Annotated in this window: 47 protein-coding genes (1 of these 47 only partly in view); 21 read left to right on the plus strand and 26 right to left on the minus strand. The window is 71.5% G+C overall.

The window, feature by feature from the left end:
* The 3 genes from K8612_RS00750 to K8612_RS00760 form a co-directional block, all read left to right on the plus strand.
* A protein-coding gene (locus tag K8612_RS00750; protein ID WP_014399195.1) for a hypothetical protein crosses the window boundary here: on the plus strand, window positions 1-142 show its 3' portion. Its footprint begins 74 nt before the window's first position; only the last 142 of its 216 coding nucleotides appear in the window; the start codon falls outside the window, past its left edge; the stop codon is at window positions 140-142.
* A 183-nt stretch (window positions 143-325) separates the two neighbouring features.
* On the plus strand, window positions 326-523 hold the full coding sequence (locus K8612_RS00755; protein WP_207047995.1) for a hypothetical protein: 198 nt from the start codon (window positions 326-328) through the stop codon (window positions 521-523).
* 133 nt (window positions 524-656) lie between these two features.
* Window positions 657-1,388 (plus strand): rhomboid family intramembrane serine protease, encoded by a 732-nt coding sequence (locus tag K8612_RS00760; RefSeq protein WP_223760927.1) that lies wholly within the window; start codon window positions 657-659, stop codon window positions 1,386-1,388.
* Here K8612_RS00760 and K8612_RS00765 read toward each other — a convergent pair.
* Window positions 1,385-3,025, minus strand: coding sequence for a sigma-54-dependent Fis family transcriptional regulator (locus K8612_RS00765; RefSeq protein ID WP_223740118.1), 1,641 nt, complete (start codon window positions 3,023-3,025; stop codon window positions 1,385-1,387). The genes K8612_RS00760 and K8612_RS00765 overlap by 4 nt on opposite strands.
* A 145-nt stretch (window positions 3,026-3,170) precedes the next feature.
* On the opposite strand from K8612_RS00765, the gene K8612_RS00770 reads away from it, so the two are divergent.
* Together K8612_RS00770 and K8612_RS00775 are read left to right on the plus strand one after the other, a co-directional pair.
* Window positions 3,171-4,046: a dioxygenase gene (locus K8612_RS00770; protein WP_223740117.1), complete on the plus strand. Its 876-nt coding sequence runs from the start codon at window positions 3,171-3,173 to the stop codon at window positions 4,044-4,046.
* Window positions 4,047-4,080: 34 nt separating this feature from the next.
* Window positions 4,081-4,707 carry a YceI family protein gene (locus K8612_RS00775; protein ID WP_223740116.1) on the plus strand — a complete coding sequence of 209 codons (627 nt, stop codon included), beginning with the start codon at window positions 4,081-4,083 and terminating at the stop codon, window positions 4,705-4,707.
* A gap of 104 nt (window positions 4,708-4,811) precedes the next feature.
* Here K8612_RS00775 and K8612_RS00780 read toward each other — a convergent pair whose 3' ends face one another.
* The 4 genes from K8612_RS00780 to K8612_RS00795 form a co-directional block, all read right to left on the minus strand.
* On the minus strand, window positions 4,812-10,877 hold the full coding sequence (locus tag K8612_RS00780; protein ID WP_223761180.1) for a hypothetical protein: 6,066 nt from the start codon (window positions 10,875-10,877) through the stop codon (window positions 4,812-4,814).
* A gap of 119 nt (window positions 10,878-10,996) precedes the next feature.
* A complete protein-coding gene (locus K8612_RS00785; RefSeq protein ID WP_223760928.1) occupies window positions 10,997-12,367 on the minus strand; it encodes a peptidase MA family metallohydrolase in 1,371 nt (456 codons plus the stop codon).
* 52 nt (window positions 12,368-12,419) lie between these two features.
* Complete coding sequence (locus tag K8612_RS00790; protein WP_223740144.1) at window positions 12,420-13,637, minus strand: threonine ammonia-lyase; 1,218 nt, start codon at window positions 13,635-13,637, stop codon at window positions 12,420-12,422.
* An 87-nt stretch (window positions 13,638-13,724) separates the two neighbouring features.
* Window positions 13,725-14,954, minus strand: a complete 1,230-nt coding sequence (locus K8612_RS00795; protein ID WP_223740113.1) for a Glu/Leu/Phe/Val dehydrogenase — start codon at window positions 14,952-14,954, stop codon at window positions 13,725-13,727.
* Between the two features lie 66 nt (window positions 14,955-15,020).
* Here K8612_RS00795 and K8612_RS00800 point away from each other — a divergent pair, with 66 nt between their 5' ends.
* The gene (locus tag K8612_RS00800) at window positions 15,021-15,515 is read left to right on the plus strand and encodes a helix-turn-helix domain-containing protein (protein ID WP_223740112.1); all 495 of its coding nucleotides are present in this window, start codon (window positions 15,021-15,023) and stop codon (window positions 15,513-15,515) included.
* 32 nt (window positions 15,516-15,547) lie between these two features.
* On the opposite strand, the gene K8612_RS00805 is transcribed toward K8612_RS00800, so the two are convergent.
* Entirely contained in the window at window positions 15,548-17,965 is a 2,418-nt protein-coding gene (locus K8612_RS00805) for a DEAD/DEAH box helicase (RefSeq protein ID WP_223760929.1), read from the minus strand.
* A gap of 68 nt (window positions 17,966-18,033) precedes the next feature.
* Here K8612_RS00805 and K8612_RS00810 point away from each other — a divergent pair, with 68 nt between their 5' ends.
* Together K8612_RS00810 and K8612_RS00815 are read left to right on the plus strand one after the other, a co-directional pair.
* Window positions 18,034-19,170 (plus strand): RNA polymerase sigma factor RpoD/SigA, encoded by a 1,137-nt coding sequence (locus K8612_RS00810; RefSeq protein ID WP_223760930.1) that lies wholly within the window; start codon window positions 18,034-18,036, stop codon window positions 19,168-19,170.
* A gap of 94 nt (window positions 19,171-19,264) precedes the next feature.
* On the plus strand, window positions 19,265-19,828 hold the full coding sequence (locus K8612_RS00815) for a hypothetical protein (RefSeq protein ID WP_223740109.1): 564 nt from the start codon (window positions 19,265-19,267) through the stop codon (window positions 19,826-19,828).
* Between the two features lie 30 nt (window positions 19,829-19,858).
* Here K8612_RS00815 and K8612_RS00820 read toward each other — a convergent pair whose 3' ends face one another.
* The 4 genes from K8612_RS00820 to K8612_RS00835 all read right to left on the minus strand — a co-directional run bounded on the left by K8612_RS00820 (window position 19,859) and on the right by K8612_RS00835 (window position 23,965).
* Window positions 19,859-21,424, minus strand: a complete 1,566-nt coding sequence (locus K8612_RS00820; protein ID WP_223760931.1) for a beta-ketoacyl synthase N-terminal-like domain-containing protein — start codon at window positions 21,422-21,424, stop codon at window positions 19,859-19,861.
* A 29-nt stretch (window positions 21,425-21,453) separates the two neighbouring features.
* The gene (locus K8612_RS00825; RefSeq protein ID WP_223760932.1) at window positions 21,454-22,926 is read right to left on the minus strand and encodes a hypothetical protein; all 1,473 of its coding nucleotides are present in this window, start codon (window positions 22,924-22,926) and stop codon (window positions 21,454-21,456) included.
* Between the two features lie 82 nt (window positions 22,927-23,008).
* On the minus strand, window positions 23,009-23,719 hold the full coding sequence (locus K8612_RS00830; protein ID WP_223760933.1) for a hypothetical protein: 711 nt from the start codon (window positions 23,717-23,719) through the stop codon (window positions 23,009-23,011).
* Between the two features lie 27 nt (window positions 23,720-23,746).
* Window positions 23,747-23,965: a molecular chaperone DnaJ gene (locus K8612_RS00835; RefSeq protein WP_223760934.1), complete on the minus strand. Its 219-nt coding sequence runs from the start codon at window positions 23,963-23,965 to the stop codon at window positions 23,747-23,749.
* A gap of 134 nt (window positions 23,966-24,099) precedes the next feature.
* On the opposite strand from K8612_RS00835, the gene K8612_RS00840 reads away from it, so the two are divergent.
* Window positions 24,100-24,858 (plus strand): DUF4159 domain-containing protein, encoded by a 759-nt coding sequence (locus K8612_RS00840; RefSeq protein WP_223740104.1) that lies wholly within the window; start codon window positions 24,100-24,102, stop codon window positions 24,856-24,858.
* A gap of 28 nt (window positions 24,859-24,886) precedes the next feature.
* Window positions 24,887-27,166, plus strand: coding sequence for a glutamine amidotransferase (locus K8612_RS00845; RefSeq protein WP_223760935.1), 2,280 nt, complete (start codon window positions 24,887-24,889; stop codon window positions 27,164-27,166).
* A gap of 61 nt (window positions 27,167-27,227) precedes the next feature.
* Here K8612_RS00845 and K8612_RS00850 read toward each other — a convergent pair whose 3' ends face one another.
* The 3 genes from K8612_RS00850 to K8612_RS00860 all read right to left on the minus strand — a co-directional run bounded on the left by K8612_RS00850 (window position 27,228) and on the right by K8612_RS00860 (window position 30,350).
* Window positions 27,228-27,785 (minus strand): superoxide dismutase family protein, encoded by a 558-nt coding sequence (locus K8612_RS00850; RefSeq protein ID WP_223760936.1) that lies wholly within the window; start codon window positions 27,783-27,785, stop codon window positions 27,228-27,230.
* 111 nt (window positions 27,786-27,896) lie between these two features.
* On the minus strand, window positions 27,897-29,474 hold the full coding sequence (locus K8612_RS00855) for an N-6 DNA methylase (RefSeq protein WP_223760937.1): 1,578 nt from the start codon (window positions 29,472-29,474) through the stop codon (window positions 27,897-27,899).
* 21 nt (window positions 29,475-29,495) lie between these two features.
* Entirely contained in the window at window positions 29,496-30,350 is an 855-nt protein-coding gene (locus K8612_RS00860) for an ion transporter (RefSeq protein ID WP_223740100.1), read from the minus strand.
* A gap of 142 nt (window positions 30,351-30,492) precedes the next feature.
* On the opposite strand from K8612_RS00860, the gene K8612_RS00865 reads away from it, so the two are divergent.
* Both K8612_RS00865 and K8612_RS00870 read left to right on the plus strand, forming a co-directional pair.
* Window positions 30,493-31,257: a hypothetical protein gene (locus tag K8612_RS00865; RefSeq protein ID WP_223760938.1), complete on the plus strand. Its 765-nt coding sequence runs from the start codon at window positions 30,493-30,495 to the stop codon at window positions 31,255-31,257.
* A gap of 122 nt (window positions 31,258-31,379) precedes the next feature.
* Window positions 31,380-32,174, plus strand: coding sequence for an alpha/beta fold hydrolase (locus K8612_RS00870; protein ID WP_223740098.1), 795 nt, complete (start codon window positions 31,380-31,382; stop codon window positions 32,172-32,174).
* Between the two features lie 102 nt (window positions 32,175-32,276).
* Here the strand turns inward: K8612_RS00870 and K8612_RS00875 are convergent, their stop codons facing one another.
* From K8612_RS00875 to K8612_RS00905, 7 genes are all read right to left on the minus strand, one after another.
* Complete coding sequence (locus K8612_RS00875) at window positions 32,277-33,905, minus strand: sodium/solute symporter (RefSeq protein ID WP_223760939.1); 1,629 nt, start codon at window positions 33,903-33,905, stop codon at window positions 32,277-32,279.
* 9 nt (window positions 33,906-33,914) lie between these two features.
* Complete coding sequence (locus K8612_RS00880) at window positions 33,915-34,193, minus strand: DUF485 domain-containing protein (protein WP_223740096.1); 279 nt, start codon at window positions 34,191-34,193, stop codon at window positions 33,915-33,917.
* Between the two features lie 38 nt (window positions 34,194-34,231).
* Window positions 34,232-36,196: an acetate--CoA ligase gene (acs, locus tag K8612_RS00885; protein ID WP_223760940.1), complete on the minus strand. Its 1,965-nt coding sequence runs from the start codon at window positions 36,194-36,196 to the stop codon at window positions 34,232-34,234.
* 10 nt (window positions 36,197-36,206) lie between these two features.
* A complete protein-coding gene (locus K8612_RS00890) occupies window positions 36,207-37,310 on the minus strand; it encodes a porin (RefSeq protein ID WP_223760941.1) in 1,104 nt (367 codons plus the stop codon).
* A 169-nt stretch (window positions 37,311-37,479) separates the two neighbouring features.
* Window positions 37,480-38,865 carry a sigma-54 dependent transcriptional regulator gene (locus tag K8612_RS00895; protein WP_223740093.1) on the minus strand — a complete coding sequence of 462 codons (1,386 nt, stop codon included), beginning with the start codon at window positions 38,863-38,865 and terminating at the stop codon, window positions 37,480-37,482.
* Window positions 38,862-41,816: an ATP-binding protein gene (locus K8612_RS00900; RefSeq protein WP_223760942.1), complete on the minus strand. Its 2,955-nt coding sequence runs from the start codon at window positions 41,814-41,816 to the stop codon at window positions 38,862-38,864. The genes K8612_RS00895 and K8612_RS00900 overlap by 4 nt, the downstream gene beginning before the upstream one ends.
* Window positions 41,813-42,004 (minus strand): hypothetical protein, encoded by a 192-nt coding sequence (locus tag K8612_RS00905; RefSeq protein ID WP_223760943.1) that lies wholly within the window; start codon window positions 42,002-42,004, stop codon window positions 41,813-41,815. Before K8612_RS00905 ends, K8612_RS00900 begins: the two co-directional genes overlap by 4 nt.
* A gap of 59 nt (window positions 42,005-42,063) precedes the next feature.
* On the opposite strand from K8612_RS00905, the gene K8612_RS00910 reads away from it, so the two are divergent.
* Entirely contained in the window at window positions 42,064-43,614 is a 1,551-nt protein-coding gene (locus K8612_RS00910; RefSeq protein ID WP_223760944.1) for a GspE/PulE family protein, read from the plus strand.
* Here the strand turns inward: K8612_RS00910 and K8612_RS00915 are convergent.
* Both K8612_RS00915 and K8612_RS00920 read right to left on the minus strand, forming a co-directional pair.
* Window positions 43,568-45,151, minus strand: a complete 1,584-nt coding sequence (locus K8612_RS00915) for a PAS domain-containing sensor histidine kinase (RefSeq protein ID WP_223760945.1) — start codon at window positions 45,149-45,151, stop codon at window positions 43,568-43,570. The genes K8612_RS00910 and K8612_RS00915 overlap by 47 nt on opposite strands.
* Before the next feature lie 209 nt (window positions 45,152-45,360).
* Window positions 45,361-45,933, minus strand: coding sequence for a dihydrofolate reductase family protein (locus K8612_RS00920; RefSeq protein WP_223740088.1), 573 nt, complete (start codon window positions 45,931-45,933; stop codon window positions 45,361-45,363).
* A gap of 106 nt (window positions 45,934-46,039) precedes the next feature.
* Here K8612_RS00920 and K8612_RS00925 point away from each other — a divergent pair, with 106 nt between their 5' ends.
* The 7 genes from K8612_RS00925 to K8612_RS00955 all read left to right on the plus strand — a co-directional run bounded on the left by K8612_RS00925 (window position 46,040) and on the right by K8612_RS00955 (window position 52,635).
* The gene (locus tag K8612_RS00925; protein WP_223760946.1) at window positions 46,040-46,408 is read left to right on the plus strand and encodes a hypothetical protein; all 369 of its coding nucleotides are present in this window, start codon (window positions 46,040-46,042) and stop codon (window positions 46,406-46,408) included.
* A 14-nt stretch (window positions 46,409-46,422) separates the two neighbouring features.
* Window positions 46,423-47,655: an AHH domain-containing protein gene (locus K8612_RS00930; RefSeq protein WP_223760947.1), complete on the plus strand. Its 1,233-nt coding sequence runs from the start codon at window positions 46,423-46,425 to the stop codon at window positions 47,653-47,655.
* Complete coding sequence (locus K8612_RS00935) at window positions 47,648-48,232, plus strand: imm11 family protein (protein WP_306799588.1); 585 nt, start codon at window positions 47,648-47,650, stop codon at window positions 48,230-48,232. The genes K8612_RS00930 and K8612_RS00935 overlap by 8 nt, the downstream gene beginning before the upstream one ends.
* 11 nt (window positions 48,233-48,243) lie before the next feature.
* Complete coding sequence (locus K8612_RS00940) at window positions 48,244-49,449, plus strand: P1 family peptidase (protein WP_223760948.1); 1,206 nt, start codon at window positions 48,244-48,246, stop codon at window positions 49,447-49,449.
* Window positions 49,450-49,528: 79 nt separating this feature from the next.
* Window positions 49,529-50,716, plus strand: coding sequence for an enhanced intracellular survival protein Eis (gene eis / locus K8612_RS00945; RefSeq protein ID WP_223760949.1), 1,188 nt, complete (start codon window positions 49,529-49,531; stop codon window positions 50,714-50,716).
* A 75-nt stretch (window positions 50,717-50,791) separates the two neighbouring features.
* Window positions 50,792-51,766 (plus strand): NAD-dependent epimerase/dehydratase family protein, encoded by a 975-nt coding sequence (locus K8612_RS00950; protein ID WP_223740082.1) that lies wholly within the window; start codon window positions 50,792-50,794, stop codon window positions 51,764-51,766.
* An 11-nt stretch (window positions 51,767-51,777) separates the two neighbouring features.
* On the plus strand, window positions 51,778-52,635 hold the full coding sequence (locus K8612_RS00955; protein ID WP_223760950.1) for a WGR domain-containing protein: 858 nt from the start codon (window positions 51,778-51,780) through the stop codon (window positions 52,633-52,635).
* A gap of 29 nt (window positions 52,636-52,664) precedes the next feature.
* On the opposite strand, the gene K8612_RS00960 is transcribed toward K8612_RS00955, so the two are convergent.
* Window positions 52,665-53,498 carry a hypothetical protein gene (locus tag K8612_RS00960; RefSeq protein WP_223740080.1) on the minus strand — a complete coding sequence of 278 codons (834 nt, stop codon included), beginning with the start codon at window positions 53,496-53,498 and terminating at the stop codon, window positions 52,665-52,667.
* A 151-nt stretch (window positions 53,499-53,649) separates the two neighbouring features.
* On the opposite strand from K8612_RS00960, the gene K8612_RS00965 reads away from it, so the two are divergent.
* Entirely contained in the window at window positions 53,650-54,840 is a 1,191-nt protein-coding gene (locus tag K8612_RS00965) for a substrate-binding domain-containing protein (protein ID WP_223760951.1), read from the plus strand.
* A 10-nt stretch (window positions 54,841-54,850) separates the two neighbouring features.
* Here K8612_RS00965 and K8612_RS00970 read toward each other — a convergent pair whose 3' ends face one another.
* The 3 genes from K8612_RS00970 to K8612_RS00980 all read right to left on the minus strand — a co-directional run bounded on the left by K8612_RS00970 (window position 54,851) and on the right by K8612_RS00980 (window position 56,949).
* Complete coding sequence (locus K8612_RS00970) at window positions 54,851-55,093, minus strand: FruA-associating protein, FapA (RefSeq protein WP_223740078.1); 243 nt, start codon at window positions 55,091-55,093, stop codon at window positions 54,851-54,853.
* A gap of 168 nt (window positions 55,094-55,261) precedes the next feature.
* Window positions 55,262-56,143: an aldo/keto reductase gene (locus K8612_RS00975; RefSeq protein WP_223740077.1), complete on the minus strand. Its 882-nt coding sequence runs from the start codon at window positions 56,141-56,143 to the stop codon at window positions 55,262-55,264.
* Complete coding sequence (locus K8612_RS00980) at window positions 56,140-56,949, minus strand: hypothetical protein (RefSeq protein WP_223760952.1); 810 nt, start codon at window positions 56,947-56,949, stop codon at window positions 56,140-56,142. Before K8612_RS00980 ends, K8612_RS00975 begins: the two co-directional genes overlap by 4 nt.
* Window positions 56,950-57,013: the final 64 nt, after the last annotated feature.

Genomic DNA, 57,013 nt, shown 5'->3' on the forward strand with positions numbered 1-57,013 from the left:
CCGCAACCGCAAGCGCCGCTGTGTGGTGTGCGGCGTGGAGGAGAGCGACAAGACGCCCCTGACGGCCCACCCGGAGGGCATCGGTCCCGCCTGCAAGGACGAAGTGACCTGTCAGGCCCGGCGCGCCGCCGCCGGACGCTGAAGGGCCGGGCGCCCACGCCCCCCGCCGCACTGTCGGCGGGTGGACGGTGGGCGGGCCCCCGCTCGCTGGCGGACGCCCCGAGGGGTGGGAGGCGGCTCCCGGGCCGGATTGTCGGGCCCGTTTCTTGATGGCGCCCCCGACTCGGGGTAAACATTTGTAATCTCTGGTGACACGAGGGTTGGAATGGGCGTTATCAGCTTCACGGGCGTCAAGGTGTTCTCCACCACGCTCGCGCGCGATCGCGAGAACATGGGCGAGAACATCACCAAGTGGCTGAAGGAGAACTCCTCCGTGGAGGTCGTGGACAAGATCGTCACGCAGTCCTCGGACAAGGAGTTTCACTGTCTGACCATCACGCTCTTCTACCGCCACAAGGCCTGAAGCCTCCGGCAGGGCGACAGAAGGCGTGGGATGCGAGGGCGCTTCTCCCTGGTGACACCAGGGCGGGGCGCCCTTCATCGTTTCTGGATTTGGGGTTGCGGACCGGGCGCTGTTCCACCACCTTTGGGCCTCTATGCGACCCATGCGGGGCTACAATCGAGGCGGCGGCGGTTTCGGCGACATGTTCCCGAGCCTGGAGTCGATGGCCGCCAAGCTGGCCATCGCGTTCGTGGGCATCTCCGCCCTGTTCCTGGCGACCTCACGAGGGCAGGGGGCGCTGCTGCTGCTCAACCCGGCGGACGTGATTCTGCGCTTCCGCCTGTGGGAGCTGGTCACCTACGCCTTCGTGGCCACCGGCCCGCTGGGCATCCTCTTCGGCGGCCTCATCATCTGGTCCATTGGCGGCTTCCTGGAGTCCGCCTGGGGCGGCAAGCGGCTCTTGCTGGTGGCGGTGGGCATCCCGGTGGTGGCGGGCCTCATCACGACGGCGCTGGCCCTGGTGATGCCCATGAGCGTCTACGCGGGCGGCTCCGTGATGACGGCGGTGATGTGGGTGGCCTACGGCCTGGTCATCGGCAAGGGGCAGACGAACTTCTGGGGCATCCCGCTGACGGGCAACTGGTTCGCGGCCATTGGCGCGGGCTTCACCGTGCTGAACATGCTGACCGCGGGTTCCTGGCGCGCGGTGGCGCCGGAGATCTTCGGCCTGGTGCTGGTGTTCGTCTACGTGCGCGGCGCGAGCCCCAAGCGGCTGATGCTCCAGTTGCAGCACTGGCGCCTGCAGCGGCAGTTGCGCGACCGCTCCAAGCACCTGCGCGTGGTGGACCGCAACCGCCCGCCGGACCGCGACCAGTACCTCAACTAGTGCGCGGCCTCCGGGTGGCCGTACTGCTTGAGCTTCCGGTAGAGCGTGGCCACGCCGATGTCCAACTGCTCCGCGGTGCGTGAGCGGTTGCCGCCGTTCTGCGCCAGCACCGCGAGGATGTACTCCTTCTCCATGTCCTCCAGCCGGCGCGGGTTGCCGGTGGGGACCAGGCTGGGCGGCGCGGCGCGCACCTCCTCCGGCAAATCGTCGCGCTCCACGCGCGGCCCCTCGCAGAGCACCACCGCGCGCTCGACGGCGTTGCCCAGCTCGCGCACGTTGCCCGGCCAGGGGTAGCGCAGGAGTTGATCCGCCGCGTCCGGGGACAGGCCGCTCACGCGGCGGCCCAGCCGCTCTCCGGCCTCCGCCAGCAGCAGCCGCGCCAGGGGGAGGATGTCCTCGCGGCGCTCGCGCAGGGGCGGGATGCGCAGCTCGATGACGCGCAGCCGGTAGAAGAGGTCCTGGCGGAAGCGGCCCAGGCGGACCTCCTCGGACAGCTCGCGGTTGGTGGCCGCCACCACGCGCACGTCCACCTTGCGGCTGGTGTTCTCCCCCACGCGGCGCACCTCGCGCTCCTGGAGGGCGCGCAAGAGCTTGGCCTGCATGGCGGGGGGCACCTCGCCCACTTCGTCCAGGAAGAGGGTGCCGCCGTGCGCCGCCTCGAAGAGGCCGGGCCGGTCGTGCGTGGCGCCGGTGAAGGCGCCCTTGGCGTGGCCGAACAGCTCGCTCTCCAGCAGGCTCTCCGTCACGGCGGCGCAGTTCACGGCGATGAAGGCCTTGTGCGCGCGGCCGGACTCGTCGTGGATGAGCCGGGCGATCCGCTCCTTGCCCACGCCGCTCTCGCCGGTGACGAGCACCGTGGTGTCCACCTTGGCGGACCGGCGCGCCAGGTTGAGCACGCGCTGCATGGACTCGGAGCGGGCCACCATGCCCGTGGGGTCCTCCGTCACGCCGGACACGCGCGCCAGCGACTGGCGCTTCGCGCGCAGCTTGCGCTCCGCCTGCCGCAGCGCCTCCGTCACCTGGCCGAGCACGCCCTCCATGCACTGCGTTTCATAGAAGCGCAGGAACTCCGTGCACTCGGTGCTCCACTCCGCCTGCGGGCGGCCCACGATGTGGCAGAAGGCGTCGCCCTTGCCCACGCACTTGAGCTCCGCGCAGTAGATGGGCTTGCCGTTGCAGTAGCTCAGGTAGCCGGACGCGAAGCCGGTGAGGCTCCAGCACACGGGCTCCTCCGCCTGGCCCAGGTGGAGCAGGTGCTGCTCGGCCTCATAGGAGTCGCTCCACTGCGCCTCCGCGAAGGGCTCCGGGCCATCCTTGTCCGTGCGCTCGATGCGCTCCACGCGCACCTGGCCCATCAGCGTGTGCAGCCGGCCGCCCGAGCGGCGCCACTCCGCTTCATCCGTCCACGGCACCGCGGTCTTCATCGCCTCCGCGGTGCGCCAGCCGTGCGCGTAGCCCAGCCGCGTGAAGATGCCGCGCGCGGCCGTCATCCCCAGCATCCCGATGAGCTCCTTGCGCAAAAGCCCCAGCGCCACCGGGTCCATCAACAGCGCCCGCTGCCCGGCGAAGCGGATGACGCCGCCCTTCGGCTCGAGCGCCAGGAGTTCCTTCAAGTCCAAACCTTCCAGACCCGCCACGGCGTCCCTCCCAGGTGTTTCAGTCTGAGGTGCTTCTCTATCAATCTGAGAGTTATTTCACAGTGCTGGAATGGGATGCCGAGCAATTCCATGTGGTTACCGTGTCGGGTGCGTTGGTCCTTGGGTTGCATTACAAGCCGCCACGATGCCGACCGGGGTGGACAGACGCGAGGTGCTGCAGGGCGTGGCGGCCGCCGGGGTGGCGGGGGTGATGGGGCCCGGGCGTTCGGTGGCCCAGCAGGTGGCTCCGGCGCTGTTCGTCTCGCACGGCTCGCCCATGACGGCGCTGGACGCGGACGCGTATCCCCAGGCGCTCCAGCGCTTCGGTGAGGGCGCGGGCGCGCTGAAGGCGCTGGTGGTGGTGTCGGCGCACTGGGAGACGGACGCGCGCGTGCACGTCACGGCGATGGCCGCGCCGCCGCTCGTCTACGACTTCTACGGCTTCCCTGAAGAGATGTACCGGCTGCGGTACGCGCCGCCGGGCGCTCCTGCGCTGGCGCAGGACGTGGTGGCGCGGCTGTCCTCGGCGGGCGTGCCCGCGGTGGGGGACGGCGAGCGTGGCCTGGACCACGGCGTCTGGGTGCCCTTGCGGCACGCGTTCCCGGAGGCGCGCGTGCCCGTGTTGCAGGTGGCGCTGCCGGCGGACGCGACGCCCGCGCAGGTGGCGCGCATGGGCGAGGCGCTGCGTCCTCTGCGCTCGGAGGGCGTGCTGCTCATGGGCAGCGGCGGGGTGGTGCACAACCTTCGCCGGGTGAATTTCCGGAACAAGCTTGCGTCCCCCGAGCCATGGGCCGCCGAGTTCGACGCGTGGGTCGCCGGAAAACTTGCCGCACGAGACTTCCTCGGGCTTCAGTCGTGGATGGACGCACCGAATGCGCGGGTCGCGCATCCATCCGCCGAGCATTGGTTGCCGATTTATTTCGTCCTCGGAGCCGCCCTCCCCGAGGACCGCATCACCCCCGTGTTCGAGGGCTTCCATCACGGGACCTTGTCCATGCGCAGCTTCGCGCTGCGCGCCTGAACCTCGCAGTCCGCAAACTCAAGGAGTCCACACCATGAAGATGTCTCTCAAGTCCGCCATCACGCTGCTCGCCGTCGCCGCCCCGTCGTTTGCCTTCGCGTCCGCGTGGGAGATCGACTCGTCGCACTCCAGCGCGCAGTTCGCCGTGAAGCACATGATGGTGTCCAACGTGCGCGGCACGTTCAGCAACGTGAAGGGCAACGTCAACCTGGATGACAAGGACATCACCAAGTCCACCATCGAGGCGACGCTCGACGCGACGACCATCAACACCAACGAGCCCAAGCGCGACGAGCACCTGAAGAGCCCGGACTTCTTCGACGTGGCGAAGTTCCCGACCATCACCTTCAAGTCCACGAAGGTGGCGAAGGCCGGCAAGGACAAGCTGAACGTCACGGGCGACCTGACGATGCACGGCGTGACCAAGCCGGTGACGCTGGCCGTGGAAGGCCCGACGCCGGAGACGAAGGACGCGTGGGGCAACGTGCGCCGCGGCGCCGTGGCGACCACGAAGATCAAGCGCAGCGACTTCGGCCTGACCTGGAACAAGGCGCTGGAGGCGGGCGGCGTGGCGGTGGGTGACGAGGTGACCATCACCCTGGACCTGGAGACCACGAAGAAGCCGGACGCGGCGGCTCCTCAGGCCACGGACAAGAAGTAGTCCTCGACTCAGCCTTGAAATGAAGAGAGGGGCCTCGGGTGACCGGGGCCCCTCTTTTTCGTGCGGGGTGGGGGTGGGCGGTGCGGCCCCCGGAGCGTGACGCTTCAGCCCTCGGCGACGGCCTGCACGCTGGCGCGGTAGATGAAGATGCGCGCGGTGTTGGTGCGGGTGTCGGCGGGGATGACGAAGAAGCCCGGGGTGGGGCCCTTGAAGTCCTGGGAGAAGCCGGCCACCTGGCGGCCATCGTTGAAGGTGACGCGGATCTTCGAGCCCTCCGCCTGCGGCTGACGCGCGCCCGCGGCGAGCATGAAGAAGATGGCCTTCACGCGCTTGCCGGGGATGCGCTCCGGGGCGAAGCCGCTCTGCTGCTCCAGGGAGATGGTGTCCTCCAGGAGGTCCGCGTCGCGGATGGTGCCGCGCTTCACCTGTCCTTCGACGGTGTGGATGATGACGCGGTGTTCGCCTTCCACGAAGGAGCTGGCGGCGGACGCGAAGGCGGCCCCCGGCACTTCGAAGAGCGCGTCGTCCGTGGGGCGCAGGTGGTTGGCGGCCACGGGCGCCGGGCTCCGGTGGGTCGGGCTGGAGGCGGCGGGGGGCGTCAGCCGGGCCACGGGCAGGGAGGGCGCGGCGGAGAGCGACAGGGCCGGGGCGGGCGGCGGAGGAGGGATGGCCGCGACGGGCAGGGCGGGGACCTCCTCGACGAGCTCGATGTCGGCCACGGGCTCGGACTCGACCTCCTCGACGTCGAGGGTGGCCTCGGGTTCCGCGTCCACGTCGACGGCGGGATCTTCCCAGCCGGCGGACGGGGTGGGGGCGGTGATGTCGGTGAGGGAGACCTCTTCCTCGGCGACGGGCTCGCTCCACTCGGCGGCGGGGGCCGGAGGGGCCTGCCAGGTGGACGGGGCGGGGGCGGCGTCGGCCATCCAGTCGGGCTGGGCCTCCTGGGGCGTGGCCCAGGCGGAGCGCGCGGCGGGAGCGGCGCTCCACTCAGGGGCGGCCTCCTCGACCGGGGCGTCCCAGGGCTGCTGCGCGTCGGGGGACGGCTGGGCCCAGGCGGAGCTCGCGGAGGAGTCCTCGGTGGCGGCCCACGCCGACTGCGCGGTGGCGTCCGTGGTGGCCCACGGCTGATCCGCGCCCGGGGGCACGGCCTCCGTCGTGGCCCATTCGGGCTGTGCTTCGGGGGCCTCTTCAGCGGCGGTCCAGGCGGGGTGCACGGCGACGGGCGCGGAGGCTTCCGTCGAGGCCCATTCGGGCTGCGCGACGGGCGTGGCGGCTTCAGTCGCAGCCCACTCGGGCTGCGCTTCGATGGGCGCGGCTTCTTCCGTGGCCCACTCAGGCTGCGCGACGGGCGCGGCTTCCTCAGTGGCCCACTCCGGCTGCGCCTCGATGGGGGCCTCTTCAGCGGCCCATTCCGGCTGCGCGGCGACGGGCGCGGAGGCTTCCGTCGTGGCCCACTCCGGCTGCGCTTCGACCGGGGCCTCTTCAGCGGCGGCCCACTCCGGCTGTACGGCGACGGGCGCGGCTTCTTCCGTGGCCCACTCGGGCTGCGCTTCGATGGGGGCTTCTTCAGCGGCGGCCCACTCCGGTTGCGCGGCGACGGGCGCGGCTTCTTCCGTGGCCCACTCGGGCTGCGCCTCAATGGGAGCTTCTTCAGCGGCCCATTCCGGCTGTGTAGCGACGGGCGCGGATGCTTCGGTCGTGGCCCACTCCGGCTGCGCCGAAACAGATGCGGACCCTTCGGCCGTGCCCCACTCGGGCTGCGCGGCAACAGGCGCGGCTTCCTCCGTGGTCGCCCACTCGGGCTGCGCCGAAACAGATGCGGACCCTTCGGCCGTGCCCCACTCGGGCTGCGCGGCAACAGGCGCGGCTTCCTCCGTGGTCGCCCACTCGGGCTGCGCCTCAATGGGCGCGGCTTCCTCGGTGGACCACTCCTGCTGTGCGGAGGCAGGGGCGGCGGCTTCCGTGGTCGCCCACTCGGGCTGCGCGGCGACGGGAGCGGCTTCCTCGGTGGCCCACTCGGGCTGCGCCTCGATGGGCGCCTCTTCCGCGGATGCCCACTCCTGCTGAGCAGCGACGGGCGCGGAGACTTCTTCCGAGGCCCATTCAGACTGCACAGCGACGGGCGCGGAGACTTCTTCCGAGGCCCATTCAGACTCCGTCGCGACGGGCGCGGAGGCTTCTTCCTTGGCCCATTCAGACTGCGCAGCGACAGGTGCGGAGGCCTCCGTCGAGGCCCACTCCGGCTGCGCAGCGACAGGCGCGGCTTCTTCCGTGGCCCACTCCGGCTGTGCTTCGATGGGCGCGGCTTCCTCGGTGGCCCACTCCGGCTGCGCTGCAACAGGCGCGGCTTCTTCCGTGGCCCATTCCGGCTGCGCTTCGATGGGCGAGGCTTCCTCGGTGGCCCACTCCGGCTGCGCAGCGACAGGCTCGGCTTCTTCCGTGGCCCATTCCGGCTGTGCTTCGATGGGAGCGGCTTCTTCGGTCGCGGCCGACTCCGCCTGCGGTGCCGTGGGCGCAGCAGCTTCCGTGGTCGCCCACTCGGACTGAGCCGCTACGGGCGCAGCGGCTTCTTCCGTGGCCCACTCCGGCTGTGCCTCGATCGGCGCGGTCTCCGTGGCGGCTTCAGTCGTCGTCCACTCCGGCTGCGCGGCGGCAGGCGTCGCGTCCGTGGTGGACCACTCCGCCTGCTCGGCAACAGGCGAGGTCTCTTCCGTGGCCCACTCCGGCTGCGCCTCGATGGGGGCTTCTTCAGCGGCGGCCCACTCGGATTGCGCGGCGGCGGGCGCGGAGGACTCCGTCGCGGCCCACTCCGGCTGCGCCGAAACAGGCGCGGACCCTTCGGCCGTCGCCCACTCGGACTGCGCGGCGACGGGCGTGGCCTCTTCAGTCGTCGCCCACTCCGGCTGCGCTTCGATGGGGGCTTCTTCAGCCGCGGCCCACTCGGGCTGGGCCTCGACGGGCGCGGCCTCCGCGGTTGCCCACTGCGGCTGCGTGGGAACAGTGGAGGTCCCTTCAGCAGGGGTCCATTCCGGCTGGGCTTCGAGCGGCGCGGCTTCTTCCGTCGCCCACTCGGGCTGCGCTTCGATGGGAGCCTCTTCCGCCGCTGCCCACTCCGACTGCGCGGCGACGGGAGCGGCTTCCTCGGTGGCCCACTCGGGCTGGGCCTCGATGGGGGCGGCTTCTTCAGCGTTCCAGTCGGACGCCTGGGCCGGCTGCTCGGCGTTGGCCTCCGGCGTGGCCCATTCGGACCGGGCCTCGATCAGCGGAGCCTCTTCGGACGGGGCCGTCCAACTGCTCTGGGCATCCGCGACGGGCGTTGTCGTGGAAGCGGCCCAGGCGGATTCGGTGGCCGGGGCATCCCACGCGGGTGCTGCGTTCGCGGTGGGCTGCTCGGACGACGCGGTGCCGGACTCCACCTGCGTCGAACCGGTTCCCTCCGCCGTGTCAGCGGAGGCAGCCCACTCAGGCTGGAGTTCGATGGCGGCGGGCTCCACGGCATCGGCGGCCCACTCGGGCTGGAGCTCGATGGCGGCGGACGCGTCCTGCAGTCCCACGGTGTCGGTGGCGTCCGAGGGCTCACCCTCGGCCGACCAGGCCTGCGCATCCTGACCCGGGGTGTTCCACGTCGACGGCTCGGTGGACTGCGCTTCGGCGAGGGACTCGGCGGCGGTGGCCAGCGGCACGGCGTCGTCGGCACTGCCGCTCAGCTCGCCCCACTGTTCCGCTGCAGGGGCCACTTCGGCCGTGGGCTCGACATCGTCCGAGCCGAGCTCCACCGTGTCGGCTTCGATGTCCGGGCCGACCGGGATGCTGCGGATCCGCAGCGACGGAATGCCCGTCTCATTCGCGAACGGGGAGGGCGGCGGAGTGAGCTGCTCCTCTTCGGCTCCCAGGTCGGCCACGTCGAAGGTCTGGGCCTCCACTCCGGCCGCGACCTCCGAGGCAGCGCCACCGTCGGACCCAAGCGCGGCGCCTTCATGGGCGACGTCGTTCGCGTCGAGCGCGATCTCCTCGGCCTGGGCTTCCGCCACGGGAGCGTCGCCGGACTGCCAGTCCGACGAGACATCGCTCGCGTCGAGCGCGATCTCCTCGGCGGGCGTCTCCGTGCCTGACTGCCACGCCTCGGCGGTGGGGGCGGACGCACTGCCATCGGCGGCGACACCCGACGGATCCTGGGCCTGCCACTCCGTCGCGACGTCATCCGTGCCGAGCGTGATCTCCTCGGCGGAGGTCCGCGCCTGCGCCGTGTCGTCGGCCTGCCACTCCGTCGCGACATCGCTCGCGCCGAGCGCAATCTCCTCGCTGGAGGATTGCGCCGACGTGTCGCTGCCCGCCTGCCAATCCGTGGCGACCTCGCTCGACTCGAGCGCGATCTCCTCGGAGTGCGTGCCGGTGGCGACGGCGCTATCGGCCGTCCACTCCGTCACCGCGTTGCCAGAAGCCAGTGCGCTCTCGTCGGTGGATGCGGCCGTGCCGGCCTGCCAGTCCGTGGCGACATCCTCGGCACCGAGGGCGATCTCCCCCGCGCCTTCCGGTGAAGCGTTCGGATCCGCCTGCCAATCCGTGGCGACGTCGTCCGTGCTCAGCGCGACAGCGTTAGCCGCCGGAGCCCCACCCTCCGCCTGCCAGTCCGTGGCGACGTCATTCGTGCCGAGCGCGATCTCTTCCGCCGCGGACTCGCCGCCGGTCTGCCAGTCCGTGGCGACCGCGACATCCTCCGCCGGAGCCGCGCCCTCCGCCTGCCAATCCGTCGCGACGTCGCTCGTACCGAGCGGGATCTCCGCCGCCTCGGGAGTCGCCTGCCACGCGGCCTCGACCTCGGACGTGCCGGTCGCCGTGGCGGATCCACCGGACTGCCAGGTCTCCGCGCTGGCCGTCTCCGGCTGCCACTCCGTCGCGACGTCGCCCGCGTCCAGGGCGATCTCCTCCGCGGGCACTTCCGTGGCCGCCGCGCCGTCGGTCCACGCCTCCGCCATGTCATCCGCGCCGAGCGCGAGCTCTCCAGCCTGCTCCGGTGCTCCCGCGACAGGGGCCGTCTCCGCCCCCCACGCTCCCGCCGTCTCCGTGGCGACCGCCTGCGCCTCCTGCATGGCCTCCACTGGCGCGGCGGGCTCCGCCGTCGCGACGTCGCTCCAGTCCCACTCCGTGGCCGTGCCTTCCGCCGGCGCTGTCGGCTCCACCGCGAGCGGCGCGGTATCGAGCGCGCTGTCCCGAGCCTCCTCGGACTCCACCGCCAGCGGCGCCGCGTCCCACGCCGCGTCCACGGGCGACAGGTCCTCGGCCATCACCGCCTCGGCGACGGGCTCGGCCTCCAGCAGCTCCGCCTCCCCGACCGCGTGCTCCGCGGAGGCCAGCGCCTCCGCCATCGGATCCAGACCGGACGCCGCCGGGGCCTGGGCCTCCGTCTCGACCTCCATCGACAGGTCCGCGAACGAGTCCTCCAGCGAGGGCTCCGGCTCGGCGGCGGCCACCGGGGGCGGCGTCTCCGCCGACAGCCCGGAGAAGTCCTCCTCGGCGCTCGTGCCCCACGGCTCCGCCGCGGCAGCAGGCGAGGTCGCCACGGGCGCCTGCGGCATCCACGGCGCGGGTTCACTCAGCGAGGGGATGTCGATGTCGTCCGTGCTGAGGTTCAGGCTGTCCGACTCGGTGGGCGCCTGCGGGGCATAGGCCTGCGGATCCACCGGGGCCGCGTAGCCCGCCGCCGCGTTCGGGTCATACGCCGCGTTCGGGTCGTAACCCTGCTGCGCCCACGCCGCCGCCGCGTTCGGATCATAGGCCGCCGCGTTCGGATCATAGGCCGCCGCGTTCGGGTCGTAGCCGGCGGGGTAGGCGTACCACTGGCCATCCTCGCCGTAGTACCCCTGGGCGTTCGGGTCGTAGCCGGCGGGGTAGGCGTACCACTGGCCATCCTCGCCGTAGTAGCCCTGGGCGTTCGGGTCGTAGCCGGCGGGGTAGGCGTACCACTGGCCATCCTCGCCGTAGTAGCCCTGGGGCTGCTGCTCGGGCTGGGCCCACGCCTGGGCCGCCGCCGCGGTGTCCGCCGCGTCCTGGATGCCCAAGAGGCCGCGCAACTCGACCCAGCGAGCCTCCTCGACAGCGGACAGGCTTCCCAGCTTCCGCTTCTCATCCAGGAAGCGGAACTCTCTCATCGCGGCGCGCGTATCGGACATCCGTCACCTTGCTGCGCCAGCGTCCAACAGGGGGACCGCCGCAGCGAAAATCTTGGAGGCCCGCGAGTGTAGGGGACTCCCGCCAGGGGGTAAACCAATCCGCCACGCCCGACCGGCCGCTACCTCCCCGAGAGGGCGGCACGCACCGCCTGGTCCAGGCCGGCGAAGTCCTTCTCGTAGGTGGCCTTCAGGGCCTCCTGGAAGGAGTCGGCCTGACCCGCCTTCTGGATGAAGTCCAGGAGCTTCTCCTGCCCCCCCAGCCGCACAAGCTCCCGCACCGCCATGGCGGACGTCCCATAGGCGACTTCCGGCTGGGACATGGAGATGGGCGCCTGCGAGTCCATGTCCGACAGCTTCGGCAGCCGCCCCTGCTTCGCCTGGCCCTTCATCACCTCGCGCAGGTAGCGCGGGGGGCCGTCCAGCCCCAGGTAGCGCCACTCGATGTACTCGGCCAGGCCCTCGTTGAACCAGCGGGGCAGGGCGCCGCCGCCGCGCGGGGAGATTTCGTCCACCGCCGCGTGCACGTACTCGTGGACCAGCGTGGCCTTCGTCGCCTGCGTCAGCTCCGCCGCGTCGTTCATGCGGATGGCGTCCTCGGAGTACAGGCCGGCCACCGCGGCCGCGTACCGGGCGCCCATGTGCGTGGCGAACTCGTCGCGCGTGTACAGCACGACGTTCAACTGCCGCTCGCGGGCCCGCCCCAGCGTGCGCTGGGTGAACTCATAGGCCTCGTCCAGCGCGGACACGACCTTGCCCTCGTACTCCGCGCGCTGGCCGAAGTCCCGGTCGCTGTTGAAGTAGCGGATGGCGAAGCGGCTGTTCTGGCGCACGCGCATGCCGTCCTTGCCCACGCCGGACTCGTAGCTCAGGCTCGCGGTCTGGACGTTCCCGCCCCCCGAGCCCTTCGCCTGACGCGTGTCCCCAGGGCCCGGCTCGCCGTTCATCCGCAGCTCCAGGCGCTCCGCCTCGCGCCGCGCGGCCCCTTCCTCCGACACCTGGGCGCGCGCCTGCTGCATCAGCTTCTTCGCCTCCGCGGCCTCCTTCGACTTCGCGGGCACCTGCTGCAGCGTGGCCAGCGCCCCCGCCGAGTCCTTGTCCTGCAACTGCAACCGCCCCAGCTCCAGCGCGAACGCGCCGTCCTTGGGGAAGGTGGCCAGGCCCTTCTTCAGCGCCTCCTCCGCGGCGGCCCGCTGATCCGTCTTCAGCGCGGACCTCGCCAGGCAGCGCAGGCCGCCCGCCGTCTCCTGGAAGGCCACGGCGCGCTCACCCAGCGAGTACGCCATCACCGCGTCCTCCGCGAGCAGCGCCTCGCAGCCCTTGAGCAGCGGGGCCGCCACGGACGGCCGCTGCGCCTCCGGATACGAGGCCGGATCCGCGGCGGCGAACGCGAGGTACAGCTCCTCCCACTCCTTGTGGGCGGCCAGCTCCTTCGCCTTCTGCGCGGGAGGAGCGGCGGCGAGGAGCAGCAGGGCGATGAGGGGCGTGTTCATGGGTTTCCGGAGTATCGCCGAAGCCCCGAGCGCCCGCGCAAGCCTCCCCGCCCTACGTCCGGGCGACCTGCCAGCCCTGGGCCTCCAGCGCCGCCATCAGCTCCTGGATGTGCGCGTGCCCGGTGGTCTCCAGCATCACCTCCACCGTGGCCTCGCCCAGGCCCGCCTTGGAGAAGGCGCGGTCGTGGTGCAGGTCCACCACGTTGGCGCGCATCTCGGCGATCTGCGTGGTGAGCCGCGCGAGCACGCCGGGCCGGTCCGGCAGCCGCACCTCCAACTGCACCAGGCGGCCCGCCTTCACGAGGCCCCGCTCGATGATGCGGCTGATGACGTTCATGTCGATGTTGCCGCCGCCCACAATGATGGCGACGCGCTTGCCCTTCGCCTGGGGAATCCGGCCGTTGACGAGCGCCGCCAGCCCCGCCGCGCCCGCGCCCTCCGCCACCGACTTCTCCTGCTCCAGCATCATCAGGATGGCGGCGGCGATCTCCTCCTCGTCCACCGTCACCACCGCGTCCACGTACTTCTTCACGTGCTCGAAGGTGAGCTCCCCCGGCACCTTCACCGCGATGCCGTCCGCGATGGTGGTGCCCGCGTTCGTCAGCTCCGTGCGCTTCCCCGCATCCAGCGACGCCTTCATGCTGGCGATGGTGGAGGCCTGCACGCCCACCACCTGGATGCGCGGGTTCGTTGCCTTCAGCGCCACGGCGATGCCGGAGATGAGCCCGCCGCCGCCCACCGGCACCACCACCAGCTCCAGGTCCGGGCACTGCTCCAGCAGCTCCAGCGCGATGGTGCCCTGGCCCGCGATGACGTGCGGGTCGTCGAAGGGGTGCACGAAGACCAGGTCCTCGGCGGCCTGGATGCGCCGGGCCTCCGCGTAGGCCTCGTCGTAGTTGGCGCCCTTGAGCACCACGCGCGCGCCGTAGTCATCCCGCGTGCGCGTGACCTTGATGAGCGGCGTGCGCTCCGGCATCACGATGGTGGCGCGGATGCCCAGCCGGCGCGCGTGGTACGCCACGCCCTGCGCGTGGTTGCCGGCGGAGGCCGCGATGACGCCGCGGCGCTTCTCCTCCTCCGACAGCGTCAGCAGCTTGTTGAGCGCGCCGCGCTCCTTGAAGGCGCCGGTGCGCTGGAGGTTCTCCAGCTTGAAGTACACCACCGCGCAGTCGGTCTTCTCCGTGAAGTAGTCCGACGCGGGGCACGGCGTGGGGCGCAGCGCGGGGCGGATCCGCTCGCGCGCCGCCTGGATGTCCTGCAGGGTGACCATCATGGCCGGGCGTCTAGCGGAAGCGCGGCCCGCACGGAAGCGGCCCGGAGCCCCACGCCTGCCTGCCCGCGTGCGCGGCGGGGTGCGTCAGATGCCGCGCAGCACCGTGGCCTTGCCCACCCGGCCAATGGCCAGGATGTAGGCGGCCGTCCGCATGGAAACCTTCCGGGACCGTGCAATCTGCGCCACCCGGTCGTAGGCCTCCTTCATCGTCTTCTCCAGCTCCGCGTTGACGCGGTCCTCCTCCCAGGAGACGTGCTGGAGGTTCTGCACCCACTCCAGGTAGCTCACCGTCACGCCGCCCGCGCTGGCCAGGATGTCCGGCACCACGAAGATGCCGCGCTTCTCCAGGATGTCGTCCGCCTCCGGCTGGGTGGGGCCGTTGGCGCCCTCCACCACCAGGCGCGCGCGCACGCTGTTGGCGTTGTCGCGGGTGAGCACGTGGCCCAGGGCGGCGGGGATGAGCACCTCGCAGTCCGCCGCGAGCACGTCCTCGTTGGTGCACGGCGTGCCGCCGGAGAAGCCCGTGACGGTGCCGGTGCGCTTCACGTGCTCGAAGAGGGACGGCACGTCCAGGCCCATGGGGTTGTACATGCCGCCCAGCACGTCGGACGCGGCCACCACCACGCCGCCGTCACCCCAGATGAGCTGCGCGATGTGGCTGCCCACGTTGCCGAAGCCCTGGATGGCGAAGCGCGTGCCCTTCACCGGCATGCCCAAATCCCGCAGGATTTCCCGGCACACGTAGAGCAGGCCGCGCCCGGTGGCGGCCTCGCGGCCCTTGGAGCCGTACAGCTCCAGGGGCTTGCCCGTCACCACCGCCGGGGAGTGCCCGTGGTAGCGCGAGTACTGGTCCATCACCCAGGCCATCACCTGGGGGTTGGTGTTGACGTCCGGCGCGGGGATGTCCCGCGTGGGCCCGATGACGTCTTGAATCTGATCCACGAACTTGCGCGTGAGCCGCTCTACTTCCTTGAGGCTCATCTGCGACGGGTCGCACGCCACGCCGCCCTTGGCGCCGCCGTAGGGCACGTTCACCACGGCCGTCTTCCACGTCATCAGCGACGCGAGCGACACGCACTCGTCCTGGTCCAGGGCGGGGTGGTAGCGCAGGCCGCCCTTCATGGGGCCGCGGCTGTTGTCGTGCTGGATGCGGTAGCCCAGGAACGTGCGGATTTCACCGGAGTCCATCTCGATGGACACCTGCACCTTCACCTCGCGCAGGGGCGTGGCCAGGAGCGTTTCGATGGGCGTGCCCACGTCCATCACCCGCGCGGCCTTGCGGAAGTAGTAGTTGGTGCCGTCGACGGCGTTCATGGTGGGCTTCACTCCTGGGGACAGACGGAAACCTTAACAGAAGCGGTGCGCTACGATGGAGCGTCCATGCGCCCCCACTCCCCGGACGACAGCGACGCCGGTTCGTCCCTGCAGGGACTGGCGCGGCGGATCCGCACGTTGCGCGAGCGCCGGGGCCTCACCCAGGAGGACTTCGCCGCCCGGTGTGACATCTCCGTGAGCTTCGTGTCCCTGCTGGAGCGCGGCGAGCGCAACCCCAGCTACGACACGCTCCTCCAGGTCGCGGCCGCGCTGGAGCTGCCGCTGTGGGAGCTGTTCCGGCTGGAGGACGCGGAGGACGCGGGGGCTCATCGGCTGGTGGAGTGGGTGCGGCTGCGGAAGCTGGGGCGGGACGACGTGGACCGCCTGCTGGCCGTGGCGGAGGCGATGTTCAGCGGCGGGCCGGGCGCTCCGGTGCCTCCGGCGAAGGAGGCCCGCGCGGCCTGCGCTTCACCGGAGTGCGGCCGGCCCGTGCTGGCCCGGGGGCTGTGCGTGGCGCACTACCACCGGGCCCGCAGGAAGAAGGCGGCTCCAGGGCCTTGAGGGAGCCCTGAGCCCCCCAAGGCGCGGAAGCACTACTTGCGCTTGGCGCGCTCCACCTTGAGCGTCTTGCCCTCGCCGTGGGGCTTGCCGTGGGTGGCCTCGAAGCCCGCCACGTCCTCCTCCGCGACGAAGACGTACGCGTACGTGGGGCGCAGGTCGGTGCGCAGCACCTTGCCCGCCGGAGCGCCCGCGGCCTCCAGCGCGGCGGTGACGCCCGCCTCGTCCAGGCCCTCCTGGCGGCCCAGGCCCACCCACAGCCGCGCCTGGCCGGGCAGGTCCGGCAGCGCCTCGTGACGGGGGCGGCGCTCCTCACGCTGGCCGCGCGGACGGTGCCGCTCCAGCTTCAGCGGCTTGTCGTTGTGCGCCTTGCCGTTGAGCGACTCGAAGCCCGCGGCGTCACCTTCCGGCACGTAGACGTAGCCGTAGGTGGGGCGGGTGAGGGCCTTGATGACCTTGCCCGCGGGGGCGCCCAGGGCCTCCAGCGCGGCGGGCAGCTTCGCCTCGTCCATGCCGTCGTCCGCGCCCAGGTTCACCCAGAGCTTCACCTCGCCGGGGCCAGCGTCCGGGGACGGGGGCGGGCGGGTGCTGGTGGTGTCGCGCTCGCTGCGCGGCTTGCTCTTCTCCACGCGCAGCGTCTTGCCGCCGTGCTGCTTGCCGTTGAGCGCCTCGAAGCCCGCGGAGTCGTCCTCCGCCACGAAGACGTACGCGAACGTGGGGCGCAGCTCCGCGCGCACCAGCTTGCCCACCGGCGCGCCCGCCTCCTCCATGGCCGTGGCGATGCTGCCCGGCCCCAGGCCGTCCGCGGTGCCCAGGTTCACCCAGAGCTTCGTCTCGCCCGGGCCCGCCTCCAGCGCGGCGGAGCCGGCACCCCGGCGCTCGCCCCGCTCTTCACGGCGCTCGTCGCGGCGCGGACGGCGCTCGCGATCCGGGTGCTCGTCGCGGCGCGGACGCTCGGCGCGCTCGCCCCGCTCCTCGCGGCGGGGACGCTCCCGGTCGCGCTCGCGGTCCTTGCCCCGGCGCTCCACGGGCTTGCGCTCCGGCACCGGCTCGCGCTTCTCCGTCTCACCGGCGGCCTGGGCCTTCTCCATGCGCAGGCGGCTGAAGTAGTACTTGATGAGGAAGGCGATGAGGTCGTCCGCGTCCGGGCGCTGCTTGAGCTGCGAGGCCAGGGGCAGGAAGCCCTCGAAGATGCTGGACCCCATGCCCTCGCGCAGCTCGCGCACGTGGCGCTCGGTCCACAGGTGCATCGCCTCCTCGGGGGCGGGCATCTCGCGCATCTCGAACTTGATGCCGAACTTCTTCTCCAGCACGGTGAACGTCGCCAGCTCGCGCCCGGAGAAGAGGTTGATGGCCGTGCCCTTGTTGCCGATGCGGCCCGTGCGGCCCACGCGGTGCAGGTAGACGGCGGGGTCCTCCGGCAGGGAGTAGTTGATGACGTACTCCAGCCCGGAGATGTCGATGCCGCGCGCCGCGATGTCCGTGGCGACCATGAAGGCCACCTCGCCGCGCTTCACCTTGCCCATCACCCGCTCGCGCTCCTTCTGCGGCAGGTCTCCGTTGAGCAGCTCCGCGTCGAAGCCGTTGCGGTTGAGCACCGCGGTCACCAGCGCCGTGTCATCCCGCGTGTTGCAGAAGATGATGGCGTTGGAGGGCTCCTCCTTCTCCAGCACGTAGATGAGGTTGCGCGGCTTGGGGAACTGATCCGACACGTCGTAGCGGATGTGGTGGATGTGCTCCACCGTGAAGACGTCGCCGGACAAGAGCAGCGTCTCCGCGTTCGTCGTGTAGCGCGCGATGAGGTTCTGGATGTCCGTGGGGACGGTGGCGCTGAAGAGCAGCACCTGGCGCGTCTTCGGGAGGCGGTCGAGGATGCGCGTGACCTCCTCGTAGAAGCCCTGGTTCAACATCTCGTCGGCTTCGTCCAGCACCGCGTGGTCGCAGCCGTCCAGCTTGAGGTTGCCGCGGTTGATGTGGTCGAAGACGCGGCCCGGGGTGCCCACGATGATGGGCGTGCCCTCTTCCAGCGCGTCCTCCTGCTGCTTCATGGAGGCGCCGCCGTAGATGGCCGCCACCTTCACGCCCTTGTACTTGGCCAGGGTGGTGAGCTCCTCCGCCACCTGGAGCGCCAGTTCGCGCGTGGGGCAGAGGATGAGGGCGCGCACGCGCTTCTCGTCCGCGGGGATCTTCTCCAGCAGGGGCAGGCCGAAGGCGGCCGTCTTGCCCGTGCCCGTCTTGCTGCGGACGATGAGGTCCTTGCCCGCCATCGCGGGACCGAAGGCCTTGGCCTGGACGGGGGTGGGACTGGTGTAGCCGCGCTCCGCCAGTGCACGGCGGAGGGGCTCGGAGAGGTTCATTTCGTCGAAGCTGACGTCCGCGATGTATTCGGCGGGACGCGTCGAGGCTTCGTCAGGCGCCGGGGCTCCCGGCGTGGGCTCTTGGATGTCGCTCATCGGGCATGGGCATAGCCCCTGCATTACCCTCTGGCAACAATCGCGGCACTTTGGGGTATGGAGCGCGCATGGCGAATGGGAGGAAGAGAACCAATGGTCCGGCCGCCCCCCGGCCCCGCGCGAAGCGCCCCGCGGCCTCCGCCCGGCCGGGGAAGGCCCGGGAATCCGCGCCTGAGGCCCCGGAAGCCCCGGAGGAGGAGGTGGAGGAGGCCGCCCAGGACCCGGACGCCCTGGAGCCGGACCTGGCGGAGCTGAACGAGGCCGAGGCGGAAATCGAGGAGGTCCCCACCCCCGCCGCCCGGCCCGCGGCCCTGGTGCGCGCGGAGAGCACCAGCGCCCTCACCAACCGGGACCCCCTCCAGGCCTACATGGCCGAGGTGACGAAGCACCCCCTGCTCACCCGGGAGGAGGAGCACCGGCTGGCCAAGGAGTACCAGTCCACGGGGAACGTGCGGGCGGCCTACCGCCTGGTGGCCTCCAACCTGAGACTCGTGGTGAAACTGGCCCACGAGTACCACCGCAACCCCCTGTCCCTGCTGGACCTCGTGCAGGAGGGCAACATCGGGCTGATGCAGGCGGTGAAGAAGTACGACCCGGACCGGGGCGTGAAGCTGAGCTCCTACGCCGCCTGGTGGATCCGCGCGTACATCCTTCGCTACATCATGGACAACTGGAAGATGGTGAAGCTGGGGACCACGGAGGCCCAGCGGAAGCTCTTCTTCAAGCTGCGCCAGGAGCAGGAGAAGCTGGTCGCCCAGGGCTTCGAGGCCAGCCCGCGCCTGCTAGCGGAGCGGCTCAACGTCTCCGAGCAGGACGTGGTGGAGATGGACCAGCGGCTGGGGCACGACGAGGTGTCCATCGACGCGCCGCTGGGCAGCGACGAGGACTCGCGCGCCACCCGGGCGGACCGCTACCTGCCGTCCGGCGCGGTGCCCGCCGACGAGCGCCTGGGCGCCGAGGAGCTCAAGGCCCTCTTCCGGGAGAACCTGGCCGCCTTCGCCCAGACGCTGGAGGGCAAGGAGCGCTACATCTTCGAGCACCGCCTCACCGCGGACGAGCCGCTCACGCTCCAGGACATTGGCGACAAGTACGGCGTCAGCCGCGAGCGCGCCCGGCAGATCGAGGCGGCCCTCATCAACCGGATGCGCGAGTTCATGCGCGAACGCATCCCGGACTTCGACATGGTGGCGGTGCCCAAGGGCTGACGCTGGGGCGGGTGTGGGAGGGCGGGGCAGGGGAGGGGCGCGCTAGGATGGCGGCCTCCACACCCCGCTGCTCCCCGTCCGGGAGGTCCTCCCCATGCGTCACCTGCTTCGCGCGGCCCCGTTGTGGGCCCTGGCCGTGTCCGCCGTCCTCGTCACCGGCTGCGCCGGCCACCAGCGCGACAACTACATCCGAGACCGCGCGGCCACCGCCGCCTACGAGCAGCCGCTGGCGCAGTTGTGGCCGGAGGTGAAGGCCATCATGGATGAGCGCGGCTATTCGTGGCGCGAGCTGCCCAACCAGTTCGTGCTGGAGACGGAGTGGCTGGACTCCGGCGGCGGCACGCTGGGGCCCACGTCCTCCACGCGCTACCTCATCGAAGGCGTCGTCCTGGCGGATGGCCGGGCCGTGCTGCGCGCGCTGCGCACCGACCGCGTGCAGCAGGCCGTGGGCGTCAGCTACGCCACCGACAAGGGCACCGGCAGCGCGTCCACCGGCGGCCTGGCGGACGCCAACGGCGTGGGCCGCAGCGCCAGCGGCCTGGCCCCGGAGCAGAAGGCCAGCTACCGCGACCTGGACCTGGAGCTGGAGTTCTTCCGCAAGCTCAACCCGAAGGGCGCCACGGCCCTGGAGGCCGAGGCGTCCGCGAAGTACCCGTAGGGCCCTTCACGGACGCGGCGCGCCTCCCGGCTACTTCCAGGGCCGGGAGATGACGCAGGCGTTGATGCCGCCCACGCCCATGGACAGCTTGCCCGAGCAGCCCTGGGGCGCGGCCTCTTCCTTGTTGAAGACGAAGCGGCCGTGCACCTTGGCGATCTGCTTGTTGAGCTCCGGGGCGGAGAGCGGCGTGGGGTACACCTTGCCGGCCTCCGCGCCCAGGTACTGCGCGGTGAGTTCCCAGCCGCCGCCCGCGGACATGCCGTGGCCGAAGGTGCCCTTGCGCGCCGTAATCAAGACGGACTCCGGCAGCACGTCGCGCAGGTTCTGCACCTCCAGGAAGTCGCCCGGGGTGGCGGTGGCGTGCAGGTCCCAGGTGCCCACGTCCTGGGGCTGACAGCCGGCGGCGCCCAGCGCGTCGCGGATGGCCAGCGTGGGGCCTTCCTTGGACGGGGTGATGATGTGGTCCGCGTCCGCGGTGACGCCCACGGCCACGGGCTCCAGGCCCAGCGCCTTGAAGCCCTTCTGCGTGAAGTGCTCGTAGTCGCCCACCACCCACACCACCGCGCCTCCGGCGATGTGCGTGCCGCGCAGCGCGGTGAGGGGCTTGGACACGGCGGCGTCCGCGGAGATGACGCGCGCGTTGTAGAAGCCGCCCACCACCAGCGGGTTGGGCGCCGCGTCCGTCATGCCCAGCACCACGGCCTTCGCCTCACCCAGGCGGATGGCGTTCATGGCCAGCTTCAGGCCGTAGCCGAAGGACGAGCACGCGGCCACCGGCGCGAACGTCATGCCGGTGATCTGCCCCAGCATGGACACCTGGGACGCGGGCGTGTTGTGGATGTTCCACAGCACGTTGGAGGACACGGCGTTCCACGGCGGCTCGGGCGCGTTCCACTTCTTCTGCAGGCGCCCGTTGCGCGTGCGCTTCTCCTTGATGACGGAGAGCTTGGCGGACTCCACGTCGCCCTCGTCGGGCACGCCAATGGCTTCAATCTCGCGCAGCTCCTCCAGGTACTCGCGCAGCTCCGGCGAGCGGCCGGCCCAGAAGTGCCACCAGTCGTCCTCCGCCTTGTCGCGCTCCACCTCTTCGATGGTGGAGGGCTCCGGGGGCAGGCCGGGCAGGGGCTCGCGCGTCTCGCGCCACTGGCGCAGGGCGCCGTTGCGCTCCGGGGACGCCCAGAAGCGGTCCCACCGGCGCTGGGCGCGGTAGAGGTCCAGGGAGATGTGCTGGATGGTGGGCAGGTCGCCCAGGCCGGTGCCCACGTAGACGTGGGCCTTCGTGCCCAGCTCCTGGAGCTCCTTCTCGATGCCCGGGTTCTGCGCCAGCGACTGGATGAACGCGCCGATGGCGTACTGCGTGGGCTGCCCCATCTTCCGCTCCAACTGGGAGAAGCGGTTGGCGGGGAAGCGCGCGTCGATCCACGGCTTGTAGACCGCCAGGTCGAACTCGGGCGTGCCGACGAGGAAGTTGTCCGGACCGAAGCCGTTGAAGGGGGTCAGCCAGGTCTCGGATGACGCGAGGTTCCTGGCGAAGGCCTCGATGTTGGGGGAACGCGGGGCGACCACGCCCCAGCCGAAGATTCCGACTCTGCGCACGGGTGTTTCCTCCGCCGCCCGGGGGAAGGCTACAGCGGCTGGATCTTGAGGTTGTCGAAGTGGACGCGCGTCTGCCAGCCGGAGAACCCGAAGTACTGGTTCCGGGGGCCGTAGAGCGGGGACGCGTCCTGGAGGGTGAGGAAGGGCTTGCCGTCCACTTCCCACGACAGGAGTCCGTCCCGCCGGGTGATTCGGAAGTGGTAGCGCTGGCCGGGCACCACCGCGGCGCCGTCGCGCACGGCGCGGTCGTGGGTGTGCTCGTGCTGGCGCGCGATGATGGACTGGGTGTTCTTCCAGCCGCCGAAGATGAAGACGTAGCCGGTGGCGGTGTACTGCAGGCGCGGGTCACCCGCGTAGAAGGAGCGGCCGTCGCCCCACGCCTCCACCTTCATGTCGCCGTCCGGGCTGTCACCCCAGGCGTCGAACTCGATGACGGCGTTCTCCGGGATGGGCTTCTTCAGCCACACCGGGCGGTTGCCCACGTTCTGGACCACCAGGGCCCCGTCCTCCAGCTTCACGGCGGCGGGGTTCGTCACGTTCCACGCGTCACCCAGGGTGTCGCGGTTGAAGTCGTCCTCGGAGGGGCCCGGGGGCAGGGTGGGCTCCTGCTTCGCCACCAGGGTGGCGGGCAGGGAGTCCGGCGTGCCGATGCGCAGGTTGTCGAAGAACAACTGCGACTCCCAGCCGGACAGCCCCAGCCGGTCCTGCCCCCTGCCCTTCAGGGGGAAGGGGTCGTCCAGCTCCGCGACCGGTTGTCCGTCGATGGCCCACTTGAGCACGTTGCCGCGCCGCTCGATGCGCCAGTGGTACGTGCGGCCGGACTGGATGGGGGCGCCCACGCGGGACTCCACGCGCACCCGGGTGTCCTTCTTGAAGACGCCGGTGGCGACGAGGTCCGCGCCCTGGCCGCCGCCCTTCTCCGCGACGCGCGCGGCCCTGCGCTGGAGCGCCTCCAGGGCGGGGGCGTTGATGTCCTTCCGGGCGATGACGGACAGGCTGTTGTTCCACCCGCCCTGGACCAGCACGTAGCCGGAGGCCGGGTCGCGGCCGTTGCCGAACAGCTCCACGCGGATGTCGCCCTCGGGGTACTCGGGGCGCACGTCGAACTCCACCGCCACATCGTCCGGCAGCGCGGCCTGGAGCCACAGCGGGTTGTTCTTGGGCGCGGGGCCCAAGAGCTCCCCGTTCGTCACGCGCCAGTAGGCGCCGGTGGAGAAGAAGTCGCGCGAGACGACGGCCGGGTCGTTGAAGGGCTGCTCGTAGGGCACCTTGGCGGTGACGTCCGCCTGCCCCCGGAAGAGCGCGTAGTGGATGAGGGGGAGCTGGATGAAGGCGATGGCGCCCGCGAGGACGGCCCACCCCTTGCGGCTCAGGCCGGCGGGCTTGCGCCACCCTTCATGGGGCACGGCGGGCTGGGCGTCCGGGGACGGCGGGACGGAGGCCGCCGGGGGCGACCCTTCCTGCTTCTGCGTGTCCTTGTCCTTGCGGCTGGCCTGGCCCATCGATGCTCGAGGAAGGGGAGGGGGAAAGCCGGCGGAATCTACGCCCCGGCCCCCCCGGCGTAAAGGATTGCCGGGACAGGGGTCACTTGACCCCCCAGCGCTTCTCGAGCGCCTGCTGCTCCGCCAGCCGCTGCTTCTGCCGCTGCTTCTCCGCCTTCTGTTGATCCGACTCCTCCGGCGTGGGGCGCACGGCCAACTGGTAGACGCTGCCCGCCAGGGCGAAGAGGAGCGCGGCGATGATGACGCCCCAGGGGCGGCTGGCCACCGCCTCCACCACGCCGCCGAACTGGTGCAGCGCCGCGAGCGCGCCAATCACCAGCAGCCACCCGCCCACCACCGACGCGACGATGCCGCTCACCTGCCGGTGGAGGAAGGCGCCCACCAGGCCACCCACGATGAAGCCCGGCCCGAAGCCGAGCAGGAAGTCGCTGGGGCCGGCGATCTGCCCCGCGAGCAGCCCCAGCGGCACGCCCACGCCCACGAAGGTGATGGCGGGCGGGAAGAGGAAGCCCAGCGCCATCAGCGCCGCGGCCACCAGCGTGGGCAGGCGTGGATCCAGGTCCGCCCCCAGGTTGAGCCGCTGGGTGACGGCGCCCGTCCACACCAGGCCCAGCACCGCGCCCACCGGGCCCGCCACGGCGCGGAACAGCTTGCCGCCGCCCGCGAGCAGCAGCACCAGCCCCACGAGCGCGACCACGACGCCCACCCACATGGGCAGCAGCCGGTAGATGCCCACCCAGCCGGAGGGGTTGAAGGTCTGGTACGACTTGAGCGCCTGGAGGAAGCCTTCCATGGCGCGCCATCCTAGCGGCTGTGGCCGTCAGGAATAGCGGGTCACGGCGAGCCCCAGCAGCAGCGCCAGGATGACGGCGCCCAGGAGCGCGTACCCGTAGAGGGCGCGGGGCGTCCGCGTGGCGCGCAGCAGGTCTTCCGCGCGTTCGCGGTCCTCCGGGGAGGGGCTGCCCGCGAGGATGCGCTGGGCGTCCCGCCGGGCGCCTGCCACGTCACCGGCGTCCTTGCGGGCCCAGGCGGCGCGCACGTCTTCAGAGCCTGGAAGGGAACCCGGAACCGGGCCGGGTCCGCCGGACTCCGGGGGCGTCTGTCCGCCTTTCGCCATGGGGCGCGTCTATACCAGGGAATGCAGGCACCCGCCGACGGTATAAGCAGGTCCCCATGCCTGTGCGGTCCCTCTCCCGTCGAAACCTCCTGCTCGCCACGTCCGCGCTCGTCCCGCTGCTGTCCCGGCGTGCCGCCGCGTTCGGTGAGAAGAGCCGCTTCATCCCCGCCGTGGCCCGGCATGGGGGCCGCTGGGACGGCCGGCTGTCAGGGCTGCGCCGGCTGGCGTGGGAGCTGCAGCGGCGCACGTCCGTGGAGGTGATTCCGGACGCGCGCCCGTTCGCGCTGAACAGCCCGGACCTCTTCGAGTACCCGTTCCTCTACTTCGGCGGGGACGGGGCCTTCCCGCCGCTGAGTGACGCGGAGGTGTCCAACCTGCGCCGCTACCTGACGTACGGCGGCTTCGTTTTCGGGGACGCCAACGACGGCAGCGACGGGGACGGCTTCGACGCCAGCTTCCGCCGGGAGATGGCGCGCGTGCTGCCGCAGAGCCCGCTGAAGGAGGCGCCGGGGACGCACGTCGTCTTCAAGTCCTTCTTCCTGCTGGACGCGGCGCCGGGGCGGCTGTTGCACAAGCCGCTGCCGCTGGTGGCGAGCGTGGGCAAGCGCGCGGCGGTCATCTACTCGCAGAACGACGTGGCGGGCGCGTGGAGCCGCAGCGAGTCCGGCGACTACGAGTTCGACGTGTCCCCGGGCGGCGAGCCGCAGCGGGAGCTGGCCATCCGCCTGGGCATCAACCTGTGCATGTACGCGCTCTGCCTGGACTACAAGGACGACGCGGTGCACCTGCCCCTCATCCTCAACAAGCGGCGCTGAGAGGGCGTTTCCTCGCGCGAACGAACGCATGAACTCCCCGTCCTTCAACGCGTGGAAGCTCGTCAGCCTGTCGCCGCTGCCCGTCTGGGCGCTGGTGCTGCTGGGCGTGGGGCTGGCGCTGGGCATCGCGCTGGCGGCGTGGGGCGTGCGCCGCGAGCCGTCCCGGGGCCGCAAGCTGCTCCTGTGGGGCCTGCGCCTGGGCGCGGGCGTGGCGGCGCTCTTCTTCCTGCTGGAGCCGGGCATCCGGCACCTGCAGGTGGCGCGGATGAAGAACCGGGTGGCGGTGCTGGTGGACCGCTCGGCGTCCATGAACTTCCCGTCGGAGCCGGGCGGGCCCACGCGCAGCGCGCAGGTGGCGGCGTTCCTGGAGAAGGCGGCGCCCACGTTCGCGTCCTGGCAGGACCGCTTCACGGTGGAGGTGTACGGGGTGGATCCGGAGCTGACGCCGGTGACGGCCGCGCAGCTTGCCCAGGAGCCGGCGCGGGCGGGCACGACGGACCTGCTCGCGGCGCTGAGGTCCTCGGCGTCCGGAGGGCAGGGGTCGCGCAAGCTGTCCGGCGTGCTGCTGTTCAGCGACGGCGCGGACAACGCGGAGCTGAAGGCCGGGGTGGTGGGCCGGGCGCGTGCGGCGCTCACGGACCTGGGCGTGCCGGTGTCCACGTTCCTGGTGGGCCAGGAGGCGCTGAAGGACCTGTCCGTGGAGGGGCTGAAGGTGGACGACTTCGCCTTCGTGCGCAACTCGCTGACGGTGGAGGTGGAGATCCACGGCCGCGGCTTCGCCGGGCAGGACATCCCCGTCGTCCTGAGCCAGGAGGGCAAGACGGTGGCGAGCAAGCTGGTGAAGATGACCACGGGCGACGACGTGAAGCCGGTGTCCTTCACCTTCACGCCGGACCAGACGGGGCGGTTCGTCTACACGGTGACGGTGCCCACGTTCCCGGACGAGGCGGTGAGCGACAACAACAGCCGCTCGTTCACGCTGAAGGTGATTCGCGACCGCGTGCGCGTGCTTCTGGTGGTGGGCCGGCCGTCGTGGGACGAGCGCTTCCTGCGCGGGCTGCTCAAGCAGGACGCGAACGTGGACCTGGTGTCGTTCTACATCCTGCGCACGCTGTCGGACGACCCGGGCGTGTCGAACGAGCGGGAGCTGTCGCTCATCCCGTTCCCCATGGAGGAGATCTTCGACACGAAGCTGCACACGTTCGACGTCGTCATCTTCCAGAACTTCGGCTACTCGGACCCGTCGCTGTCCATCGCGGAGTACGAGCGCAACCTGGAGCGCTACATCCACGAGGGCGGCGCGTTCGTGATGATTGGCGGCGACAGCGTGCTGGGCGAGGGGCGCGCGTCCATGCCCACGCTGATGGAGGCGCTGCCGGTGGAGGCCGCGGGCCCCGCGAACGCGGAGCCGTTCAAGCCGCGCCTGACGCCGGAGGGTCTGCGGCATCCGGTGACGTCCATTGGCACGGGCGCGGCGAGCACGGAGGGCGCGTGGGGCGAACTGCTGCCCATCCCGGGCGCGAACCTGACGCGGGCGCGGCCGGGGGCGACGGTGCTGATGGACCACCCGTTCATGACGGTGGACGGGAAGAACGCGCCGCTCGTGTCGGTGTGGGACTACGGGCGGGGCCGGGCGATGGTGGTGGCGACGGACGCCACGTGGTCGTGGGCCTTCACTGCGCATCGGGACGGCTCCCCGAGCCGGGCGTATGACCGCTTCTGGGGCAACGCGCTGCGGTGGCTGGTGAGGGACCCGGACCTGACGACGCTGAAGGTGACGGCGGATCCTCCGTCGGTGGAGCCGGGGCGGCCGGTGGGCGTGGTGGTGCAGGCGCGGATGGCGGACTACCAGCCGGCGGAGGGCGCGCAGGTGCGGGTGGAGCTGTTCTCCGTGGCGACGCAGAAGCCGGTGGCGGTGCAGACGGGCGCGGCGGGGGCGGACGGCGTGGTGCGGCTGGAGTTCGCGCCGCCGGCGCCGGGGCCCTACAAGCTGCTCGCGTCCGCGAAGAAGGGCGAGACGGACCTGGGCAAGGGCGAGGACGCGGTGGCGGTGCGCGCGGTGGGCCCGGAGCTGTCGGACGCGTCGGTGCGGCCGGCGCTGATGGAGCAGATCGCCAGCGTCACGGAGGGCAAGGCGTACAAGCTGCCGCAGGACGGGATGCCGGACGTGCCGCTGTTGGATCCGCCGGTGGTGGAGGTGGGGCGCGCGAAGGACCAGCCGCTGTGGGACCGCTGGTACTACCTGGTGGCGCTCATCGCGCTCTTGGGCGCGGAGTGGTTCGCGCGGCGGCGCTTCGGGTACGTGTAGCGCCCGGTCCTGGTGAAGCGGGCCGATGCCTGCCGCGCAGGCATCGGCCGTGAGGCGGTGACTACTCCGCCTTCTCCACCACGCCGCAGGCGATGCGGCCACCGGCGTCGCCGGTCGGGTCGGTGCGGTAGTCGTCCAGCTTGGCGTGGACCATGACCGCGGAGCCGTCCTTGTCGAGCAGCGACTTCAGCTTCAGGTCGGCGATGAAGACGTCGAACTGCACCTTGCCGTCCTGGGGGACGTAGAGGTTCGGCAGGTCACCGGCGTGCTGGCCCTTGGGCGACAGCGCGCCGTGCTGCTTCTTCGTCGGGTTGAAGTGGCCGCCCGCCGTCTTGAAGTCCGGCGCCTCGCACTTGCCCGTCTCGTGGATGTGGAAGGCGTGCTCGCCCGCGGGCAGGTTCATCAGCGTGCCCTTCACCAGCACGCCCTTGGGCGCCTGCTCCATCGTCACCTCGCCCACGTCCTTGCCCTGGGCGTCCTTCAGCATCGCCTTCACCCTCTCGCCCTTCTTGAGGGCGGGCTTCGCGCCCGCGTCCGCGGGGGCCGGCGTCCCGGCGTCCTGGGCCAGGGCGGGCGTGGAGAGGAGGGCGGTGGCAACCAGCAGGGAACGGATCGTCATGTCTCGAAGACTCCAGGGATGGGGTGACCCAGCGGCGCGGGACACTACCCACCCGCCGCGTCCTTCGCTGGAGAATGTCCACTCCCGCATGCCTCCGGTGATGGGGAGTCATCACTCCGGCAGCGGGCCCTCCAGCGGTACCGGCACCACGCGGGACGCCCCGAACGCGGGCGCCCAGACGCGCTGCACCTGCGTCCCGTTCAGGAAGCGCATCACCGCGCGGAACGCCGCCTCCGGCCCTCCCAATCCTTCCGCCCAGGCGCTCCCCCGGGGCGACAGGTTCGGCACCAGCGGGCCCAGGGACTCGCGGGACCTGGCGCCCCGGGTGATGCCCAGGCCTTCGTCCCGCACGCGCTGGGGCACGTACAGCGGCGCGAACCGCGCGTGGCGGTGGTCGTGCACGCAGCCGGGCTCCTCCAGCAGCGCCGCGGACAGGGGCAGCTCGCGCACGTTGAACAGGAGCTTCACCGCCTCCTCGTGCGGATCATACGGGCCGCGCAGCCGGTGGTCCCCGCGCGGAATCAGCCGCCGGTCCAGGTAGCAGAACGCCTTCGCCTCCGGAGGCACCGCGCCCCGGTGCCTCGCGCCGCCGTAGCGGAAGAACGGGCGCACGTGGCTTGCGTCCACCTCCACCGCGGGCCCCAGCTTCAGCGCGCGCAGCTTGGGCAGCAGCGCGGGCTCCAGGCCGTGCTCCCGCGCGAAGTCCTCCAGCGTGTCCTGTGTCGCGGCGCGGAACGCCTCCAGGCGCGCGAGCAGCCGCTCCCGGTCCGCGTCCACCAGCAGCTCGTCGAAGCGCGTCTTCACCCCGGGCAGGCTCACCGGGATGAGCGTGGTGAGCAGCTCCCCCCGAGCCCGCCAGTCCGCGTCCAGCGCGGCGGCCTCCCGGGCGATGGGGGAGAGCCGCCACTCGGGCGCCTCGGGCGTGAAGCACTGGCCCACGCCCTTGCGCTCGTAGCGGGGAGCGGCGGTGGCCGCGCCGGACCGCGACGTCCACACCGTGATGCACGTGCGCACCTGCGTGCCCGTGAAGATGCCCGGGCCCAGGTCCACCACCTGGCGCAGGTGGAGCGCCTGCAGCAGCGCGTGGCGCAGCGGCGCGTAGATGAACGACTCCAGCAGGCTCGCGGGCGTGATGAAGGCCAGCACTCCCGGCCGGGCCGTCAGCCGCTTCATGGCCACGAGCAGGAAGAACGCGAAGTCGTCCCGGAGGCTGGTGCCCGGCGGCATCTCCAGCGGCACCAGGGCGCGCAGCCGCGCGTAGCAGGCCGCGTCCTTCAGCACGGCGGACGTGCCGTTGTAGGGCGGGTTGCCCACCCACAGCTCCGCGTGCCCCTCCGGCGTCTGCGCGAGCAGCGGCTCCAACCCACCCCTCAGCGCGTCCCCCACGCGCACGTCCGCGCCCGGCACGCGGGCCTGGCACAGGCGCGCGACGCCTTCATCCAGCTCCAGGCCGCACAGCCTCGCGTCCGGACGGTGCCTCGCGGCGGCGGCGAGGAAGGCCCCCGCGCCACAGGCCGGGTCCACCACCGTGAGCGGCCCGTCACCCAGGTGCGCCAGCGCGAGCGCCAGCGTGCGCTCCACGATGGGCGCGGGCGTGTAGAACGCGCCCACCGCCTTGCGGTCGATGCCGGGGAACCGGTGGACCAGCAGCTCCTCGTCCAGCTCGGGCGTGTCGATGGCGCGGGCCATGCCGGGCCATCCTAGACGGATTCACCCGGTGGGCCGCGAGGGGGCCCAGTCCAATGCCGTGCCGCAGCGTTTGCAATACGCCGCATCCAGGTCATGACCCTGTGCGCCACAGCCCGGACACGCCTGGGTATTCACGGGCTGACGCGTGGCGGCGGCGAGCTCCACCGACACGATGCCCGTGGGCACCGCGATGATGCCGTAGCCCATCACCATCAGGATGGACGCGAGGAACTGCCCCGTCACCGTCTTGGGCGTGATGTCCCCGAAGCCCACCGTCGTCATCGTCACGATGGCCCAGTACATGGAGCGGGGGATGCTGTCGAAGCCGTGCTCCTCGCCCTCCACCATGTACATGACCGCGCCCATGATGACGTCGATGCTCAGGACCGTGCCCAGGAAGACGATGATCTTCGGGCGGCTCGCGCGCAGCGCCGTGAGCAGCACCTCCGCCTGACCCAGCAGGTGCCCCAGCTTGAGGATGCGGAAGACGCGCAAGAGGCGCAGCACGCGGATGACCAGCAGCGTCTGCGCGCCGGGGAGCAGCACGCTCAGGAACGAGGGCAACAGCGCCATCAGGTCCACGATGCCGAAGAAGCTGCGCGCGTAGTGCAGCGGCTGGCGCACCGCGATGAGCCGCAGCACGTACTCCAGCGCGAAGAGCACCGTGAAGACCCACTCCGCGATGTGCAGCGCGCGGGCATGCACCGCGCGCACCTCCGCGACGCTCTCCAGCATCACCGCCGCCACGCTGAACACGATGGCCCACAGCAGGGCGATGTCGAACGCCCTCCCCGCCGGGGTGTCCGCTTCGAAGATGACCGTGTGCAGGCGGGCGCGGAGGCCGCTCGGGGGGCTCTGTTCGGAAGGGCGGTCCACAGGCCGCGCAGCTTAGGCGCAATCCCTCGCGGAACGTTCAACAGCGTCCCTGTCCCCTGGACCGGCGGCGGGCTTGGCGGGGACGGTCGCCGGCCCGACGTTTCCGGCGGCCCCTGTCCCTGGCGCGGAGCGGCTCCGGTGCATGATGCGAATCCTCGACGCCGTCCCCGTGCGGCTGCTCGCCCTGGTGGTGATGGGCCTGCTCTTCCTGTGCCTGGAGGTGGGCTACCGGCTCAGCCACCGGAAGCCGGGGCTCGGCGACGTGTCGGCGCTCCAGGCGTCGGTGCTCGGGCTGGTGGCGCTCCTGCTGGGCTTCTCCTTCTCCATGGCCGCGGAGCGGTACTCGCTGCGCCGCTCCCTCGTGGTGAAGGAGTCGAACGCCATCGGCACGCTCTACCTTCGCCTCGGTTACCTTCCGGAGCCCTCGCGCGGCGAGATGCGCGCCTGGATGCGCCGCTACACCGACCTCCGCCTGGAGGGGCACGAGGCCGCGAATGAACCGGACGTCTTCGCGAAGAAGCTCCAGGAGTCGGAGTCGCTCAAGGCACAGCTCTGGGCGCGGCTGGAGGCGCTGGCGCCCCGGATGGAGGCCCCCGTGCTCATCCTCGTCACCCAGGCGATGAACGACGTGTTCGACGTGGGCGACGAGCGCCTGGCGGCGGCCCACAACCTCATCCCGACCTCCATCTTCGGCCTGCTGCTGGTCGGGATGCTCGGCTCCGGCGTGCTCCTGGGCTACCAGCCGGCGGCGCACCTGCGCGGGTTCCTCTCCTGGGTCCTGTTCGTGGTCATCCTCACCGCCGTGACGTTCACCCTGCTGGACCTGGACTTCCCCACCCGAGGACGGATCCGCGTGGACCAGGAGCCGCTGCGCTCGCTCCAGAAGCAGTTGCACACCCACCCCTGACGCACGTCCAGGCAATCGGAGGGAGGGGTCGTCCGTTCAGGGGGCATGCGGACCCTGAAAGACACCGTCCCGCGCTCCCCACCGCGTACTTCTACCAGGGCGAGTGGGAGGAGTACTTCACCGTGGCGCATTGGGACCAGCGCGGCGCGGGAAGGACCTACGCCCTCAACCCGCCGGACACGGTGAGGCCCACGATGACGGTGGACCGCATGGTGGCGGACGCGGAGGAGGTGGCCGCGTACCTGCGCAAGACGTACGGCAGGAAGCGCATCGTGCTCGTGGGGCACAGTTGGGGCACGGTGCTGGGCGTGAAGCTCGCGCGGCTGCACCCGGACTGGTTCGACGCGTACGTGGGCATCGGGCAGGGGGTGGACATGCCCAGGAACGAGGCCCTGGGCTACGCGGCCACGCTCGCGGCGGCGAAGGCGGACGGCAACAAGAAGGCCCTCGCGGACCTGGAGTCCATCGCCCCGTTCCCGGACCCGAAGGACCCCGCGCGCACGCTGGCCAACCTGCACAAGGAGCGCCGCTGGCTCATGCACTATGAGACCCACGGCTGGCGCGCGCCGGACTGGCACGGCGCGCAGGTGTGGCGCTACAGCCCGGACGTCACCGACAAGGACATGGACGCGCGCGACGAGGGCCTGGACCTGAGCCTCGCCGCCTTCTGGGCGCCCATCACCCAGCTCAACCTCACGAAGGAGAACCGCTTCGCCGTGCCCGTCGTCTTCTTCCACGGCCGGCACGACCGCACCACGTCCGCGCAGTTGTTGGACGCGTGGTTCGCCACCGTTCAGGCGCCGTCCAAGAAGCTCGTCTGGTTCGAGGACTCCGCCCACATGGTGCACGAGGAGGAGCCCGGCAAGGTGCTCGTGCACCTGGTGAACGACGTGCTCCCGCTCACGCGCGGGAAGTAGTTGCAGAAGAGAAAGGCGGAACCCGGGCCCCTTTGGAAACTCCCGGGTTCCGCCCTGTCCTTCACGCCGAGGAAGATGCCGTGAAGGACCGCCGAGCAGCTCTCAAGCCTTCTGGGGTGCCTCCGGGATGCCCGGAGGCACCGTGCCCGCCACGCCCGTGGGCACCGTCACCGGGGGCGGCGTCACCGCGGCGCCCACGTGCATGCGGTGCTCCACCTCCGCGAACCGCGCCGCGGCCTCCGTCTCCGGCGCCAGCAGCGACACCACCCAGCCCACGACGAAGGACAGCGGGAGCGTGACGATGCCCGGGTTCTTCAGCGGGAAGAGGGCGGTCGCGTTGCCGAGCAACTCCACCTGCACCGTGGGCGACAGGAAGATGAGCAGCACCGCGCTCATGGAACCGGTGAGCATGCTGGCCACCGCGCCCCGGGTGGTGAAGCCCCTCCACAACATGGACAGGAGCAGCGCGGGGAAGTTCGCGCTCGCCGCGATGGCGAACGCCAGCCCCACCATGAAAGCCACGTTCTGGTTCTTGAAGAGGACGCCCAGGAGGATGGCGAGGATGCCCAGCGCCAGGCTGGCGATGCGCGCCACCTTGAGCTGCTCCGCCTCTGGCGCGTGTCCCTTGCGCACCACGCTGGACCACAGGTCGTGGGACAGCGCCGCCGCGCCCGACAGCGTCAGGCCCGCCACCACCGCGAGGATGGTGGCGAAGGACACCGCGGAGATGAAGCCCAGGAAGCCCGTGCCGCCCACGACTTCCGCCAGCATGGGCGCCGCCATGTTGCCGCCCTTGTCCACGCTCACGATGGCCTGACGCCCCACCAGCACGGACGCGCCGAAGCCCAGGATGAACGTCACCAGGTAGAAGAAGCCGATGAGGCCCGTGGCGTAGAACACGCTGGTGCGCGCCGCCTTCGCGTTGGGCACCGTGTAGAAGCGCATCAGGATGTGCGGCAGGCCCGCCGTGCCGAACATCAGCGCCAGCCCCAGGGAGATTGTCTCCAGCGGGTTGGACACCAGCTTGCCCGGCGCCAGCGCCTCCGGCCCGTAGCGGTTCACCGCCTCGCTGAAGAGCGCCGCCGGGCTGAAGCCGAACCGCCACAGCACCGACACCGCCAGCGCCGTCGCGCCGCCCAGCAGCAGCACCGCCTTCACGATTTGCACCCACGTGGTGGCGATCATCCCGCCGAACAGCACGTAGAGGATCATCACCGCGCCCACGATGACGACGGCCGTCTCATAGGAGAGGCCGAACAGCAGGCGGATGAGGTTGCCCGCGCCCACCATCTGGGCAATCAGGTAGAAGACGACCACGGTGAGCGTGCCCACCGCGGCGGACAGCCGCACCGGGGTCTGCTTCAGGCGGTAGGCCACCACGTCCGCGAAGGTGTACTTGCCCAGGTTTCGCAGGGGCTCCGCGATGAGGAAGGTCACCACGGGCCAGCCCACCAGCCAGCCCACGGAGTAGATGAGCCCGTCGAAGCCGGACGTGGCCACGAGCCCCGCGATGCCCAGGAAGCTGGCGGCGCTCATGAAGTCGCCCGCCAGCGCGAAGCCGTTCTGTCCCGCGCTGATGCCGCCGCCGGCGGCGAAGAACTCCGACGTCGTCTTCGTCTTGCGCGCCGCCCAGTAGGTGATGGCCAGCGTGATGCTGACGAAGAGGAGGAAGAAGACGATGGCCGTGGTGTTGGGCTGGCCAAGCTGCGTGCCCGGGGTCGTGGGGTTCATGGGGGCCTTTCAGCGGCGCAGCTCGTCGAGGGCGCTGTCGTAATGGCGGTTGGCCCAGGTCATGTAGATGCCGGTCAGCACCCACGCGAGGAGGATGGTGAGCGCCCCCAGCACGATGCCGACGGACAGCCCCGGCATGAACGGGTGCCCCATCAGCGGCCGGTTGAAGGCCACCAGCAGGATGAAGCCCAGGTAGGCCACCAGCATCGTCACCGTGAGCGCGCCCGCCACGCGCCAGCGCCGCGCGGCGAGCGCCTTCAACGCCTCGTCCTTGGAATTGCCGTACATCGGTGTTCCTCCTTGCGAAGCGTGAAAGGGACCGGTTCTCAGTGGCGGGGGGCGGGCGGCAGGCCCTTGGTGAGCAGCTCATCCAACACGGCGGGGTCCGCGAGCGTGCTCGCGTCACCCAGGTTCTCCGTCTCACCTCCGGCGATCTTCCGGAGCATGCGGCGGAGAATCTTCCCGGAGCGCGTCTTGGGCAGGCCCGACACCAGCACCACCCGGTCCGGCGTGGCGATGGGGCCAATCACGTGCCGCACCTGCTCGCGCAGGCTGCCCACCATCTTCTCGTCCGGGGTGCGCACGAAGTCCGGCTTCACCGTGACGAAGGCGCACACGCCCGTGCCCTTCAGCTCGTGCGGGAAGCCCACCACGGCGGCCTCGGCGACGGCCTCGTGCGCGACGAGCGCGCTCTCCACCTCCGCGGTGCCCAGGCGGTGGCCGGACACGTTGAGCACGTCGTCCACGCGGCCGGTAATCCAGTAGTAGCCGTCCTCGTCGCGGCGGCAGCCGTCGCCGGTGAAGTACAGCGGCAGGAAGCGCGCGTAGTACGTCTCCACGAAGCGCGAGTGGTGCCCGTACAGCGTGCGCGCCTGGCCCGGCCACGAGCGCGCGAGGCACAGGTTGCCGCTGACGCCGTTGCCCGTGAGCTTCCGGCCCTCTTCGTCCACCAGCACCGGCTCCACGCCGAAGAAGGGCAGGGTGGCGCTGCCGGGCTTGCAGGGCGTGGCGCCCGGCAGCGGGGCGATGAGGATGCCGCCCGTCTCCGTCTGCCACCAGGTGTCCACCACCGGGCAGCGGCCCTCGCCCACCACGTCGTGGAACCAGCGCCAGACCTCCGGGTTGATGGGCTCGCCCACGCTGCCCAACAGGCGCAGTGACTCGCGGGACGACTTCGTGACGAACCCGTCGCCCTCCTTGATGAGCGAGCGCAGCGCGGTGGGCGCGGTGTAGAGCGTGGTGGCCTTCAGGTCGTCCACCACCTGCCACAGGCGGCCCGCGTCCGGCCACGTGGGGGTGGACTCGAAGAGGACCGTGGTGGTGCCGGTGCTGAGCGGGCCGTAGACGAGATACGAGTGGCCCGTCACCCAGCCCACGTCCGCGGTGCAGAAGTGCACGTCGTCCGGCTGCGTGTCGAAGATGTAGCGGAACGTGGTGTTCGCGTAGACCAGGTAGCCGGCCGTCGTATGCAGCACGCCCTTGGGCTTCCCGGTGGAGCCGGAGGTGTAGAGGATGAAGAGCGGGTCCTCCGCGTCCATCCACTCCGCGGGGCAGACGCCGCGCTGCTTCTGCGCCTCCACGTCCAGCCAGTGGTCGCGCCCCTGGCGCATGGGCACCTCCCGGGGCGTGCGGCGCGCGACGAGCACGGACGTCACCTGGGACAGGCCCTCCAGGGCCTCGTCGGTGATGGCCTTGGTGGCCACGCTCTTGGGGCCGCGCGGGCCCTCGTTGGCGGTGATGACCACCTTCGCGCCGGAGTCCAGCACGCGCTCGCGCAGCGAGTCCGCGGAGAAGCCCGCGAACACCACCGAGTGCACCGCGCCGATGCGCGCGCACGCCAGCAGCGAGTACACCAGCTCCGGGATCATGGGCAGGTAGACGATGACGCGGTCACCCTTCCGCACGCCGTGCGCCTTGAGCACGTTGGCCAGGCGGTTCACGTGGTGGGCCAAGTCGCGGAAGGTGATGGTCTCGTACTCGCCGGGCGTGTTCTTCGCCCAGAGGAGGGCGGCCTTGTCCGGGCGGGCCTTCGCGTGGCGGTCCACGCAGTTGACCGTCACGTTGAGCTTGCCGCCCACGAACCAGGCGAAGTCGGCGGCCTGCTCGTTCACCTCGCGGATGGACTCCGGCGGGTGGAACCAGGTGAGCTGCCGGGCCTGCTCGCCCCAGAAGGCGTCCGGGGCCTCCAGGCTCTGGCGGTAGAGGCGCTGGTACTCCTCCAGGCTCTTCACGTGCGCGGTACGGCGGAAGGCTTCCTTGGGCTGGACGAGCGAATCCGTGTCGGTGGCCATGGGGGCGTCCTCAGTAGAAGAGCTGGAGCTGGGCGGTGCCGGTGATGCCCGTGCTCGCGTGGGCGAGGTCTCCCGCGCGCGACACGGCCACCTCCGTCTTCAGGTTGAAGGTGTGCTTCTGGAACCAGAGGTTGAGGCCGGGCTTGAACGTGAGCAGGTCCGTCGCCGCCACGCGCCCGTTGAAGTACTCGCTGCTGAAGACGGGCTCGACGATGCCGATGCGGTAGCCCAGCTCCACGAAGAAGCCGGTGCCGCTGCGCACGTTGTCGAAGCCCTGCTGCCAGGAGAAGACGTTGCTCTGGAAGACGAACTCCTGGTCGTCCCCCACGGGGATGTCCAGGAACACGTCCGCCGCCAGGGCCACCGCGGAGTGGATGCCGGAGGCGGTGGCGATGGCGCCGTACTGGTAGTCACCGCCCACGCCGAAGGACAGCAGGGGCTGGTCCGTGAAGTAGATGCCGCGCAGGAACAGGTCGTACTCGTGGCCCCAGACGTTGTAGCGGGCGTGGCCCACGACGCGCGGCAGGTCGTCCGCGTTGACCGTCTGGCCGTTCTCCAGCTTCGCGCCCTCCACGCCGTTGAGGATTGCGGCGCGGTACGTCCAGGGGCCCGCGAAGCCGCGCACCTGCACGCCCATGTCGCGCCACACCTTGCCCACGCCTGGCGGGTAGCGGATGAGGTCGGAGTGGTAGTCCACCGTCTGGAGCGCGATGGCGCCCTGCAGCGCGTGGTGTGACAGCGGCGCGAGGATGAAGCCCGCCTCCACCCACGTCTTGTCGGCGAACTCGTACGCGACCGTGGCGTCCTGGATGAAGAAGGCGACGCTGTAGTCGCCGTTCTTGCCGAAGTTCGGCTGGTCCGTGTCGATGAAGAACGACAGCTTCTTCGTGATGTTGCCGAAGAGGAGCAGCCGCACGCGGCGCAGGAAGAAGTCCGTCCCCACGCCGCCCGTGGGCGCGCCGTCCTTCACGAGCTGCATCTGCGGATGCAGCAGCACGTCCACGTTGAGGACCGCGTCCTCGCCCAGTTGGATCTTCCCCGCCGCCGCCGGCAGCGCGCTCAGCAGGGCCGTGAGCACCAACAACCGCGACAGGGCATGGAGGACGGGGCGCATGGGTCCCCATCCCCTGAGCAACGCCCGTTCCACCCGCGTGCGCTCCGGGTTTCAGGACCTTGGAGGTTGGCTCGCCGCGTCAGGATGTGGCGGAAGGTGACAGGGCGTTACCCCCCGTAACGATTCGTGCAGCGCGTCGTAACACCCGCTCGGGGGCTCGGGTGCTGCGTCAGGCGCGGGTGCGGGGGATGCCCAGGCGCTGGCGCTTCTCCCAGAGCGTCTTGCGGCTGATGCCCAGCCGGCGCGCGAGCTCCGTCTCGCCCATGCGCTCCTGGTGCTCCAGCACGAAGCGGCGGAAGTACTCCTCCATGGAGTCCGGCGACCGGGGGTCCTCGCTGGCCGGGACGGGCGGGAAGTCCAGCTCCTCCAACGCGGGGGGATTTCCTTCCGCGCCCGGGCCGCCCGGCGACTCCAGCGCCAGCAGGTCGGCGGTGATGAGCGGCCCGTCCGCGAGGATGACCGCGCGCTCGATGGCGTTCTCCAGCTCGCGCACGTTGCCCGGCCACGGGTGCTGCGCGATGGCCGCCAGCGCGTCCGGGGACAGGGACGCGGGCGGGCGCCCGATGCGGCGGCTGGCCCGCTCCAGCAGGTGCTTCGCCAGCGCGGGGACGTCCTCACCGCGCTCGCGCAGGGGCGGCAGGCGGATCTCGATGACGCGCAGCCGGAAGTAGAGGTCCTGGCGGAAGAGCCCCTCCTGCACGCGGCGGGGCAGGTCGCGGTGCGTGGCCGCGAGGATGCGCACGTCCACCTTGCGCGAGCGCGTGGCGCCCACCCGCCGCACCTCGCCGTCCTGGAGCATGCGCAACAGGCGCGCCTGCGCGGGCGCGGGCAGCTCTCCAATCTCATCCAGGAAGAGCGTGCCGCCGTGCGCGGCCTCCACCAGCCCCGCGTGCGCGGCCTGCGCGCCGGTGAAGGCGCCCTTCTCATGGCCGAACAGCTCGCTCTCCAGGAGGCCTTCGGGAATGGCGGCGCAGTTGACCGCGATGAGGGGCCCTTCCGCGCGCGGGCTCTGCGCGTGGACGGCGCGGGCCACCAGCTCCTTGCCGGTGCCGGACTCGCCCAGCACCAGCACGGTGGCGGCGGAGGGGGCCACCTTGCGCACGCGCTCGAACACGTCGCGCATGGCGGGGGAGCTGCCCACCATCCCGCCGGGGGACCAGGTCTGCTCCACCTCGCGCTTGAGGGCGGCGTTCTGGCGGGTGAGGCGGCCCTCGCGCAGCACGCGCTCCACCTGGAGCAGCAGCTCGTCGTGGTCGAAGGGCTTCGCGATGTAGTCCACCGCGCCCAGCTTCATCGCGTCCACGGCGGACTTCACCGTGGCGAAGCTGGTCATGATGAGCACCGGCACGCCCGGACACAGCGCGATGATGTCCGTGCCCGGCGGCCCGGGCAGGCGCAGGTCGGAGATGACCAGGTCGAAGGCGTCCAGCGCGTGCTCGGCCGCGGCCTCCGGCACGGCGCCCGCTTCCGCCACGTCATGGCCCGCGCGGGTGAGCAGCCTTCGCAGCTCCGTGCGGATGATGGGCTCGTCCTCGATGACCAGGATGCGGCTCAAGCGGAGGCCTCCTGCTTCAGCGCGTCCGCGCGGGGCAGGCTGAGCGTCACGCGGGTGCCGCCGCCCTGGCGGGCCTCGATGCGCAGCGCGCCGCCGTGCTCGCGCACGATGCCCTCCACCAGCGGGAGCCCCAGGCCGGTGCCTTCGCCGGGCTGCTTGGTGGTGAAGAACGGCTCGAAGATGCGTTGCGACAGCTCCGGGGCGATGCCGTGCCCCCGGTCCTCCACCTGGATGCGCACCTGGTCTCCGGAAGCTTCCGCCATCAGGTCCACGCGCGAGCCCGCGGGCGACGCGTCGATGGCGTTGGTCAAGAGGTTCACCAGCACCTGCTCCAGCCGCTGCGCGTCGCCGCGCACCTCCAGCCCGTCCGGGCTCTGGTGCGTGCACGCCACGTCGCGCGCCTTGCGCGACAGCCGGGCCAACTGCGCGGCCTCCGCGAGCAGCGGGCCCACCGCCACGCGCGTGAAGGGCCGGGACTCGCCGCCGACCGTGCCCGCGTGGCCGAAGCCCACGAGCGCCCGGACGATGGCGTCGATGCGGCGGCACTGCTGGAGGATGAGCCCCACGCGCTCGCGCACGGCCTCCGGGTCCTCCAACTCGTACTTGAGGTTCTGGCTGATGCTGGCGATGGCGGTGAGCGGGTTGCCAATCTCATGCGCCACGCCCGCGGCCACCCGGCCCAGCGACGCCAGCCGGTCCTGGTGCGCGAGCCGCGCGTCCACCGCCTTGCGCTCCGTCCAGTCCTCCACCAGGAACGTGATGCCCGCCTCCTGGCCGCTGGCGTCGTCCGGGGGCGCCAGCCGCGAGCGGTGCAGGCGCAGCGAGCGCTGCTTGCCGTTCACCGTCACGCGCGCCTCGTCGTCACCGCCCGGGGCCCGCGCGAGCTCCGCGAACAGCGGCCCCCAGGGCTCCGGCAGGCGCGCGAGCGGCAGGCCCCGCGCGGAGTCCATGGGCACGCCCGACAGCGCCTCCAGCGCGGCGTTCCAGAGGACGACCTCTCCGTCCGGGCCCATGGCGCAGACCCCCAGCGGCAGGTCCTCCAGGATGCGGTAGAGGTAGCGGCGCACGACCTCCAGCTCGCGCAGGGGGCCGCGCATGTCGCGCGCGTCGCGCAGCCGCTCCTCCACGAAGCGCAGTTGATCCGCCAGGGCCGTGCGCGCGCCGGGGTCCAGCCGCAGCGCCTCGCCCACCGCGAGCCGCGCCAGCACCGGGCCGATGAGGCCGGAGAGGTTGCGCTCCACGCCGTCGCGCAGGCGGCGCAGCTCCGCGGGCCGGCGCTCGTCGGGGGGCAGGCCCAGCGCCTCGCGCGCGCGGTCCACCTCCGCGGCGGCCACCTGCGCGCCCAGCACGGGCTCCAACTGCCGGCGGAACTCGTCCGGCGAACTGGCCGCCACGCTGCCCTCCGCGAGCCCCGGCGCCTCGCGCGTGCACACCCGCGCGGCCGCCTGCTCCTCCGCGGACTGGCGCGTGACGAGCGACACCGCCACGAAGCACAGCGCGTTGAGGGCCAGCGAGGTGAAGGTGGCGAAGCCCCAGGGCTCCTCCGCGCCGAAGCCCAGCTTCACGGAGAGCTGGTTGGTCCACGCCACCAGCGAGGGCGGCTCCCACAGCGGGGCCAGCAGCGTGAGGGCCCAGGTCGTGCCGCCCGCGAGGAGCCCCGCGAGCAGCCCCGCGCGCGTGGCCTTGGGCCACGTCAGGAGCCCCAGCACGCCCGGCGCGAACTGCGCGGTGGCCACGAAGGACACGAGCCCCAGGTCCGCGAGCCCCGTCGTCCGCGTGTCCAGCAGCCGGTAGAAGCCGTAGCCCGCCAGGATGATGGCGGCGATGAGCACGCGCCGGGCCCAGAGCAGCCACCCGTAGAGGTCCTCCCGGCCGCGCGCGGTGCCCAGCGGCAGCACCAGGTGCGTCAGGCACATGGGCGCGAGCGCGAGCGTGGTGACGATGACCATGGCGCTCGCCGCGGACACGCCGCCCAGGAAGGCGATGAGCGCCAGCAGCGGGGCGCCCTTCGTGATGGGCACGGAGAGGACGTGGAAGTCCGCGGGCCAGGGCAGGCCCAGCGCCTCTCCGGACCACAGCAGCACGGGCACCGCCGCGTTGATGAGCAGCATGAGCAGCGGGAAGGCCCACGCGACGGTGGCCAGCCCGTCGCGCTCGGGCGCCTCCGTGAAGGCCACGTGGTACTGCCGGGGCGTGAGGAACGCGGCGATGGTGGAGAGCACCAGCAGCGGCGCCCAGGACGCGTCGCGCGCGGGGCGCTGGAGGGCCTCCACCGCCTCCGGGTGGAGCGTGAGCCAGTCATCGAGCCCGCCCAGTCCTCCGAAGACGGACACCACGCACCAGCCCGCGACGATGAGCAGCGCCAGCAGCTTCACGCCGGACTCGAAGGCGATGGCCAGCATCAGCCCCTCGTGCCGCTCGCGCGGGGCGGGGTGGCGGGCGCCGAAGAGGAGCGAGAAGACGATGAGCACGCCGCAGAAGCCGGGCCCCACCAGCGCCGGGGCCGCCGCGGGGCTCACGAGGCGCGCGGACTCCACGACGGCGCGAATCTGGAGTGCCAGGTAGGGCAGGCTGCCGGCCAGCGCGAACAGCGTCACCGCCGTGCCCGTCACCTGGCCGGGGTAGCGGAAGGCGAGCAGGTCCGCGAGCGAGGTGAGCTGCTGCTCGCGCGTCAGCCGCAGCAGCGGACGCCACAGCACGGGGGCGAGCAGGCACGCGAGCGTGAGGCCCAGGTAGATGCCCAGGTAGCGGAAGCCATGGCGGGCCGCGTAGCCCACGCTGCCGAAGTAGGACCAGGACGTGGCGTACACGCCCAGGGCCAGCGCGTACGTCAGCGGGTGCTGGGTGATGCGCGGGGAGATGCGGCCCTGCTCCGCCGCGTAGGCCACCAGGAACAGCACGCCCAGGTAGGCCACGGAGGCGATGACGAGCGGGCCGGGCCCCAGCGTCATGGGCGCGGGCTCCGGTGCGCCACCCACCCGCCCAGGGCGATGACGCCCAGCCACACGACGAAGGGAAGCGAAGCGGGGGCCCCTTCCGCGAGCCACAGCCGGCGCAGCGGCGAGCCGAACAGCAGCACCGCCACGGCGAACACCAGCAGCGACGGCATGGCGGGAGGGTCCGCGGGGGGCCGCGACATGGCGTGAAGGATAGCAGCCCCGGCCGGGCGCGAGGGGCGCCGTGATAAGCCGGCGGGCCATGGCTCCCCCGGACGTGCCCCCGTTCTCCGAACTGCCCCAGTTCACGCTCGACCGCGAATCGCTGCGCCTGCTCCCGGAGTCCTTCTGCCGCCGCCTGGGCGTCGCGGTGATGGGCAAGGTGGACACGGGCAACGACACGGAGGCCGTAACGGTGGCGATGCTGGACCCGGCGGACGAGTCCGTGCGCTACCGCATCGCGGACTTCCTGCGCCGCCCGGTGCGGCCCGTGCGGCTCAACCGCTACGAGATCGACTCCGCGCTGGAGGTGGGCTTCGGCGCGGGGGCGCACGCGTCCGTGGACGTGGTGCTGAAGGCCGGCACGGCGCTGTCCCCGCGGCCCACGGCGGTGGAGCTGGTGAACCACGTGCTCGCGGTGGCGGTGGCGCAGGGCGCGTCCGACATCCACCTGGAGAGCTACACGGACGACGTGGACCTGCGCTACCGCGTCGACGGCATCCTCCACCAGACGTACACGGACATCTCCCCGGACTCGCTGCCGGAGGTGGTGAGCCGCATCAAGGTGATGGCGGGGCTGGACATCGCGGAGAAGCGGCGGCCCCAGGACGGCCGCCTGCGGGCGCTCTACGAAGGGGAGGCGGGGCGCAGGTTCGTGGACTTCCGCGTGAGCGTGGTGCCCTCGCCCGCGGGCGAGGACGTGGTCATCCGCCTGCTCGACGCCTCCGTGGGCCTGGTGCCGGTGGAGACGTTGGGGATGACGCCGGAGCTGCAGGCCACGGTGCTGCGGCTTTTGGGCAACCCGGAGGGGCTGGTGCTGGTGACGGGCCCCACCGGCAGCGGCAAGACGACGACGCTGTACGCGGCGCTGGCGCGGCTCAACGACGGGCGCAAGAAGATCATCACCGCGGAGGACCCGATTGAGTACGTGGTCCCCAAGGTGAACCAGAAGCAGGTGTCGCCGCAGATGCCGCACCTGACGCTGCTGCGCGCGCTCTTGCGGCAGGACCCCAACGTGATGCTGGTGGGGGAGATCCGCGACCTGGAGACGGGCAGCACCGCGCTGATGGCGGCGTCCACGGGGCACGTGGTGCTGGGCACGCTGCACACGGCGGACGCCATTGGCGCGGTGAGCCGCCTGCGCGGGTTGAAGCTGGAGGATGGCGACATCGCGGAGGCGCTGCTCGCGGTGCTGGCGCAGCGGCTGGTGCGGCGCGTCTGTCCGGAGTGCTCCGTGCCCACCACGCCCACGGCGGATCAACTGGCGCTGCTGGGGCCGCTCCTGGACGGCGTGCAGCCCCGGGCGGGGCAGGGCTGCGAGGCGTGCCGCCACACCGGCTTCAAGGGGCGCGTGGGCCTCTTCGAGCTGCTGGTGGTGGACCCGGAGCTCCAGTGGCTCATCGCCACCGGGGCGCCGGGCGTCCAGTTGCGCCGGCACGCCCGGGCACGGGGCTTCCGCACGCTGGTGGAGGACGCGCTGGCGAAGGTGGCGGCCGGGGTCACCACGCTGCACGAGCTGACGCGCGTGGTGCCCTACCGCTACATCCTCACGGCTCGGGAGGAGCGTCAGGCCCCGGGGGCAGCATCACGGTGAAGGTCGAGCCCTCGCCGAGGGTGCTGCGCACCTGCACGATGCCGCCGTGGGCCTCGATGATCTGCTGGGTGATGAACAGGCCCAGCCCCAGCCCGCCGTAGTTGCGCTCGGAGACGGCGCGCACGAAGCGCTCGAAGACGCGCGCCTGATCCTCGAGCGGGATGCCGATGCCCTCGTCCTTCACGCTCAGCACGGCCAGCCCGGCGTCCATGCGCACGCGCAGGTGGATGGGCTTTCCCGCGCCGTACTTGAGCGCGTTGGTGAGCAGGTTGGTGACGACCTGATCCAACCGGGCCCGGTCCCAGTGGCCCGGGATGGGCGTGGCGGCCTCCAGCGTGACGGCGCAGCCGACCTGGGCGGACTGGGGCGCGTAGCGGGTCACCACCTCCCGCGCGAGCGAGGCCAGGTCCATGGGCGCCCGGTCCAGCCGCAACTGGCCCATGCTGATGCGCGACACGTCGAGCAGGTCCTCGATGAGGTCGGACAGCTTGCGCACCTGGCGGCGGGCCACCTCCAGGTCGCGGGCGATGCGCTCCACGGGCAGGGTGGCGGAAGGGTGGTTCTCCACGGTGCGCAGGAGCGCCGTGAGCTTGAGCTGGAGCGGGGTGAGCGGCGTCTTCAGCTCGTGCGAGGCGACGGAGAGGAACTCGTCGCGGGCGCGCACGGCGTCGCGGAGCAGCTCCAGCTCGCGCCGCTCCTGGGTCTGCTTGCGCTGGGTGATGTCGCGCGTCACCTTGGCGAAGCCCCGGAGCTTGCCTGACGGGTCGTGCAGCGCGGTGATGACGACGCTGGCCCAGAAGAGGCTGCCGTCCTTGCGGACGCGCCACGCCTCCTCCTCGAAGTGGCCCTCCCGGGTGGCCACCTGGAGGGCGTACCAGGGCTTGCCCCGGGCCACGTCCTCCGGGGGGAAGAAGCGGCTGAAGTGCTGGCCGATGATCTCCTCGGCCTTGTACTGCTTGAAGCGCTCGGCGCCGGCGTTCCAGGTGGACACGCGGCCCTCCGCGTCGAGCATGTAGATGGCGTAGTCCTGGATGTGCTCGACGAGCAGGCGGAAGCGCTCCTCGCTCTGCAGGAGCTGCTCCTGGGCGAGCTTGCGCTCGGTGAAGTCGCGCGTCACCTGGCCGTAGCCCACGAGCTGGCCCTGCGCGTCGCGCATCGCGGTGAGGACGCTGTTGGCCCAGAAGAGGGTGCCGTCCTTGCGGACGCGCCAGCCCTCCTCCTCGAAGCGGCCCTCGCGGTTGACGACCTCCAGGTCCAACTGGGGCTTGCCGCGGGCGATGTCCTCGGGCGGGTAGAAGCGGCTGAAGTGCTGGCCGAGGATCTCCGTGGCCTCGTAGCCCTTGATGCGTTCGGCGCCGGTGTTCCAGCTCATGATGTCGCCGGCCGGGTCCAGCGTCAGGATGGCGTAGTCCTTCACGCTGTCGATGAACAGGCGCAGTTGCGCGCCCATGTCACGAGCGGCGTGGGGGGTCGCGTAGGCGATGTCGCCACCGCTGGCGGACGAGGGAGGCTGGCTGTCGTCCAGGGGACTTCTCATAGACCCTTCAGCGTAATGCACTGGGAGGGGGCTTCGGTGAGGAACGACAGCGGGCATCCATCCACCAGCCAACCCTGCAGGGAGACCGTGCTTGCTGGCAGGGCGGAAGCTCACACCCTGCGTGGAGAACGCGTCGGTTTCTGGGGTGCCGCATGGATCCCAGGTCCCATGCGCGGGCCGGGTGCCGGCGCGGCGTGCGGCCGGCCCGGCTAGGGCTTGCGGTGCTCGTAGCTCAGGAAGACGACGCCGCAGTCGAGCGTGCGCGTGCCTGTGTGGCGCAGCCGGTGGGGCGCGAAGCCTGCTTCGACGAGCCGGATGCCCTGGCCCACGATGACGGGGTTGACCTTGATGATGAACGCGTCGATTTCGGGGAGCAGCTCGGCCGCGAGCGCGCCGCCGCCGCACAGCCAGATGCCCAGGCCGTCGCGGGCCTTGAGTTCGCGCACGGTGGCGAGCGGCGTGCGGGAGAGCTTGACGCCGGGGTCGAGGCTCTTCGTGAGGGTGCGGGAGAAGACGTAGTGTTCGAGGTGCGGGTACGCGTTGGTGACGCCCGCGTCCAGGCCGACCTGATAGGTGTTGCGGCCCTCCAGCACGGTGTCGAAGTGCCTGCCCGGGCCGGTGATGCCCTTGAAGGCGCGGTAGCCGGCGGGGAGCGTCTCCGGGTACTCGGCGGCGATGGCGTCGAAGTAGTCCTGCTCCGTGCTGAAGTAGTCGTACGCGCCGGTGGGCGAGGCGATGAAGCCGTCGAGCGAGGTGGCGACGTAATAGGTCAGTTTCCGCATGGGCGTGCTTCCTCCTGTCGCCAGGGCTTAGCACCGGGTGGGCGGACGCACCTGTTAGAAAGGCGGCGCGGGTTGTCTGTATGGCAATCCCGCGGGAGGCGGTGCCATGCGGATCCCCTGGTTGCTGGGAGGAATGGTGGTGGGTTCGGTCCTGACGCTGATCGCCGGGGCCGTGCTGTGGCTGCGTGACACGGGGCCCACGCGAGCAGGGATTGAAGTGCGCGTGGAGAACCGCACCGGCCAGGCCGTGCGAGAGGTGCGCATCGAGCACGACCACGGCCAGGTCATCTACCGCGCGATGGGCAAGGGGGACGTTGTGGCCCTGACCTATCCCGTCCGGGGTGAGTCGTCCTACCGCCTCATCGCCGTGCTGGAGGACGGGAGGGAGCTGCGAGGCGGCGCGGGCTACATCGAGCGCGGGGCGCGGACGTGGGAGGTGCTGGAGCCGGAGCGGGTGGTCTCGTCGGATCCGTAAGCCGTGGAGGGCGCATGAAGCTCTGGGCCATGGCCCTGCTGCTGTGGCTGACGGCGGGCTGCGCGACGACGCGCGTGGTGAACCTGGACACGGGGCGGGGCAGGCCCATCGCGTATGCGCCGGTGGAAACGAAGCCGGTCCGGATTGACGAGGAGGCGTTCAAGGACGCGGTCACGCGGCTCGTGCTGGAGCTGAGGCTGGACGTCGCGGTCCGGGAGGAAGGCCGGCGCTCCCTGCTCGCGTCGGCGGGAGGCATCGTCGCGGGCGCTCAAGGCCGGCAGGTGCTCCGCTTGAGCGATGACTTCCCCCTGGACCCGATGGCGCGGCGGAGCATGGCGCTCTCCTTCGCGCTCGATACGGTCTGGGAAGGAGTGGCGGACGCGGTGGAGGAGTTGATGGACCCCGCCGCGCTGCGGACCCTGGTCACGGCGATGATCGGCACCGCGATGTTGATGCTGGTCGCACCCGAGCCCGTCTCCAAGCTGGTCGCGGTGGTTTTGACGGCATCGCTCATCGCGTATCTGGGTACGGGGCCCGTGTGGAACCTGGGACAGGCGTTCTTGCGGCTCATGGACGAGTCACGGGAGGCCAGGGACAAGGCTGCGCTCCGGGATGCGGGGCATCGCTTCGGGCGCGTATTGGGGGCCAACGGAGCCCGGGTGCTGGTCATCGTCGCGATGACGGCGCTCGGTGGCAGGAACGCGATGGCGGCGCAGGGGCCTCGGATGCCGGGCTTCCCGCCGGCGGCGCTGAGGGCGGAGGTGGAGGGCGGTTTCCAGCTGTCGCGGGCGCTGGCCGGCGAGGTCCAGTCCATCTCCATGTCGTCAGCGGGAGTGCTCAACATCACGCTGGCGCCCACCGCCGTGGCGGCCGTCGCCATGGGGCCTGGAGGCGGGGGGATTCAGGGGGACCCGGAGGGAGATGTTCATCACATCTGCACGGACAAGAACGAGGTGTCGGAGCAGTCAGGTGGTCCCTGGACGCCCATCTTCGAACCGTTCTTCGAGCAGGCGGGAATGAGCCTCAATGACCCCGCGAACCTGGTGCGGATCAACGGGCACCGAGGGCCGCATCCTGCGGAGTACCATAAAGCGGTGCGCGTCCGAATCGACGAAGCCATGTTGGGCTGCCGGGGTGTCGCGCAGTGCCGGGCCGCATTGGTGGAGGTCCTGACGGCCATCGCGAACGAACTGACGACTGCGGGTACACGCATGCGCAAGCTCATCACCAGGAATCCCGATGCTTGACTCGATGGAACGACGTTTCTTCGAATTGGATATCGATGTGTATGTACCGGGGCGTTGGTACTTCAAAACATCGACCCATGCTGACGGGCGGCCATTGGATGACCCCTGGGTGTTCACACGCGGGGCGCCCATCCCCGACCCAGGACCGCTGCGGGTGCCGCTCTCCCGTCCTGGGAAACCCCTGGACTACACCTCCGCTGGCGTAGGAATTACGCCTATCCTCAGCACTCGGACGGCTGATGTGTTCCGCACCCTGGCCCCCACCGATGTGCAGCTCTTTCCAGTGCAGGTCGAAGGACAGGTCGAGCCCTATTTTCTCCTGGTCGCGGCGCGCACGGTCCGATGCGTCGATGAGGCCGCGAGTGAAGAGTTCAAGCTCTGGACTCCTGAAGACGGGCAGCCCGAGAAGGTCGGCGGATACAAGTACGTCGCCGGGCTGCGCATCGACAAAACAAAGGTTGCTGACGAGCGCGTGTTCCGCCCGTGGGGACTTCGCTCCGCGCTTATCGTCGATGGAGAACTCAAGGCCGCCCTGGAACAGACCGGCATCGTGGGAGGACAGTTCGTCGAAGTGTAGAACCCTTGCCCATGGAACTTCGTGCCGCTGTCCTCCTGGGCCTGCTGTGCCTCCTGCCCCTCCCGAGCACCGCACGTCCCCGGTCCAGTGACCTGGGCATTCCCTTCGGAGGACAGCCGGGGGCGCTCAATGCCATCACCGACGTGAAGGGCGTGGAAGTGGGCCACGTCACGCTGAACACCGGCGCGCAGGTGCGGACCGGCGTCACCGCCGTGCTGCCCCGGGGCCGCGAGGCCGTGGCTCGGCCTGTCTTCGCGGCCACCCATGCTCTCAACGGCAGTGGTGAGATGACCGGCACCCATTGGGTGAAGGAGTCCGGTCTGCTCTCCGGCCCCGTGATGATCAGCGACACCCACGCCGTGGGCGCCGTGCACGAGGGCGTCATCGCCTGGGCCCAGAAGCGCGACCTCACCTGGGAGCTGGGCCTGCCCGTCGTCGCGGAGACCTGGGACGGCTTCCTGCACGACATCGATGGCTTCCACGTCCGCCCCCTGCACGCGATGCAGGCGCTCGACGCCGCGCGCCCCGGCCCCGTCCCGGAGGGCTCCGTGGGCGGCGGCACCGGCATGATCTGCCATGGCTTCAAGGGCGGCATCGGCACCGCCTCCCGCAAGCTCCCGGCGGAGCAGGGCGGCTACACCCTCGGCGTGCTCGTGCAGTGCAACTACGGCAGCCGCCGCCTCTTCTCCGTCGCGGGCGCTCCCGTGGGCGAGGAGATTGCCGACCTGCGCTCCTGCTACTTCGGAGACGCGCCGCCCAAGGGGCCCTACCGCGCCAACCTGCCGCCCTGCTCGCGGCGCGCCAGCGCCGGTCCGCCGCCTCCGGAGGGCATGGGCTCCATCATCGTCGTGGTGGCCACCGACGCGCCGCTCCTGCCGCACCAGCTCGACCGCGTGGCCCGGCGGGTACCGCTCGCGCTCGGGAAGATGGGCAGCCTGGGGGAGAACGCCTCCGGCGACCTCTTCCTCGCGTTCTCCACCCAGCCCGTGAGCCCCACGGAGGTCGCTCCGGTCGCCATGCTCGACAACGAGCGGATGACCCCGCTCTTCGAAGCCACCGTGCAGGCCACCCAGGAGGCCATCCTCAACTCGATGCTCGCCTCCGACACGATGACCGGCTTCCAGAGCGTCCGCGTCCACGGCCTGCCACCCGAGCGGCTGGTGAAGGCCCTGCGGAAGTACGGGCGCCTGCCGCCGGCCCCGAAACCCACGAAGTGACAGCCCGTCCACCCGTGCTTCCCGCGCTCCATCCGCTGCGCCATGCTGCGCCGCCAGACGCAAAACAAGGGGACGCGGAATGGAGACGGACGCCTACGGACCGCCGAAGGACGAGCACGAACTGGCCGCCATCGCGGACATCATCACGCAGGCGTTCGCCATGCCGCTCGCGGACTCCGAGACCGTGGTGCGCAAGAACTTCTCCGAGTCCTCGCTGCGCATCCTGCGCGTGAACGGTGATGTGGCCGCCACGCTCACCCTCATCCGCATGGGGCAGTTCCTGGGGGGCCGCTCCGTCCCCCTCATCGGCGTGGGCGGCGTGGGCGTCGCTCCCTCGCACCGGGGCGCCGGCGCCGCCACGCGCCTCTTCCACCACTTCCTGCGCGAGATGCGCGACGAAGGCGCCCCCCTCTCCGTCCTCTACCCCGCGACCCAGCCGCTCTACCGGCGCGTGGGCTACGAGGTCTCCGGCGCGCGCTACGAAATCCACGTCGAGGCGGCCTCGCTGGAGCTGGGCGAACGCTCGCTGTCCCTGCGCCCCCTGCGCCCGTCCGACGACGCGGCGGTGGAGGCGTGCTACCGGCGCTTCGCCGCCCAACACCACGGCTGGCTGGACCGGGGCGACTACATCTGGCGGCGCGTGCGCACGCCCCGCGGCGACACCGCCTACGGCTACGTCGTGGAGGGCGCGTCCGGTGTGGAGGGCTACGTGTACCTCGTGCGGAGCCTCTCGCCCCAGGGCGCCGTGCCCACGCAGGTCGTCAAGCTCACGGACCTCGTCGCCACCACGCCCGCCGCCGCGCGACGGCTCCTGCGCTTCCTGGGCGACCACCGCTCGCTGGCGCGGGACGTGATGTGGTTCGGCGGCGCGGACGAGCCGCTCCTCGCGCTGCTGCGCGAACAGACCTACCAGGTGAAGCTGTCCATGCACTGGATGACGCGCATCCTGGATGTCACCAGGGCCCTGGAGGCACGCGACTTCGCGCCCGGCCTGTCCGGCGCGCTCCACCTGGACGTGGAGGACGACCTCCTCCCGGAGAACACCGGGCGCTTCGTGCTGGAGGTGGAGGGCGGCGCCGCCCGCGTCCGGCCCGGCGGCGAGGGCCGCCTCAAGCTGCACGTGCGCGCCCTGGCCCCGCTCTACACCGGCTTCCTCACGCCCCAGGCGCTCCAACTCGCCGGCATGCTGACCGGGGACGACGCGTCGCTCGGCACCGCCAGCGCCCTGTTCTCCGGCCCCGCCCCCTCGCTGCGCGACATGTTCTGACGCGACAGGCGCGGGCTACCCGGCCCCCGCCGGGAGTGGTAGGAGCGGCGTCCTCGGACGGAGGAGGCTTCACACGTGCGCGCGTTCGTCACCGGTGGCTCGGGGTTCGTCGGGAAGCACCTGCTCGCGGCGCTCGCGAAGCGCGGGGAACCGGCGCGCGCGCTGGCCCGCTCGCCAGAGGCCGCGCAGGCCATCCAGGCCGCGGGCGGCGAGCCGTGGGAGGGCGACCTCACCGACCCGGAGCGCCTGCGCCTGGGCATGGAGGGCTGTGACACCGTCTTCCACGCCGCCGCGCACGTGAAGATGTCCGGCCCCCGCGCGGCCTTCTATGAAACCAACGTGCGCGGCACGGAGGCCGTGCTGGAGGCGGCGCGCGCGGCCGGCGTGAAGCGCTTCGTGCACGTGAGCACGGAGGCCGTGCTCGTGGACGGCGGCCCCATGGTGAACCTCCACGAAACGCACCCGCTGCCCGAGCGCCCCGTGGGCCCGTACCCGTCCACCAAGGGACAGGCGGAGCGGCTCGTGCTCCAGGTCAACTCGCCGGAGTTCACCACCGTCGTGGTGCGCCCCCGCCTGGTCTGGGGGCCGGGGGACACCACCGTGCTGCCCACGCTGGTCGCCGCGGTGAAGTCCAAGCGCTTCCGCTGGATTGGGGGCGGGCACTACCTGACGTCCACCTGCCACGTGGCCAACGTCGTGGAGGGCCTGCTGCTGGCCGCGGAGAAGGGGCAGGGCGGTCAGGCGTACTTCCTCACCGACGGCCCGCCCGTGGAGTTCCGCGCCTTCGTCACCGCGCTCCTCAAGACGCAGGGCGTGGAGCCCGGCGACAAGACCCTGCCCACCGCGCTGGCCGCGACGGTGGCCGTGGTCAGCGACTTCGTCTGGGACCTGCTGGGCCTCAAGAGCGCGCCGCCCCTGTCCCGCACGGAGCTGCTGCTCGCGGGGCAGGAGGTGACGGTGAGCGACGAGAAGGCCCGGCTGGAGCTGGGCTACACGGGCAGCGTGTCGCGCGACGAGGGGCTGCGCGCACTGGCCGCGAAGGTGGAGTAACCTCCGCGTCCATGCGCAGGTTCGAGTTCGTCGACGGCAACAGCTCCAAGTTCTGGATGCCCGAGGTGCAGGGCGCCACCTTCATCGTCACCTACGGCCGCATCGGCACCGCGGGACAGCGCAAGGAGAAGGCCTTCCCGGACGAGGAGGCCGCCCTGCGCGAGTACAACAAGAAGGTCGCGGAGAAGGTCCGCGAGGGCTACGCCGAGGTGAGCAGCGGCGAGGTCCCGCCCGCGCCGCCCCCGAAGGCCGCCGCCCCGCCGCCTCCCGCGCTCGTGCTGCCGCGCCGCGTGGCCCCCGCCACGCCCGGTCCGGAGGCCGTGAGCGCCGCCGCGTCCGCGCTCGCGCTGCTCCAGTCGAAGCTCAAGGGGCCCAGTTGGAAGGTGACGCGGCTGGCGCGCAAGGCCCGCCACGCGCTGCGCGCCCTGGGCGGCGTGGACCCCGCGGCGCACCCCGCCCTGGCCGCCCCCTTCGCCGCGCTGATGGCGCACGTGGTGGGGCCCAAGGCGGAAGGGCGCCTGCCGCTGCGCCACGCGCTGGGGCTCCTGTCCCAGGTGGACGTGGCCGCCTTCCAGCGCGCGGCGGAGATGTGGAAGGCCGCGCCCGCGGGCTCGGTGCCGCCGGGCGTGGCCGCCGCGCGGACGCTCCACGACCCGGAGCTGGCGCTGCGCGTGACGGCGCTCCTCGCCGAGCGCCCCGACCTGCGCGACGGCTCCGAGGACGCCTGGACGAAGCGCTGGGCCACGCTCAAGCCGCACGTGGAGGCCCACCTGTCCGGCGCGGGCCAGTCGCTCGCCGCCTTCGTGGGCGGCGTGGACGCGGGCGGCGACGCGCACCTGTCCAAGCGGCTCGCCCGGCTGGGAGCGTGACGGCGAAGGCCCGCGCGTCACGCCCCTGTCTACGGGGCGCTGCCCGCCGCGCTGCCGCCCCCGGACGCGGCGGCCTTCTGGAGCGTGGCGGCCGTGGGCTCTCGGTCCATCTCCTCTTCCGGGTAGGCCTGCGCCGCGTCCAGGTACTTCTTCGCCTGCACCCGGCGGCGCTCCCACTTGGACAGCCCCTCCGGGGACAGCAGCGTGGGCTCCCCGCCGCCGGACTTCTCCACGACGTGGCCGTCGCAGAAGAACCACTCCGTGCGCCCGTCCGGCGACACGCGCGCGAAGAAGAGGTCCGGCTGGCCCACCTTGGAGGGCTTCGGGCACCACGTGTCGCGCGCCTTCGCCTCCCGCTCCGCGCCCTGCTCACGCCACTGCTTCTGCGCCTCGCGCAGCGCCGCGGCCGCTTGAATCCGGGGCCCCAGCTCCATCCGCTCCCGAGTCTCCGTCAAGAGCTCCCCGCCGCGCCGGGCCAGGTCCGGGAACGCGCCGGTGCTCCGGAAGTCGCAGGCCTTCAGGGCCCGGAGGTTGTTCTCGTGCACCTTCAGCACCGGAGGCAGCGTGCGCAGGCCCTCCTCCAGCAGCGCCAGGTGCTTCGCGTGCTCCAGCGCCTTCGGGTCCAGGGCCTGGTCCGTCTCCTTGACGAAGCGGGCCAGCAGGCCGTTCACCGCGGTCAGCTCGTCCTGGAACCAGCGCGGCTCCGCGTCGCAGGGGCTCGCCTTCGACCCCGTGTAGTCCCGGTACTCCGCCCGGGACATGCCCAGCGCGTAGCGCTGGATGGGCGGGGCCTGCTTCGCCGCGCAGCCCCCGAACACCGCTCCCAGTCCCAGGAGCGCGATGCTTCGTGCCAGTGTCGTCATCCGGTCCATTCTGCCAGTCCTATGAGGACAAACAAACCGGCGGAGCGGTCCCTGGACGGGGAGCGGGCGGGGGAGGGGCCGTGAGTGACAGGGTTGTGACAAAAGCACCGCCGGGCTTTCGGGGACCGCGACCCGGGGTACGAGGGGGGACATGAAGCCCCGGGTCCTCCTCCTCATTGGCGTGCTGGCCGCCCTGCTGGGGGTGTTCTACCTGCTGGCGGCCCCGGTGGCGCCCCGCCAGGGGACGCCGGAGCCGGAGCCCACCGTGCTGCCGTCGCGGCGGCGGGTGACGGACATCACGTTCCTCTACAGCACGGAGAAGCGCGCGTGGGTGGAGGCGGCGCTCGCGGAGTTCGAGCGGACGCATCCGCGGGTGCGGGTGACGCTGGTGGGGCGGGGCTCGCTGGAGGCGGCGCAGGCCATCCTGGAAGGACGGGAGAAGCCCACGGTGTGGAGCCCGGCGGACAGCGCGGAGCTGCGCATGCTCGCGGCGGACTGGGCGACGGACGCCTCGCACGGGCCGCTGTTCGCCACGCAGGGAGACGCGGTTCCGCATCCGCTGGTGCTGACGCCGCTGGTGTTCGTGGGCTGGCAGGACCGGATGGAGGTGTTGCGCAAGGCGGGCGGTGGCGCGGCCCTGTCGTGGAAGACGCTCCAGCGCGCGGTGGCGAGCGACCGGGGCTGGCCCGCGGTGGGCGGCCCGCCGGAGTGGGGCTTCGTGAAGCTGGGCCACACGGACCCCCGCAAGTCCAACTCCGGCCTGCAGGCGCTCCTGTCCGCGACGCTGGAGTACCTGGGCCGGCGCGAGGGCGTGAGGGAAGGGGACCTGTTGGATCCGGGCTATCAGGCGTGGCTCCAGGGACTGGAGCGGGGCGTGACGCGCTTCGAGCCGTCCTCGGGCACGTTCATGACGGACCTGGTGCGCTACGGGCCGTCCCGCTACGACCTGGCGCTGGTGTACGAGAGCCTGGCCATCGCGCAGTTGGAACATGCCCAGGGCCGGTGGGGGCCGCTGCGGGTGGACTATCCGCCGGTGACGCTGTGGAGCGACCACCCGGCGGCGGTGCTCCAGGCGGACTGGGTGACGCCCGAGCAGCGCGAGGCGGCGCTGGAGTGGGTGGCCTTCCTGCGCAGCCCGGCGGTGCAGGCCCGGGCGCTGGCGTTCGGCTTCCGGCCGGCGGACCCCTCCGTGCCGCTGAGGACGCCGGACGCGAGCAACCCCTTCACGCGGCTGGCGGCGCACGGCATCCGGTTGGACGTGCCGCCCGCGGCGGACGTGCCGGACGCCTCCGTGCTGCGCACGCTGTTGGATTTGTGGACGCGCATGGGCGTGGGGCGCTGAAGGCCGCCGCCTACCGCGCCCGCGCCACGAACTCGGCGACGCGCAGGGCCCAGGCCTCCGCGGAGTCCAGCTCCGAGCGCGCGTCGGCGTAGCGGTCGAACGACGCCTCCGAGCCGTCCCGCGCGAAGAGGGCCGCGTTGAAGTCCCGCTGCGCCGTGGTGAGCCACTGGCTGGCGCGCATGCGCAGCCAGTTCACCACCTGCGGGGTGGGCTCCACCTGGTTCAGGTCCAACGAGGTGGGGTGCAGCTCCACCCTTTCTCCATCCTTCTCAGACTCTGGCATCACGTTCATGGACCGGATGGTTGCCATGGCCCCCGGGCCTAGCACCCGACCCGGATGGACGAGACAAACGTCGGTCCTGCACAGTTGCCGACGCTGAAATCTTCGCTGGAGGACGGAACGTCAGACTGGCGGGCTGCGTCAGATGACGCCATCCCACCCGGTGTCATGGCGACGGAAGGCGTCCCGGATGGCCTGGACGGTGGGTTCGGGGAGGGGACCCTGCTCCAGGGTGCGCGCGTTGGCGCGCAGGTTGTCCAGCCGCGTGGTGCCCACGATGCAGGTGGCCACGCCCGGGGCGAACGCGGTGAAGCGCAGCGCCAGCTCCGGCCACTCCAGGCCGTCCGTCTGGAGGGCCATGCGCTGCATCCGTTCCCAGTACTCGCCCACGTCGTGCGCGTAGGGGCGCCCCGGGAAGCGCCACGGCGCGTTGGCCAGGGGCCGCTTGGCGATGACGCCCACGCCGCGCGCCTGGGCCTTCGCCACGCCCTGGTCCAGCGAGCGCTGGTCGAAGAGGTTCACGGACGTCTGCACCACGGCGAACGCGCCGGTCTCCAGCGCGGCGTCCAGGCCGGCGTTGTCACCCGAGTACGCGGCGGCGCGCACCTTGCCCGCCTCCACCGCGCGGGTGAGCGCCTCGATGAGCCCCGGGCGGTGGAGCACGTCCGGCGGACACGAGTGGAAGTGCAGCACGTCCAGCACGTCCGTGCGCAGGCGCTGGAGGGCCAGGTCCACGCCGCGCGTGATGCACTCGGGCGTCCAGTCCTCCACGCCGGGCACGCCGTAGCCGCACTTGGTGGACAGCACGAACTCGCGGCGGCGCGCGCCGAGGAACCTGCCGATGCGCTCCTCGGACACGCCGTAGCTGGGCGCGGTGTCGATGAGCGTGATGCCCGCGTCCAGCACGCCGTGCAGCAGCGCCTCCGCGTCCGCGTCGCTCAGCGCTTCATTGCCCACGGGCCCCGCGCCGAAGCCGAGCGCGGACACGGTGAGACCGCTCTTCCCCAGGGGACGTTGAATCATCGGGTCGGGCCTTCTCCACGCGCCGCCAGGTCGATGAAGCCGCGGATCCAGATGAGGTTCACGGCGTCGCACGCATCCTGCGGCGTGGGCGTGGTGGTCTCCAGCGCGGCGGTGTACGGCACGCCCTGGCGCATGTACCAGTCGGTGACGCTGCCGTCGTGGAAGACGATGAGGCCGTGCTCGTCGGCATGGGCGTTGTCATCCACCTTGCGGCTCTTCACCACGGTGGCGTGCGCGGCGGCGGCCTCCTGCAGCGGGCGGTAGGCGGCCTTGTCCCCGAAGACGTATGCGTACGTGGCGACGCCGCCCAGGTAGTTGTCCTGGTGGAGGTCGAGCGCCGCGTCCGGGGCGGGGAAGCGCGCCAGGTCCGTGCGCACCGCGCGCGTCTCCTTGGGGCCGCCGTCGTAGAGGGCCCAGCGGAGGATGGGCGGGTCGCCCACCAGCTCGCCGCGCCACTCGCCGTGGGCGACCTCGTAGCGCATGAAGTCGTTGTTGGGCTTCTCGCCGCTGCGGTTGTAGCGGGTGCCGTCCTCGAAGCCGGATGGGTTGATGCACGGGTAGACGCGCAGGCCCACGCCCTGGGACTTCGCGTACGCGACGATGTCCGGCAGGTGCCTGGCGAGCGTCAGCGGGCCGGCGGGCTCCTCCCCATGGAAGCCGGACGTGATGACGAGCCAGCGGTCGCCCGGCACGATGAGGCGGAAGAGGGGATAGTCGCGCCCCCCTTCGTGCACCTGCCCATATTCGGAGAGCTCCCCCAGGGCCGCGTGGGAGCGGATGCGTCGTGCGTATTCGGTGTAATCCACCGACCGACCATAACCGTGCGCGTCATCCCTGCCCACGAAGGTTCGGGGTGAAACACGGAATGTG

This window comes from Corallococcus sp. AS-1-6 (assembly GCF_020037015.1).
Classification (GTDB): domain Bacteria; phylum Myxococcota; class Myxococcia; order Myxococcales; family Myxococcaceae; genus Corallococcus.

Coding starts and splice junctions, on each gene's coding strand:
- K8612_RS00755 (WP_207047995.1), top strand. CDS start 326: ATGGGCGTTATCAGCTTCACGGGCGTCAAGGTGTTCTCCACCACGCTC.
- K8612_RS00760 (WP_223760927.1), top strand. CDS start 657: ATGCGACCCATGCGGGGCTACAATCGAGGCGGCGGCGGTTTCGGCGAC.
- K8612_RS00770 (WP_223740117.1), top strand. CDS start 3,171: ATGCCGACCGGGGTGGACAGACGCGAGGTGCTGCAGGGCGTGGCGGCC.
- K8612_RS00775 (WP_223740116.1), top strand. CDS start 4,081: ATGAAGATGTCTCTCAAGTCCGCCATCACGCTGCTCGCCGTCGCCGCC.
- K8612_RS00780 (WP_223761180.1), bottom strand. CDS start 10,877: ATGTCCGATACGCGCGCCGCGATGAGAGAGTTCCGCTTCCTGGATGAG.
- K8612_RS00785 (WP_223760928.1), bottom strand. CDS start 12,367: ATGAACACGCCCCTCATCGCCCTGCTGCTCCTCGCCGCCGCTCCTCCC.
- K8612_RS00790 (WP_223740144.1), bottom strand. CDS start 13,637: ATGGTCACCCTGCAGGACATCCAGGCGGCGCGCGAGCGGATCCGCCCC.
- K8612_RS00795 (WP_223740113.1), bottom strand. CDS start 14,954: ATGAACGCCGTCGACGGCACCAACTACTACTTCCGCAAGGCCGCGCGG.
- K8612_RS00800 (WP_223740112.1), top strand. CDS start 15,021: ATGCGCCCCCACTCCCCGGACGACAGCGACGCCGGTTCGTCCCTGCAG.
- K8612_RS00805 (WP_223760929.1), bottom strand. CDS start 17,965: ATGAGCGACATCCAAGAGCCCACGCCGGGAGCCCCGGCGCCTGACGAA.
- K8612_RS00810 (WP_223760930.1), top strand. CDS start 18,034: ATGGCGAATGGGAGGAAGAGAACCAATGGTCCGGCCGCCCCCCGGCCC.
- K8612_RS00815 (WP_223740109.1), top strand. CDS start 19,265: ATGCGTCACCTGCTTCGCGCGGCCCCGTTGTGGGCCCTGGCCGTGTCC.
- K8612_RS00825 (WP_223760932.1), bottom strand. CDS start 22,926: ATGGGCCAGGCCAGCCGCAAGGACAAGGACACGCAGAAGCAGGAAGGG.
- K8612_RS00830 (WP_223760933.1), bottom strand. CDS start 23,719: ATGGAAGGCTTCCTCCAGGCGCTCAAGTCGTACCAGACCTTCAACCCC.
- K8612_RS00840 (WP_223740104.1), top strand. CDS start 24,100: ATGCCTGTGCGGTCCCTCTCCCGTCGAAACCTCCTGCTCGCCACGTCC.
- K8612_RS00845 (WP_223760935.1), top strand. CDS start 24,887: ATGAACTCCCCGTCCTTCAACGCGTGGAAGCTCGTCAGCCTGTCGCCG.
- K8612_RS00850 (WP_223760936.1), bottom strand. CDS start 27,785: ATGACGATCCGTTCCCTGCTGGTTGCCACCGCCCTCCTCTCCACGCCC.
- K8612_RS00855 (WP_223760937.1), bottom strand. CDS start 29,474: ATGGCCCGCGCCATCGACACGCCCGAGCTGGACGAGGAGCTGCTGGTC.
- K8612_RS00865 (WP_223760938.1), top strand. CDS start 30,493: ATGATGCGAATCCTCGACGCCGTCCCCGTGCGGCTGCTCGCCCTGGTG.
- K8612_RS00875 (WP_223760939.1), bottom strand. CDS start 33,905: ATGAACCCCACGACCCCGGGCACGCAGCTTGGCCAGCCCAACACCACG.
- K8612_RS00880 (WP_223740096.1), bottom strand. CDS start 34,193: ATGTACGGCAATTCCAAGGACGAGGCGTTGAAGGCGCTCGCCGCGCGG.
- acs (WP_223760940.1), bottom strand. CDS start 36,196: ATGGCCACCGACACGGATTCGCTCGTCCAGCCCAAGGAAGCCTTCCGC.
- K8612_RS00890 (WP_223760941.1), bottom strand. CDS start 37,310: ATGCGCCCCGTCCTCCATGCCCTGTCGCGGTTGTTGGTGCTCACGGCC.
- K8612_RS00900 (WP_223760942.1), bottom strand. CDS start 41,816: ATGACGCTGGGGCCCGGCCCGCTCGTCATCGCCTCCGTGGCCTACCTG.
- K8612_RS00905 (WP_223760943.1), bottom strand. CDS start 42,004: ATGTCGCGGCCCCCCGCGGACCCTCCCGCCATGCCGTCGCTGCTGGTG.
- K8612_RS00910 (WP_223760944.1), top strand. CDS start 42,064: ATGGCTCCCCCGGACGTGCCCCCGTTCTCCGAACTGCCCCAGTTCACG.
- K8612_RS00915 (WP_223760945.1), bottom strand. CDS start 45,151: ATGAGAAGTCCCCTGGACGACAGCCAGCCTCCCTCGTCCGCCAGCGGT.
- K8612_RS00920 (WP_223740088.1), bottom strand. CDS start 45,933: ATGCGGAAACTGACCTATTACGTCGCCACCTCGCTCGACGGCTTCATC.
- K8612_RS00925 (WP_223760946.1), top strand. CDS start 46,040: ATGCGGATCCCCTGGTTGCTGGGAGGAATGGTGGTGGGTTCGGTCCTG.
- K8612_RS00930 (WP_223760947.1), top strand. CDS start 46,423: ATGAAGCTCTGGGCCATGGCCCTGCTGCTGTGGCTGACGGCGGGCTGC.
- K8612_RS00935 (WP_306799588.1), top strand. CDS start 47,648: ATGCTTGACTCGATGGAACGACGTTTCTTCGAATTGGATATCGATGTG.
- K8612_RS00940 (WP_223760948.1), top strand. CDS start 48,244: ATGGAACTTCGTGCCGCTGTCCTCCTGGGCCTGCTGTGCCTCCTGCCC.
- eis (WP_223760949.1), top strand. CDS start 49,529: ATGGAGACGGACGCCTACGGACCGCCGAAGGACGAGCACGAACTGGCC.
- K8612_RS00955 (WP_223760950.1), top strand. CDS start 51,778: ATGCGCAGGTTCGAGTTCGTCGACGGCAACAGCTCCAAGTTCTGGATG.
- K8612_RS00960 (WP_223740080.1), bottom strand. CDS start 53,498: ATGACGACACTGGCACGAAGCATCGCGCTCCTGGGACTGGGAGCGGTG.
- K8612_RS00965 (WP_223760951.1), top strand. CDS start 53,650: ATGAAGCCCCGGGTCCTCCTCCTCATTGGCGTGCTGGCCGCCCTGCTG.
- K8612_RS00975 (WP_223740077.1), bottom strand. CDS start 56,143: ATGATTCAACGTCCCCTGGGGAAGAGCGGTCTCACCGTGTCCGCGCTC.